This is a genomic window from Brevundimonas sp. (assembly GCF_030682035.1).
GTDB lineage: Bacteria > Pseudomonadota > Alphaproteobacteria > Caulobacterales > Caulobacteraceae > Brevundimonas.
The window spans coordinates 1-55949 of the sequence record NZ_JAUXQZ010000046.1; the positions used below are offsets into that span (position 1 = coordinate 1).

52 protein-coding genes and 1 riboswitch (1 of these 53 running past the window's edge) are annotated in these 55949 nt (G+C 69.0%); of the genes, 33 read left to right on the top strand and 19 right to left on the bottom strand.

Features of this window, described 5'->3' with window-relative positions; all coding sequences use genetic code 11:
- The first annotated feature begins 281 nt into the window (after window positions 1-281).
- Window positions 282-2174 carry a DNA helicase RecQ gene (gene recQ, locus Q8K49_RS13725; RefSeq protein ID WP_305306653.1) on the top strand — a complete coding sequence of 631 codons (1893 nt, stop codon included), beginning with the start codon at window positions 282-284 and terminating at the stop codon, window positions 2172-2174.
- Window positions 2175-2263: 89 nt separating this feature from the next.
- Complete coding sequence (locus Q8K49_RS13730; RefSeq protein ID WP_305306654.1) at window positions 2264-3154, top strand: aldo/keto reductase; 891 nt, start codon at window positions 2264-2266, stop codon at window positions 3152-3154.
- Here the strand turns inward: Q8K49_RS13730 and Q8K49_RS13735 are convergent.
- Window positions 3138-4982, bottom strand: coding sequence for a TonB-dependent siderophore receptor (locus Q8K49_RS13735; protein ID WP_305306655.1), 1845 nt, complete (start codon window positions 4980-4982; stop codon window positions 3138-3140). The genes Q8K49_RS13730 and Q8K49_RS13735 overlap by 17 nt on opposite strands.
- 184 nt (window positions 4983-5166) lie before the next feature.
- Window positions 5167-5367: riboswitch (cobalamin riboswitch) on the bottom strand.
- An 88-nt stretch (window positions 5368-5455) separates the two neighbouring features.
- On the opposite strand from Q8K49_RS13735, the gene mutS reads away from it, so the two are divergent.
- The 4 genes from mutS to trpS are packed head-to-tail and all read left to right on the top strand — an operon-like array spanning window position 5456 to window position 13654.
- Entirely contained in the window at window positions 5456-8149 is a 2694-nt protein-coding gene (gene mutS / locus Q8K49_RS13740; protein ID WP_305306656.1) for a DNA mismatch repair protein MutS, read from the top strand.
- The gene (glnD, locus tag Q8K49_RS13745; RefSeq protein ID WP_305306657.1) at window positions 8146-10836 is read left to right on the top strand and encodes a [protein-PII] uridylyltransferase; all 2691 of its coding nucleotides are present in this window, start codon (window positions 8146-8148) and stop codon (window positions 10834-10836) included. Before mutS ends, glnD begins: the two co-directional genes overlap by 4 nt.
- Before the next feature lie 8 nt (window positions 10837-10844).
- Window positions 10845-12554, top strand: coding sequence for a murein biosynthesis integral membrane protein MurJ (gene murJ, locus Q8K49_RS13750; RefSeq protein WP_305306658.1), 1710 nt, complete (start codon window positions 10845-10847; stop codon window positions 12552-12554).
- Between the two features lie 41 nt (window positions 12555-12595).
- Window positions 12596-13654: a tryptophan--tRNA ligase gene (gene trpS, locus Q8K49_RS13755; RefSeq protein ID WP_305306659.1), complete on the top strand. Its 1059-nt coding sequence runs from the start codon at window positions 12596-12598 to the stop codon at window positions 13652-13654.
- Here the strand turns inward: trpS and Q8K49_RS13760 are convergent, their stop codons facing one another.
- Together Q8K49_RS13760 and Q8K49_RS13765 are read right to left on the bottom strand one after the other, a co-directional pair.
- A complete protein-coding gene (locus tag Q8K49_RS13760) occupies window positions 13655-15016 on the bottom strand; it encodes an RsmB/NOP family class I SAM-dependent RNA methyltransferase (protein WP_305306660.1) in 1362 nt (453 codons plus the stop codon).
- A 47-nt stretch (window positions 15017-15063) separates the two neighbouring features.
- Complete coding sequence (locus Q8K49_RS13765; RefSeq protein ID WP_305306661.1) at window positions 15064-17052, bottom strand: potassium transporter Kup; 1989 nt, start codon at window positions 17050-17052, stop codon at window positions 15064-15066.
- A 208-nt stretch (window positions 17053-17260) separates the two neighbouring features.
- Here Q8K49_RS13765 and Q8K49_RS13770 point away from each other — a divergent pair, with 208 nt between their 5' ends.
- The 3 genes from Q8K49_RS13770 to Q8K49_RS13780 are packed head-to-tail and all read left to right on the top strand — an operon-like array spanning window position 17261 to window position 18874.
- A complete protein-coding gene (locus Q8K49_RS13770) occupies window positions 17261-17731 on the top strand; it encodes an Rrf2 family transcriptional regulator (RefSeq protein WP_305306662.1) in 471 nt (156 codons plus the stop codon).
- A 1-nt stretch (window position 17732) separates the two neighbouring features.
- Window positions 17733-18545: an SDR family oxidoreductase gene (locus Q8K49_RS13775; RefSeq protein ID WP_305306663.1), complete on the top strand. Its 813-nt coding sequence runs from the start codon at window positions 17733-17735 to the stop codon at window positions 18543-18545.
- Window positions 18542-18874: a hypothetical protein gene (locus tag Q8K49_RS13780; protein ID WP_305306664.1), complete on the top strand. Its 333-nt coding sequence runs from the start codon at window positions 18542-18544 to the stop codon at window positions 18872-18874. Before Q8K49_RS13775 ends, Q8K49_RS13780 begins: the two co-directional genes overlap by 4 nt.
- Before the next feature lie 2 nt (window positions 18875-18876).
- Here the strand turns inward: Q8K49_RS13780 and Q8K49_RS13785 are convergent, their stop codons facing one another.
- The gene (locus tag Q8K49_RS13785) at window positions 18877-19575 is read right to left on the bottom strand and encodes a MarC family protein (protein ID WP_305306665.1); all 699 of its coding nucleotides are present in this window, start codon (window positions 19573-19575) and stop codon (window positions 18877-18879) included.
- Between the two features lie 104 nt (window positions 19576-19679).
- Between Q8K49_RS13785 and pyrF the strand changes: the two genes are divergently transcribed.
- Window positions 19680-20396 (top strand): orotidine-5'-phosphate decarboxylase, encoded by a 717-nt coding sequence (pyrF, locus tag Q8K49_RS13790; protein WP_305306767.1) that lies wholly within the window; start codon window positions 19680-19682, stop codon window positions 20394-20396.
- Window positions 20397-20429: 33 nt separating this feature from the next.
- Here the strand turns inward: pyrF and Q8K49_RS13795 are convergent, their stop codons facing one another.
- The 3 genes from Q8K49_RS13795 to Q8K49_RS13805 form a co-directional block, all read right to left on the bottom strand.
- Entirely contained in the window at window positions 20430-21338 is a 909-nt protein-coding gene (locus tag Q8K49_RS13795; protein WP_305306666.1) for a hypothetical protein, read from the bottom strand.
- A gap of 137 nt (window positions 21339-21475) precedes the next feature.
- Window positions 21476-22009 (bottom strand): hypothetical protein, encoded by a 534-nt coding sequence (locus Q8K49_RS13800; protein ID WP_305306667.1) that lies wholly within the window; start codon window positions 22007-22009, stop codon window positions 21476-21478.
- 58 nt (window positions 22010-22067) lie between these two features.
- Complete coding sequence (locus Q8K49_RS13805) at window positions 22068-22304, bottom strand: DUF1674 domain-containing protein (RefSeq protein ID WP_305306668.1); 237 nt, start codon at window positions 22302-22304, stop codon at window positions 22068-22070.
- A gap of 87 nt (window positions 22305-22391) precedes the next feature.
- Here Q8K49_RS13805 and htpX point away from each other — a divergent pair, with 87 nt between their 5' ends.
- The 6 genes from htpX to Q8K49_RS13835 all read left to right on the top strand — a co-directional run bounded on the left by htpX (window position 22392) and on the right by Q8K49_RS13835 (window position 27270).
- Window positions 22392-23348, top strand: a complete 957-nt coding sequence (gene htpX / locus Q8K49_RS13810; RefSeq protein WP_305306669.1) for a zinc metalloprotease HtpX — start codon at window positions 22392-22394, stop codon at window positions 23346-23348.
- Between the two features lie 96 nt (window positions 23349-23444).
- Window positions 23445-24677, top strand: coding sequence for an argininosuccinate synthase (locus Q8K49_RS13815; protein ID WP_305306670.1), 1233 nt, complete (start codon window positions 23445-23447; stop codon window positions 24675-24677).
- 86 nt (window positions 24678-24763) lie between these two features.
- The gene (locus Q8K49_RS13820) at window positions 24764-25213 is read left to right on the top strand and encodes a hypothetical protein (RefSeq protein ID WP_305306671.1); all 450 of its coding nucleotides are present in this window, start codon (window positions 24764-24766) and stop codon (window positions 25211-25213) included.
- 111 nt (window positions 25214-25324) lie between these two features.
- On the top strand, window positions 25325-25942 hold the full coding sequence (locus Q8K49_RS13825; RefSeq protein ID WP_305306672.1) for a hypothetical protein: 618 nt from the start codon (window positions 25325-25327) through the stop codon (window positions 25940-25942).
- Window positions 25943-26006: 64 nt separating this feature from the next.
- Window positions 26007-26639 (top strand): LysE family translocator, encoded by a 633-nt coding sequence (locus Q8K49_RS13830; protein ID WP_305306673.1) that lies wholly within the window; start codon window positions 26007-26009, stop codon window positions 26637-26639.
- Between the two features lie 82 nt (window positions 26640-26721).
- Complete coding sequence (locus Q8K49_RS13835) at window positions 26722-27270, top strand: hypothetical protein (protein WP_305306674.1); 549 nt, start codon at window positions 26722-26724, stop codon at window positions 27268-27270.
- Window positions 27271-27355: 85 nt separating this feature from the next.
- On the opposite strand, the gene Q8K49_RS13840 is transcribed toward Q8K49_RS13835, so the two are convergent.
- Window positions 27356-28096, bottom strand: a complete 741-nt coding sequence (locus Q8K49_RS13840) for a DUF6065 family protein (protein ID WP_305306675.1) — start codon at window positions 28094-28096, stop codon at window positions 27356-27358.
- Between the two features lie 51 nt (window positions 28097-28147).
- On the opposite strand from Q8K49_RS13840, the gene Q8K49_RS13845 reads away from it, so the two are divergent.
- The 4 genes from Q8K49_RS13845 (at window position 28148) to Q8K49_RS13860 (ending at window position 31588) form a co-directional block, all read left to right on the top strand.
- A complete protein-coding gene (locus Q8K49_RS13845; RefSeq protein ID WP_305306676.1) occupies window positions 28148-28690 on the top strand; it encodes a prolyl-tRNA synthetase associated domain-containing protein in 543 nt (180 codons plus the stop codon).
- A 10-nt stretch (window positions 28691-28700) separates the two neighbouring features.
- Window positions 28701-29048 (top strand): barstar family protein, encoded by a 348-nt coding sequence (locus tag Q8K49_RS13850; protein ID WP_305306677.1) that lies wholly within the window; start codon window positions 28701-28703, stop codon window positions 29046-29048.
- Window positions 29049-29126: 78 nt separating this feature from the next.
- Entirely contained in the window at window positions 29127-30746 is a 1620-nt protein-coding gene (gene purH, locus Q8K49_RS13855) for a bifunctional phosphoribosylaminoimidazolecarboxamide formyltransferase/IMP cyclohydrolase (protein WP_305306678.1), read from the top strand.
- 86 nt (window positions 30747-30832) lie between these two features.
- Window positions 30833-31588 carry a dienelactone hydrolase family protein gene (locus Q8K49_RS13860; RefSeq protein ID WP_305306679.1) on the top strand — a complete coding sequence of 252 codons (756 nt, stop codon included), beginning with the start codon at window positions 30833-30835 and terminating at the stop codon, window positions 31586-31588.
- On the opposite strand, the gene Q8K49_RS13865 is transcribed toward Q8K49_RS13860, so the two are convergent.
- Complete coding sequence (locus Q8K49_RS13865) at window positions 31585-32049, bottom strand: OsmC family protein (protein WP_305306680.1); 465 nt, start codon at window positions 32047-32049, stop codon at window positions 31585-31587. The two genes, Q8K49_RS13860 and Q8K49_RS13865, sit on opposite strands and share 4 nt — an antisense overlap.
- 102 nt (window positions 32050-32151) lie before the next feature.
- Between Q8K49_RS13865 and rpe the strand changes: the two genes are divergently transcribed.
- The 5 genes from rpe to Q8K49_RS13890 all read left to right on the top strand — a co-directional run bounded on the left by rpe (window position 32152) and on the right by Q8K49_RS13890 (window position 36453).
- Window positions 32152-32811, top strand: coding sequence for a ribulose-phosphate 3-epimerase (rpe, locus tag Q8K49_RS13870; protein WP_305306681.1), 660 nt, complete (start codon window positions 32152-32154; stop codon window positions 32809-32811).
- Window positions 32808-34619 (top strand): heparinase II/III family protein, encoded by a 1812-nt coding sequence (locus tag Q8K49_RS13875; RefSeq protein WP_305306682.1) that lies wholly within the window; start codon window positions 32808-32810, stop codon window positions 34617-34619. Before rpe ends, Q8K49_RS13875 begins: the two co-directional genes overlap by 4 nt.
- A gap of 65 nt (window positions 34620-34684) precedes the next feature.
- On the top strand, window positions 34685-35581 hold the full coding sequence (gene trxA, locus Q8K49_RS13880) for a thioredoxin (RefSeq protein ID WP_305306683.1): 897 nt from the start codon (window positions 34685-34687) through the stop codon (window positions 35579-35581).
- Window positions 35582-35590: 9 nt separating this feature from the next.
- A complete protein-coding gene (locus Q8K49_RS13885; RefSeq protein WP_305306684.1) occupies window positions 35591-36250 on the top strand; it encodes an LON peptidase substrate-binding domain-containing protein in 660 nt (219 codons plus the stop codon).
- 8 nt (window positions 36251-36258) lie between these two features.
- Window positions 36259-36453, top strand: coding sequence for a Trm112 family protein (locus tag Q8K49_RS13890; protein WP_305306685.1), 195 nt, complete (start codon window positions 36259-36261; stop codon window positions 36451-36453).
- Here the strand turns inward: Q8K49_RS13890 and Q8K49_RS13895 are convergent.
- Window positions 36450-37703 (bottom strand): UbiH/UbiF/VisC/COQ6 family ubiquinone biosynthesis hydroxylase, encoded by a 1254-nt coding sequence (locus Q8K49_RS13895; RefSeq protein ID WP_305306686.1) that lies wholly within the window; start codon window positions 37701-37703, stop codon window positions 36450-36452. The two genes, Q8K49_RS13890 and Q8K49_RS13895, sit on opposite strands and share 4 nt — an antisense overlap.
- Before the next feature lie 133 nt (window positions 37704-37836).
- Between Q8K49_RS13895 and Q8K49_RS13900 the strand changes: the two genes are divergently transcribed.
- The 3 genes from Q8K49_RS13900 (at window position 37837) to Q8K49_RS13910 (ending at window position 42169) form a co-directional block, all read left to right on the top strand.
- Entirely contained in the window at window positions 37837-40188 is a 2352-nt protein-coding gene (locus Q8K49_RS13900; RefSeq protein WP_305306687.1) for a DNA translocase FtsK, read from the top strand.
- A gap of 163 nt (window positions 40189-40351) precedes the next feature.
- Window positions 40352-40984, top strand: a complete 633-nt coding sequence (locus Q8K49_RS13905; RefSeq protein ID WP_305306688.1) for an outer membrane lipoprotein carrier protein LolA — start codon at window positions 40352-40354, stop codon at window positions 40982-40984.
- Between the two features lie 390 nt (window positions 40985-41374).
- Window positions 41375-42169, top strand: a complete 795-nt coding sequence (locus Q8K49_RS13910; protein ID WP_305306689.1) for an exodeoxyribonuclease III — start codon at window positions 41375-41377, stop codon at window positions 42167-42169.
- 364 nt (window positions 42170-42533) lie between these two features.
- On the opposite strand, the gene Q8K49_RS13915 is transcribed toward Q8K49_RS13910, so the two are convergent.
- Window positions 42534-43220, bottom strand: coding sequence for a response regulator transcription factor (locus Q8K49_RS13915; RefSeq protein WP_305306768.1), 687 nt, complete (start codon window positions 43218-43220; stop codon window positions 42534-42536).
- Window positions 43221-43282: 62 nt separating this feature from the next.
- Window positions 43283-44002 (bottom strand): YggS family pyridoxal phosphate-dependent enzyme, encoded by a 720-nt coding sequence (locus Q8K49_RS13920; RefSeq protein ID WP_305306690.1) that lies wholly within the window; start codon window positions 44000-44002, stop codon window positions 43283-43285.
- Here Q8K49_RS13920 and Q8K49_RS13925 point away from each other — a divergent pair.
- Entirely contained in the window at window positions 44001-44651 is a 651-nt protein-coding gene (locus Q8K49_RS13925; protein WP_305306691.1) for a thiamine phosphate synthase, read from the top strand. The genes Q8K49_RS13920 and Q8K49_RS13925 overlap by 2 nt on opposite strands.
- Here the strand turns inward: Q8K49_RS13925 and Q8K49_RS13930 are convergent.
- Complete coding sequence (locus Q8K49_RS13930; RefSeq protein ID WP_305306692.1) at window positions 44648-45070, bottom strand: NtrZ family periplasmic regulatory protein; 423 nt, start codon at window positions 45068-45070, stop codon at window positions 44648-44650. The two genes, Q8K49_RS13925 and Q8K49_RS13930, sit on opposite strands and share 4 nt — an antisense overlap.
- Before the next feature lie 327 nt (window positions 45071-45397).
- Here Q8K49_RS13930 and Q8K49_RS13935 point away from each other — a divergent pair, with 327 nt between their 5' ends.
- From Q8K49_RS13935 to holA, 4 genes are all read left to right on the top strand, one after another.
- Complete coding sequence (locus Q8K49_RS13935) at window positions 45398-45913, top strand: DUF3576 domain-containing protein (protein WP_305306693.1); 516 nt, start codon at window positions 45398-45400, stop codon at window positions 45911-45913.
- Window positions 45914-45977: 64 nt separating this feature from the next.
- Complete coding sequence (gene leuS, locus Q8K49_RS13940) at window positions 45978-48533, top strand: leucine--tRNA ligase (protein ID WP_305306694.1); 2556 nt, start codon at window positions 45978-45980, stop codon at window positions 48531-48533.
- Window positions 48533-49012: an LPS assembly lipoprotein LptE gene (lptE, locus tag Q8K49_RS13945; RefSeq protein WP_305306695.1), complete on the top strand. Its 480-nt coding sequence runs from the start codon at window positions 48533-48535 to the stop codon at window positions 49010-49012. Before leuS ends, lptE begins: the two co-directional genes overlap by 1 nt.
- A 10-nt stretch (window positions 49013-49022) precedes the next feature.
- Window positions 49023-50075: a DNA polymerase III subunit delta gene (gene holA / locus Q8K49_RS13950; protein ID WP_305306696.1), complete on the top strand. Its 1053-nt coding sequence runs from the start codon at window positions 49023-49025 to the stop codon at window positions 50073-50075.
- A 6-nt stretch (window positions 50076-50081) separates the two neighbouring features.
- On the opposite strand, the gene Q8K49_RS13955 is transcribed toward holA, so the two are convergent.
- The 6 genes from Q8K49_RS13955 to mnmE form a co-directional block, all read right to left on the bottom strand.
- The gene (locus tag Q8K49_RS13955; protein ID WP_305306697.1) at window positions 50082-50267 is read right to left on the bottom strand and encodes a hypothetical protein; all 186 of its coding nucleotides are present in this window, start codon (window positions 50265-50267) and stop codon (window positions 50082-50084) included.
- Window positions 50268-50292: 25 nt separating this feature from the next.
- Window positions 50293-51180, bottom strand: coding sequence for a ParB/RepB/Spo0J family partition protein (locus Q8K49_RS13960; protein WP_305306698.1), 888 nt, complete (start codon window positions 51178-51180; stop codon window positions 50293-50295).
- A gap of 28 nt (window positions 51181-51208) precedes the next feature.
- Window positions 51209-52021: a ParA family protein gene (locus Q8K49_RS13965; protein WP_305306699.1), complete on the bottom strand. Its 813-nt coding sequence runs from the start codon at window positions 52019-52021 to the stop codon at window positions 51209-51211.
- A complete protein-coding gene (gene rsmG / locus Q8K49_RS13970) occupies window positions 52005-52625 on the bottom strand; it encodes a 16S rRNA (guanine(527)-N(7))-methyltransferase RsmG (protein ID WP_305306700.1) in 621 nt (206 codons plus the stop codon). Before rsmG ends, Q8K49_RS13965 begins: the two co-directional genes overlap by 17 nt.
- A gap of 136 nt (window positions 52626-52761) precedes the next feature.
- Window positions 52762-54618: a tRNA uridine-5-carboxymethylaminomethyl(34) synthesis enzyme MnmG gene (mnmG, locus tag Q8K49_RS13975; RefSeq protein WP_305306701.1), complete on the bottom strand. Its 1857-nt coding sequence runs from the start codon at window positions 54616-54618 to the stop codon at window positions 52762-52764.
- A gap of 80 nt (window positions 54619-54698) precedes the next feature.
- Window positions 54699-55949, bottom strand: the 3' portion of a protein-coding gene (mnmE, locus tag Q8K49_RS13980; RefSeq protein ID WP_305306702.1) for a tRNA uridine-5-carboxymethylaminomethyl(34) synthesis GTPase MnmE. Its footprint extends 54 nt past the window's final position; the window shows 1251 of its 1305 coding nt (coding positions 55-1305); its start codon lies beyond the right edge, outside the window; its stop codon occupies window positions 54699-54701.

The following is a 55949-nucleotide window of genomic DNA, read 5'->3' on the forward strand; positions in this document are numbered from 1 at the left end:
GCCCTTCCCATCTCAACCGCTTCGCCTGAAGCGGCGATGAGTCATGCGCCAAACCTTCTCCCTCCCCTTCATGGGGAGTGGAGGATGGATTGGCGGAGCCAATCCGACGACGGGCGAGCCTCTGGCGAGCCCGGGTGGGGAACGCCAGTCCCGCACCGCCGGCGCCCGGCTTCACACTTCCCCACCCGGTCGCTTCGCGACCACCCTCCCCCGAAGTGGGGAGGGAGATCGACGACCGCGGCCCCACAAAGATAGCCTTCCCGACTGACAGGCCGGAACAAATGAGGCACAAGGCCGCGATGCTCGCCGACTCGACCCTCACCGCACCGTCCGCGCCGACGCTCGCCGACGCCCGCGCCACGCTGGAGCGGGTCTGGGGCCACGGCGACTTCCGCGGGCTTCAGGCCGAGGTGGTGACGGAAATTCTCGCGGGCCGCGACGTCGTCGCCGTGCTGCCGACCGGCGGCGGCAAGTCGGTCTGCTACCAGATTCCCGCCATGCTGCGGCCCGGCCTGGGGTTGGTCGTCTCACCGCTGATCGCCCTGATGACCGATCAGGTCGAGGCGCTGAAGCAGCAGGGGGTGGCGGCGGCGCGTCTGGATTCCGGCGTGTCGATGGACGACCGCTCGGAGATCTGGCGGCAGGCCCGGGCCGGCGAGCTGGACCTGCTCTACGTCTCGCCCGAAGGCCTGGCCCAGCCGCATCTGATTGACCGGCTCCACGATCTGCCGCTGTCGCTGATCGCCATCGACGAGGCCCACTGTGTCTCGCAATGGGGCCATGACTTCCGCCCCGACTACCGCACGCTGGGCCGGCTGGCCGAACTCTTCCCTGGCGTGCCGCGCATCGCGGTGACCGCCACCGCCGACGCCCGTACGCGCGACGACATCGTCCGCTCGTTGCGGCTGGAGGGCGCCAGGGTCGTGGTCGACAGTTTCGCCCGGCCCAATCTGCAGCTTTCGGCCATCCCCAAGGAGACCGCCTCGCGGGCGAAGACCGACGCCGCCGTGATCGATCTGGTCCGTCAGCGGCGCGGCAAGTCGGGCGTGGTCTATTGCGGCAGCCGCGACGGCTGCGAGCGGGTGGCCCAGGCCCTGCGCGACGCCGGGACCAACGCCATCGCCTATCACGCCGGCATGGAGGCCCGCGACCGCGACCGGCGACTGGAGCGTTTTCTGGCCGAGGACGGGGCGGTGATGGTGGCGACCATCGCCTTCGGCATGGGAGTGGACAAGGCTGATGTCCGCTTCGTCATCCACGCCGACCCGCCCGGCTCGCTCGAGGCCTACTGGCAGGAGATCGGCCGCGCCGGGCGCGATGGCGAACCGGCCGACGGCATCACCCTCTACGGTCCGTCCGACATCGCCTGGACGCTCAAGCGGCTGGACGGCCGCCCCATGGCCGAAGAGGTCAAGGCGGTGCAGGTCAGGAAGGCGCGCCAGCTGTTCGCCATGCTGGACGGCGCCGCCTGCCGCGCCCGGACGGTGCGCCGCTATTTCGGCGAGGAGGGCGCCGAACGGTGCGGCGTCTGCGACCTGTGCCTCGACCCGCCCGCCGTCTTCGACGCCACCGTCCCGGCCCAGAAGGCCCTCGCCGCCGTGCAGCGGCTGGGTGAGCGCTTCGGCAAGACCCGGGTCATCGACCACCTGCTGGGCAAGACGAAGGACGTCCAGCCGTGGGAGACGGCCCTGTCGACCTGGGCCATCGGCGCCGATACGGGCCAGCACACATGGCGCGACATCATCGATCACCTGATGTTCGAGGGCCTGCTGGTCGAGGATCCCAACGAGGGCAAGCCGCTGGTCCGGCTGGGCGACCCCGGGGCCGTGCGCGCCGTCTATCGCGGCGAGCGGGGGGTCGAGGTCCGCCGCGCCGCCGCTCGCGCCGCCTCCGCCCCCCGCGAACGCACCCGTACCGGCCGCAACGCCGCGCTCGAGAACCTGGACGCCGATGTCCGCGCCCGGTTCGAGACCCTGCGCGCCTGGCGCCGCGACCGCGCCGCCGAACAGCATGTCCCGCCCTATGTCATCTTCCAGGACAAGACCCTGCTGGAGATCGCCCTCGCCGAACCCGGCGATCTTGACCGCCTCGGCCACATCTCCGGCGTCGGCCAGACCAGGCTGGACCGCTACGGCAAGGGCGTGCTGGAGGCCCTGCGGCAGGCTCCCGGCTGAGTCTGTGGACCGAAACCGCGGTTCGCCGGTTAAGCTTCGTGCAAGGTCTCGGAAGGGGGGCCTTAAACTTTCGCCGTCACAGTCCTGCGGTGATCCCGAGCCGCGCCCCGTCCCCGATCGACAAACTGGCCCTGGCCGTCGTGCACCAGCCCGACCGCGCCATCCCCGCGCCTGCCGGCGCGCGTGAGGAATCCCTGCGTCTGCTGCTCCAGACCGCCGCTGATTCCGGCGTCGCCCGGGTCGCGACCAGGCCCGACGGCGACGGCGAACGCTGGCTGGGTCAAGCCTGGCCCTTCCCTTCCCCCTTCCACGTCTCGGTACGAACGGTAACCGTCAGCGACGGCGTCGACCGGGTCGAGGCCCGCGCGCGCCGCTCGCTGGAACGTCTCGGCCTGCCACGCGGCGACCTGTTGCTGGTTTCCGCCGCCGCGGATCTGGCCGGCGCCGAGGGCCGCGCTTTGTGGGACCGCCTGCTGGCCCTGAAGGACCGGGGCCTGTATCGGCGCATCGGTTTCTGCGCCACGATCGAGGACGGCCCGGCCCTGCTGGCCCGCCGCTTCAAGCCGGATGTGGTCCAGCTGCGCTGCAACCTGCTTGACCAGCGCGCCCAGCATTCCGGCGTCCTCGCCGACCTGGCGGCGCTCGACGTGGCCATTCATGCCGCCTCGGTGTTCGCTCAGGGCCTGCTGTTCATGAGCGGCGAGGCTCTGCCGCTCGAGATGCACCGGCACGCCCCGACCCTGTCGCGCATCCGCCGCCGCCTGGCCGAGGCCCGCGTCGATCCGATGCAGGCGACCCTGGCCTACGCCATGGGCCTGCCCGAGGTGTCCGCCGTGGTCGCCAGCATCGCCTCGGCCGCCGAGCTGCGCGCCGTCGTCGCCGCAGCGCACGCGGCGACACCTGCGCTGGACTGGGCGTCCCTGCAGCTGGAGCCGGCGACGATCGCCGCCGGCCCCCGCAGGATCAGTAGCGCAGCCTGATCCCGACATAGCCGGACCGGCCCGGCTCGCCGTAGCCGAACACCTGCTGATAGCGTTCGTCCGTCAGGTTCTCGATCCGCGCCGTCAGGGTAACGGCCTCCGTCAGCTTGTAAGCTGACGTCAGATTGGCCGTGACGAAGCTTTCTCTCAACCCGAAGGCGTCGGGCTGGTCGCCCTCCGCCCGAACGGTCAACGCACCCGATACCCGCTCGCCCGCCCATCCGAGGGTGGCCGAACCGGCGTGCTCCGGTATCCGTAACAAGCGGGTGCCTGTGGTCTCGTCGACTGCGTCGGTGTAAGCATAGGCGACGGTCAAATCGAAGCCGGCGGGCAGCACCGCGCGGCCCTCCACCTCGACCCCGTCCGTGCGCGTCGCGGCAACGTTGACATAAAAGGCGTCGAAGGTCACCGGATCGAAGACGTAGGTGATCTGGTCTTCCACCTTCAAACGATAGACCGTCAGCCGCCCGTCGAACCGTCCGTCCGCCGAACCCCAGCCGAGCGCCCCCTCGACGCTGTCGGCCGTCTCCGGCGAGAGTTCGGGGAACGGGACGGCGGCGAAGCAGTAGTCACAGACGGACTGATTGATTGAAGGCGCCTTGAATCCCGTGCCGTAGGCGGCCGACAGGATGAACCCCCGCGGCAGATCATAGGCTGCGGACAGGCGACCGGTGACCTCGGACCCGAAATCGTCAGTATCGTCCCACCGCAGCCCGGCGGTGACACTCAGGGCTGCGGCAGGCTCGACACGCGCGACCGCGAAAGCCGAAGTCGTGCCAAGGTCGACGTCCTCGCCGGTCGAGACCGTGCCCGCCGTGTCCTCGCGCTCCGCCCCGAACGTATAGTCCAGCCTCTGGTCCCAAACGCTGCCTGCGGCCTGCCACCGATAGACCAGGCGGTCAGCATCGAATTGCGAGGCAAACTGGCCGTCGTTGTCGCGCGAGATGTCCGATGCCGCCACGCTGAACTGGTGCTCAAGGCCCAGGGCGGCCAGCGACAGGCGCACGAACCCTGACCATTGCTCGGTCAGGGTGAAATCGGGCGTGTCGCCGGGCGTGAAATCCGGGGGCGGCGAACCGTCTATGTCGCCCTCGCTCTTCGACCAGCGGGCCGCGGCATCGACAGTCGCGACCGAGGTCAGGGCGTAGCGGACCTTTCCGCCCACGGTCGTCGCCTCGACGCCGTCGGCCTCGGGGTTGCCGTCGGCCTCGTCGGCGGCCGAGATGCCGTCGGTCCGCACCCGGGAGACATAGCCGCTCGCGGCCCAGGTCTCATTGGCGGTTCCCAACGCCAGCCGACCACGAACGGTGTCATAGCTTCCCGCCTCGGCTTCCAGTCGCACACCATCGGTCTCGCGCGTGGTGAAGGCGATCACGCCGCCGATGGCGTCCGAACCCCAAAGCGACGACTGTGGTCCGCTTAACACCTCGATCCGCTCGATCTCGCCCAGGTCGAAGGCGGCGAAGTCGAAGGATCCGCTGATGTCGGCCGGGTCATTGACCGGCACGCCGTCGATCAGCACCAGGGTCTTGCCGGGCGAGGCCCCGCGCATCCGCACCTGGGCGACGCCGCCGAAGGCGCCGGACCTCACCACCGACAGGCCGGGGATGTCGCTCAGGATGTCGGCGGCGAACACCGCCCCGCGCTGCTCGATGGCCGCGCGGTCGATGACCCGGGCGCCGGGCGTGTCGGCGACGATGGCCGGCAGGCGGGTCGCGGTGACCACCACCTCGGGAAGGGTTGCGTCCGGCTCATTCGGCTCCTGGGCGTGGGCGGACAGGGGAAACAGCACGGCGGCGGCCGTGGCGTACAGAATGGATCGTGTCATGCGCAGATCTCCGTCTCCGCCGCGCTGGCGCTGCGCGGGGGCGTGTGAAAGCGACCGACCCGGCCCCGGACGGGGCGCGGCGCTTGGGTCGGGTCGCTTCGACGGAACAGCTTCCGCAGCTGCGAAAGGGTTGGCCCCACGCCTCTGTCTGGTCCCGGACAGCGGACGAGCGACGTCGGCGGCCAGGTTTCCTGGCTTGCGGGTCACAGGCCAAACGCGGCTCGGGTCGAAGACCCGGGCTTAGCGCCTTTGGCCAGCCTAAGCTGACCCCGCCGCTCTCGCCTTCCCGGTTGCCCAGTGGCGCCGGGGATCGCTCCCCGGATCGAACGACGGCCTCGCCGCCTACAGTTGCGGGCACAGCCGCGGTGTCTGACCGCGTTCCCTTAACCGCCTGCCGGACTTGTCGCAGTGCAGCACAGCTTGCGCAAGACGCTTGAGGCGCAGCCCGCAATCCTTCACCTTGCGGCGCTCTCATGAACGCCCCCCTCGTCCACCCTCCGAAAGCCGACGCGGTCCCGTCCAGCGAGGGGACGACGCCGGTCATGGCGCAGTTCCTGGCGGCCAAGGCGGCCCAGCCGGACGCCATTGTCTTCTTCCGGATGGGCGATTTCTACGAGCTGTTCTTCAAGGACGCCGAGATCGCCTCCAGGGCCCTGGGCATCACCCTGACCAAACGCGGCAAGCACCAAGGCGAGGACATCCCCATGGCCGGGGTGCCGGTGCATGCGCTGGACGGCTATCTGGCGCGGCTGATCCGGCAGGGGTTCAAAGCCGCTATCTGCGAACAGCTGGAAGCCCCGGCCGAGGCGCGCAAGCGCGGTTCCAAGGCCGTGGTCCACCGCGACATCGTCCGCGTCGTCACCCCCGGCACCCTGACCGAGGACAGCCTGCTGGACGCGCGCGGCGCCAACCGGCTGGCCGCTGTCTCCGTGCGCAAGGGCCGCGCCGCCGTCGCCGTGGTCGAACTGTCGGCGGGGTCAGTCGACGCCGTCGCCTGTTCGCTGGAAGACCTCGGCGCGACGCTCGCCTCGTTCCGACCGTCCGAAGTGCTGGTCCCCGACCGGCTGTTCTCGGACGCGGCGACCAAGGCCGCGCTCGACGGGTCCGGCGGCGTGGTCCAGGCCCTGCCTCAGGCCCTGGCCGAACCGGCCGGCGCCCGGGTCCGGGTCGAGCGGCTGTACGGCGTCGCCTCCCTGGACGGTTTCGGCGCCTTCGAGGAGGCCGAGGTTTCGGCCCTCGGCCTGATTGCCGCCTATCTGGAGACGACCCAGGCCGGGAAGATCCCCGCCCTGTCGCCGCCGCGCCGCTCGGGCGACAGCGGCTTTCTCGCCATCGACCCGGCCACCCGCCTCAGCCTCGAGATCGACCGCACCCAGCGCGGGGAGCGCGAGGGTTCGCTGCTGGCCTGTATCGACCGCACCGTCACCTCGGGCGGGGCCCGGGCCCTGGCAGAGCGGATCGCCCGGCCGCTGCGCGACACCACGGCCATCACCCATGGACTCGACGCCGTCGAATGGCTGCTGGAGCGCCGCGACCTGCGCCGCGATCTGCGCGAGGGCCTGCGCGCCTCGTCGGACGTCGCCCGCGCCACCTCCCGGCTGGTGCTGGGCCGCGGCGGACCGCGCGACCTCGCCGCCATCCGCACCGGCCTGTCGATCGCCGAGGCCATCGCCGGTCTGTTCCCGCCCGCCCGCGATCCGCTGACCGGCCCGCCCGCCCGCATCGCCGCCTGCCTGGACCGGCTGACGCTGTCGCCCGATCTCGGCCGGCTGCGGGTCGATCTGGCCGAGGGTCTGGTCGCCGAGCCGCCGCATCTGGCCCGCGACGGCGGCTTCGTCTCGGCCGGCTACCGCCCCGAACTGGAAGAAGCCCGCCGCCTGCGCGACGACAGCCGCCGGGTCGTCGCCGACCTTGAGGCCCGCGCCGTCGCCGAGGCCGGGGTGCCGTTCAAGGTGCGCCACAACGCGGTGCTCGGCTACTTTCTCGAGACCAGCGCCAAGGCCGCCGAACCCCTGTTGAGGCCATCCGGCGAAAGCCCCTTCATCCACCGTCAGACCCTCGCCAATCAGGTTCGTTTCACCACCGTCGAACTGTCCGAACTCGACGCTAAGATCAGCCAGGCCGGCTACCGCGCCCTGGCCATCGAGGGCGAGACCTTCGAGACGTGGCGGCGCACGGTCCAGTCGCTGGCCCGGCCGCTTCAGGCCGTGGCCGAGGCCCTTGCCGAACTGGACGCCCACTCCGCCCTCGCCGAATGGGCCGAAGAAGTGGGCGCCGTCCGTCCCACCGTCGACGGCAGCGTCTGTTTCGAGATCACCGCCGGCCGCCATCCCGTGGTTGAAGCGGCCGTGAAGGCGCAGGGCGATCCCTATACGCCCAACGACTGCAAACTGGACGGATCGGGCGCCGCCGCTTCGCGACTGTCGATCGTCACCGGGCCGAACATGGCCGGCAAGTCGACCTTCCTGCGCCAGAATGCCCTTCTGGTCGTGCTGGCCCAGGCCGGAGCCTTCGTGCCCGCGAAGGCCATGCGGCTGGGCGTCGTGGACCGATTGTTCTCCAGGGTCGGCGCCGGCGACGACCTGGCCCGCGGCCGCTCCACCTTCATGACCGAGATGGTCGAGACCGCCGCCATCCTGACCCAGGCCACGGACCGCAGCTTCGTGGTGCTGGACGAGATCGGGCGCGGCACCGCCACCTATGACGGTCTGGCCATCGCCTGGGCTGTGACCGAGGCCCTGCACGACCGCAACCGCGCCCGCACCCTGTTCGCCACCCACTATCACGAGCTGGCGGGGCTGGAGACGCGGCTGGCCCATGTCTGCAATCTGTCGATGGCGGCGCGGGAATGGAACGGCGATCTCGTCTTCCTGCATGAGGCCCGACCCGGCGCCGCCGACCGATCCTATGGCGTGCAGGTGGCCAAGCTGGCCGGCGTGCCCGCCGCCGTCGTCAGCCGCGCCCGCGAGGTGCTGGACCGGCTGGAAGGCGAGAAGGCCGCCGCGATCAGCCTCGACGACCTCCCCCTATTCGCGATGGCGGAACCCGCGCCCTCGCCGCGTTCGTCCGCCGTAGAAGACGCGCTGCAGGCCATCGAGCCGGACGAGCTGTCGCCGCGCGAGGCGCTGGAAACCCTCTACCGGCTCAAGGGTCTGGGCCGCCGGTGACCGCGTCCCTCGACGACCGGCTGATCGAGGCCGCGTCCGCGCCCGACGTGCGCAAGGCCGTCGCGGCGATCCTGAAGGAGTCCTGGGACGCCGCCCGCGCGCGCACCGCCCGCCGTCTCGAGGCCGGAGGCGAGGGGGTCGAGGTCGCCCGGCTCTATTCCACCGCCGCCGACGACCTGCTCACGGCCCTGTGGCGGCTCACCACCGAAACCCTCTATCCCGCCGCCAATCCCAGCGAGGCGGAGCGGCTGACCCTGATTGCGGTCGGGGGTTACGGCCGTGGTGTGCTGGCGCCCTTTTCGGACCTGGACCTGTTGTTCCTGCGCCCGTGGAAGCCGATCCCGCGCACCGAACAGGTGATCGAGTTCATGCTCTACGTCCTGTGGGATCTCGGCGTGAAGGTCGGCCAGTCGGCGCGGTCGGTCGACGAATGCCTGGCCCTGGCGAAATCAGACATGACCGTGCGCACCGCCCTGCTGGAAGCGCGGCCGCTGGCGGGCGACGAGAAACTGGCCGCCGACTTCATCGCCCGCTTCCGCGCCCAGGTGGTCAAGGCCGATCCCCGGCCCTTCATCGCCGCCAAGCTGGCGGAGCGCGATGTTCGCCACCAGAAATCCGGCGCCGTCCGCTACCGGGTCGAACCCAACGTCAAGGACGGTAAGGGCGGCCTGCGCGACCTCAACACCCTGTTCTGGATCGCGCGGTCGCTGGCGCCGGACAGCCCGCTGGGCGCGCGGGTGATGGACGACCTGCTGACCGCGCGCGAACGGCGCACCTTTGAGGAATCCTTCGACTTTCTTTGGCGGGTCCGCGCCCATCTGCATCTTACCGCGGGACGGCCGGAGGAAAAGCTGACCTTCGACCTCCAGCCCGAGGTCGCGCGGCGCATGGGCTGGCGCGGGCGCGGTGACGAGCCTGCGGTCGAGCGGTTCATGCGACGCTATTTCCTCGTCGCCCGCGACGTCGGCGCCCTGACCCGCGCCATGTCGGCCAAGCTGGAGGCGCGCCAGCAGAAGCCGACGATGAGCCTGTCGCGGCTGATCCCGGGGCGCAAACGCAAGCTTGGGGTCGAGGGCTTCACCGAGGACGCCGGCCGCCTGTCGGTCAAGGGGCCTGAGGTGTTCGCCGCCGCGCCCGAGAAGCTGCTGATGCTGTTCCGTACGGCGGACGAGCACGATCTGGACCTGCACCCGGACGCCTTTTCAGCGGTCAGCCGGTCGTTGTCGCTGGTCACCCCGTCGCTGCGCCGCGATCCCGAGGCGACCCGCGCCTTCCTCGACATCCTGGCCCATGGCCAGCGACCCTATCGGGTCCTGACGCTGATGAACGAGACCGGTCTGCTGGGCCGGTTCCTGCCCGAATGGGGACGGATCGTTGGCCAGACCCAGTTCAACATGTACCACGCCTATACGGTCGACGAGCACACCTTGCAGGCCATCGGCATCATCAACGACATCTGGCGCGGCAAGCTGAAGGCCGAGCATCCGTCCTCGACCGAGATCGTCCACCGCATCGACGATTTCGAAGCGCTGATGCTGGCCATGCTGCTCCACGACGTCGGCAAGGGCGGTGACCGGGGCCAGCTGGAGGACGGGGCCATCGCGGCCAGGCGGGCCTGCGACCGGCTTGGCCTCGACCCACGCCGGACCGAGTTTGTGGTCTGGCTGGTGCGCAACCACCTGTCGCTCAGCGACTACGCCCAGAAGCGCGATATCTCGGACCCGGCGACCGTCCGCGCCTTCACCCGGCTCGTCGGCGATCCGGAGCGGTTGCGGACACTGCTGATCCTGACCGTGGCCGACATCCGCGCCGTCGGGCCGGGCGTCTGGAACGCCTGGAAGGGCGGGCTGATCCGCGACCTGTACCAACGCACCGAAGGCGTGTTCCGCGGTGAGGACGTGGCCCACGCCGATCCGCTGGACGACTATCCCGAACTGGTGGCCCGCGCCCGGTGGAACGGCGCGGCGGTCGAGGCCCTGACGGCGCCCGGGAACGAGGCGGAGGAATACGCCGCCACCCGCGTCGCCGTCGCCGCGCGCGACCGGCCCGGCCTGTTCGTCGATCTGGCGGGCGCACTGGCCGCCGCTGGAGCCGATGTCGTCGGGGCCCGGGTGGCGACCGCCGGGGACGGGACGGCGCTGGATGTGTTCGAGCTTCAGGACGGCGGCGGCGCTCCTTATGGCCAGGCCGAGCCGCGCCGCCTGACCCGATTGATCGCCGCGCTGGAGGTTGCTGCCCGCGGCGGAGCCCGAATCGCCTCGGCCCCGGCGGCCGCGCCCAGCCCGCGCCGCGCCGCCTTCGACGTCCGGCCCACGGCTATCGTCGACCTGGACGAAAACCCCGACGCCGCCGTGGTCGAGGTGTCCGGCGCCGACCGGCCGGGTCTGCTGGCCGACCTCGCCCGCGTCCTCGCCGACAACGGTCTGTCGATCCGGTCGGCCCATATCGCCGGCTTCGGCGAGCGGGCGGTGGACAGCTTCTACGTCACTGATCCGAAAGGCCGGAAACCGAAGTCGGGGCCGAAGCTGGAGCGGCTGCGGCTTCAACTCGAGGCCGTTCTCGACCGCGTGGACCGAGCCGGAACCCGGCTGTCCGCCCCGGTTCGGGCCAGCCTGCGCGACGTGTCCGAAGTGGGTCGGCGCGGTTCCGCGCCGGACCCCGTATCGCCCGCGCCGGAAGCAGGATAAGCGCTGACATGGCCAAAAAAACCGCCCCTGAACCAGAACCGATCGAGGCCGCGCCGTCCGTGCCTTCGGCCACGGCGACGACCGAGCCCATGGTCCAGCCGCCCGCTTCGGCCACAACCGCGCGCAAGGGTGGCGGCATGATGCGCTCCTCGGCTATCTTCAGCGGCCTGACACTGGTCAGCCGCCTCGCCGGCTTTGCGCGAGACATCGTCATTTCGGCCGCGCTGGGGGCATCAGTCGGACCGGCGGCGGATGCCTACAACACCGCCCTGAACTTCCCCAATCTGTTCCGACGCATCTTCGCCGAGGGGGCCTTCGCCGCCGCCTTCGTGCCGGCCTACGCCAGGACCCTCGAAACCGAGGGCGAGGCGGTGGCGGACAAGGTCGCCACGGACGCCCTCGCGGCGGTGGCCTTCGCCACCCTGGCGCTGACCCTTGTCGCCCAGCTGGCCATGCCCTGGCTGATGGCCGTGATCAATGTCGGCTTCCTCGACGACCCGGCGCGCTTCAAGCTGGCGGTCGTCCTGACCCAGATCACCATGCCCTATCTGCCCTGTATGGCGGTGGCGGCCCTGCTCAGCGGCGTGCTGAACGCGCGCGGCCGGTTCATCGTCTCGGGCGCCTATCCGGTTCTGCTCAACGTCATCATGCTGGCCGCGGTGATCCCGGCCCAGGGCGGCCAGGTCGGCGCGGCCTACGCCGCCTCATGGGCGGTGCTCGTCGCGGGCGTATCACAGGCAGCCCTGTGCTGGTGGGCGGCGCGGCGCGCGGGCGCCGACATCCGTCTGGCCCTGCCGCGGCTGACCCCGGCGGTGAAGGCGATCATCATCACCGCCATTCCCGCCGCGATCGGCAACTCGGCGACCCAGATCAACGTCTTCATCTCGGGCAACCTGTCCAGCTTCGTGGCCGGAGGCCGGACGTGGCTGGCGACGGCCGACCGTCTCTACCAACTGCCGCTGGGCCTCGTTGGCGTCGCCATCGGAATCGCCCTTCTGCCCCGCCTGTCGCGCGCGGTGGCTTCCGCGGATCACGGCCAGCAGCAGGCCTCCATGGATGAGGCCCTGACCCTGTCCATGGCCCTGACCCTGCCGGCGGCGGCGGCGTTGATGGCCATGCCCTATTTCCTGATCGACGCCCTGTTCACCCGCGGCGCATTCCTGCAGATCGACGCCGTCAACACCGCGCGCGCCCTGTTGCAGTTCGGCTGGGGCGTGCCGGCCTTCGTCCTGATCCGCATCCTCGCCCCGGCCTTCTTCGCCCGGCGGGACACGCGCACGCCGATGATCTTCGCGCTTGTTTCCGTGGCGGTGAATGCGGCTCTGGCGATCGGCCTGTTCAACCTCGGCTGGGGCATAGCGGGCATAGCGGCGGCGGTTTCCGCGGCCGCCTGGACCAATGTGATCCTGCTGGCCGCGACCTTGTGGCGACGGGACCTCTACCGACCCAGCCCGCAGGCCTTGTCGCGCCTGATCCGCATCGGCCTGTCCGCGGCCGGTCTGGCCCTGATCGTCGGCCTGGCCGCCGCCAGTCGGTCCCGGATCGAGGCGCCGGTGGCCGATATCCTCGGGACGATCGGCGTCGGCGTCGGCGCCAAGGAGACCGCCCTCCTGCTCGTCACCGGTCTGGGCGGCGTCGTCTATGTCGCTCTGGCCTTCGCCACGCGGGCGATCACCCCGGCCGAGGTGAAGGGCCTGCTGCGGCGAACCGCCAAGTAACGGCTTGCTCCCCGGGCGTCGGTCAGGCATTGCGCCTCGACATGACCGACGCCACTCCTGACCTGTCCGATCGCGCCGCTCCCGCCTATACCGGCCCGCGCCGGGTTCTGTCGGGCATCCAGGCCTCCGGAGCCCTGCATCTGGGCAACTATCTCGGCGCCCTGAAGCGGTTCACCCAGCTACAGGACACAGGCGCGCCCTGTTTCCTGTTCGTGGCCGACCTGCACGCCATCACCGTCTGGCAGGATCCGGCCCTGCTGACCGCCCAGACGCGCGAGATCGCCGCCGCCTATCTGGCCTCGGGCCTCGACCCGGCGCGGTCGATCATCTGGCCGCAGTCGGCTGTGCGGGCCCATTCCGAACTGGCCTGGATCCTGAACTGCGTCGCCCGCCTCGGCTGGCTGGACCGCATGACCCAGTTCAAGGAGAAGTCGGGCAAGCACAAGGAACGCTCGTCCGTCGGACTCTACACCTACCCTGTGCTCCAGGCCGCCGACATCCTCCTCTACAAGGCCACCGAGGTGCCGACCGGCGAGGACCAGAAACAGCATCTGGAGCTGACCCGCGACATCGCCCAGAAGTTCAACACCGACTTCAACGCGCCCGGTTTCTTCCCCCTGCCCGAGCCCCTGACCCAGGGGCCTGCGCCGCGGGTCATGAGCCTGCGCGACGGCATGGCCAAGATGTCCAAATCCGATCCGTCGGACCAGTCGCGCATCAACCTGACCGACGACGCCGACACCATCGTGGCCAAGATCCGCAAGGCCCGCACCGATCCCGACGCCCTGCCCGAGACGCTGGAAGGCCTCGAGGGCCGCGCCGAGGCGAAGAACCTGGTCACCATCTACGCCGCCCTCGCCGACATGAGCCGCGAGGCCGTGCTGGCCCGGTTCGCGGGTCAGGGGTTCGGCGCCTTCAAGCCGGCGCTGGCCGACCTCGCCGTCGCTTCGATGGCCCCGGTCAGCGCCGAAATGCGCCGGCTGATGAACGATCCGACCGAGATCGACCGCGTCCTCAAGGACGGCGCCGAACGCGCTGCCGCCATCGCCGATCCGGTGGTGGATGAGGTGAAGAAGATCGTGGGCTTCTGGCGCGCCTGATCAGCCGACGCGGTCCAGCCGGGCGATGAAGAAGCCGTCCAGCCCGCCCTTTTCCGCCCACATCGACGGCAGGATGCGCAGCCAGCCCTCGGGCGTCAGAGCCTCGGTCGGGGCGCCGACGGCGGCAGGATCGGCCACGGCAGTCTTGAAGGCCGGGTTGCGGCGCAGGAAGGCGATGATCTGGGTCTCGCCCTCTTCGCGCTCAAGCGAACAGACGCAATAGACCAGCCGCCCGCCCGGCTTGACCCGTTCGGCGGCGGCGTCGAGCAGACGGTGCTGCACGTCGGCCAGCTTGGCCACGTCGGCGGGCTTGGTGGCGCGCAGGACTTCCGGATTGCGGCGGAAGGTGCCGGTGGCGGTGCAGGGGGCGTCCAGCAGGACGGCGTCGAAGTTACGGGGGTCGTCCCAGTCCTCGGCGGGAACCGCGACGACCTCGGCGGACAGGCCGGTTCGCGCCAGATTTTCCGTCAGCCGCTTCAGCCGCGGCGCCGACCGGTCCAGCGCCACGACCGAGGCGCCCGAGGCGGCCAGTTGCAGGGTCTTGCCGCCGGGCGCGGCGCAGACGTCAACAATGGACTCGCCGGCTTGCGGCGCCAGCAGGCGCACCGGTACGGCGGCGGCGGCGTCCTGAACCCACCAGATACCGTCGTCGAATCCCGGCCAGCTCGCGAGGTCGCCGCGGCGGCCGGTGCGGACGGTATTCCCGGCCAGAACCTCGCCATCCACGGCCTCGGCGAGGGCGGCGGCGTCAACCTCGGGCTTGAGGCTGAGGTCCGTGGCAGGCTCCTCACGGGCGGCGAGGGCCAGACCGGTCAGGGAGGCCTCGCCATAGGTGGCGCGCCAGCGGGCGGCCAGCCATTCGGGCAGATTTGACTCGGCCGTGGTCAAGCCCGGCCCTTCGCGCTCGATGCCGCGCAGGACGGCGTTGACGAGGTTCTTGTAGGGGCGGGTCTTGGTCTCGCGCTCGGCCAGCTTCACTGCCGTCGATACCGCCGCGAAGGCCGGGGTCTCCAGCACCAGCGTCTGGGCCAGAGCCACCCGCAAGATGGTCCGCACCGCCAGCGGCGGGCCCTTCTGCAGCTTGCGGTCCAGAATCTGGTCGATCTCGCCCAGCCGGCGCAAGGCGGCCATGGCCACGGCGCGGGCGAACGCGCGGTCCGGCCCGGGCAGGTCCGAGACCTCGCGGAACGACAGCGCCGTATCCAGCCCGCCGCGGCCTTCCAGGGCGGCGTTCAGCAGCACGCCGGCGGCCAGACGGGCCTCGACGCCGATGTCGGCCCCCCCGTGGTCAGAATTGGCGTCACGCGGGTCGACCTTCGGGGGCCGCGGCGCCCGGGTTCCAGCCCGGGCCTTGTCGGCCATGCGGCGGCCGCGGGCGGCCGAGCTGCGCCCCTGCTCGGGTCCGCGGCTCAAACCACCACCTGTGTGCCCAACTCGACCACCCGGCCCGGCGGGATGTGGAAGAAGTCGGTCGGGTTGGCGGCGTTGCGGGTCAGGAAGATGAACAGACGATCCTGCCACAACGGCATGCCCTGCGAGGCCGAGGCGACCACCGAGCGGCGGCCCAGGAAGAAGCTGGTCGACATGATGTCGAACCTCAGCCCCTGTTTCCGGCACAGCCCCAGCGCCTTGGGTATATTGGGCTGTTCCATGAAGCCGTAGGAGATGGTCAGCTTCTTGAAGTCGTCCGAGATCGGCTCGATCGTCACCCGCTGGCCTTCCGGCACCCGCGGCCGGTCGGTGGTGCGAACGGTCAGGATGACGTTCTTCTCGTGCAGCACCTTGTTGTGCTTGAGATTGTGCATCAGGGCGACCGGGGCGACGTCGGGGTCCGAGGTCAGGAAGATCGCAGTACCGGGCGCGCGGTGCGGCGGACGAGCACGGAGCATCTCGATCAGGTCGGCCAGCGCCAGGCTGTCCTTGCGGGTCTTGTCAGTCAGAATTTGGGTGCCGCGCACCCAGGTCCACATCAGCAGGATCAGCACCGCGCCCAGCACCAGCGGCAGCCATGCGCCGTCCGGAATCTTCAACAGGTTGGAGGTCAGGAACACCGAGTCGATGAAGCCGAACGGGATCAGCGCTGCAAGCACGGCCCAAACCGGCCAGTTCCACTTATGCCGGATGACGGAATACGCCATCAGGGTATTGATCAGCATCACCCCCGTCACCGCCACGCCATAGGCGGCGGTCAGGTTGGTCGAACTCTGGAACACAAACAGGAGGGCCAGCACGCCGATCATCAACAGGTTGTTGACCGCGGGCACATAGATCTGGCCGGCCTGGGTCTCGGAGGTGTTCTTGATCTCGATGCGGGGCAGCAGGCCCAGCTGCACCGCCTGCTGGGTGACCGAGAAGGCGCCGGTGATGACCGCCTGGCTGGCGATAACGGTCGCCGCCGTGGCGAGCGCCAGCATCGGCCAGTAGACGACCGTCGGCACCATGTTCCAGAACGGATTTTCCGCCGCCTCGGGGTGGGACAGGATCAGGGCGCCCTGGCCCAGGTAGTTCAGGGTCAGGCAGGGCAGGACGAACCCCACCCAGCCGATGCGGATCGGGGCTTTGCCGAAATGGCCCATGTCGGCGTAGAGCGCCTCCGCCCCGGTCACCGCCAGAAATACGCTGCCCAGAATGATGAAGCCGAGGAAACCGTCGTTGATCAGCAGCTGGACGCCGTAATGAGGCGACAGGGCGCGCAGGATGGAGATGTCGTCGAAGATGTGGATGAGGCCGAGCACGCCCAGACAGAGGAACCAGACGGCGGTGATCGGGCCGAAGAACCGGGCCAGGCCGGCGGTCCCGCGCGCCTGGACCAGAAACAGGGCGATCAGGATGCCCGCTGACACCGGCACGATGAAGGGATCCAGCTTTCCGCCGACGCCGGGGGCGTCCTTGACGCCCTCGATGGCCGACAGAACCGAGATCGCCGGCGTGATGATGCCGTCGCCATAGAACAATGCCGCGCCGCAAACGCCGAGCAGGAAGATGAAGCCGCTCCGTCGACCCACCGCGTGGGTGGCCAGGGCCATCAGCGCCAAGGTGCCGCCCTCGCCCTTGTTGTCGGCCCGCATCAGGAACATGACGTATTTAAACGTCACCACGATCATCAGCGCCCAGAAGGCCAGAGAGACCACGCCGATCACGGCCAGGTCGCCGCCGACGCCGTCCTGGGCGTGGCCGATGGCCTCGCGCAGGGCGTAGAGCGGGCTGGTGCCGATGTCGCCGAACACGACGCCGATGGCGCCGATGATCAGGCCCCATTTGCCGGCCTTGACGTGGCCGCCCTCGCCGGCCGCCGCCGGGTGCGGATGGGCCGGGGCGACCGATTTTTCGGCGGGGTTCTGGGAGTTTGAGGCGGCGGCGGCGGGGCCGTCTTCGCCTTGGGGAGAAGCCCCGGCCATGAAGTTCCTCCGGGACCCCGCACAACGCGGTTCCCATCCAAAGAGCGGCGAGCCTTTAAGCCCTTTCCGCAGGCCGTTCAATCGTGCTGCAAGCGCGAAGGTTCCGGACCGCGCCGGATCGCGGGGTCTCGAAGGATCGTCGACCTTGCGCCGGTGGAATGTCTGTTTGTGAATGCCGTCCCACGCGCCTATCTTGATAGCCAGAACCATGTCCGACAGCCAACGTTTTCCCGTCGCCGCCCACGCCCTGGCCTATCTGGCCCACAAGGGCGCCGTCTCGCCGGCCCAGGCCGTGCCGAGCGCGATTCTGGCCGCCTCGATCCCGACCAATCCCGTGGTCGTGCGCCGCGTGACCTCCCTGCTGGCCAAGGCCGGGCTGATCGCCACCCGTCCCGGCGCCTCGGGCGGGGCCTGGCTGCTGCATAAGCCGCACGACATTTCGCTGGAGTCGGTGCTGCGCGCCGTCAACGGCTGCGCCCACCTCGGCTCGCCGCCCGCCGGCGCCAAGGGCTGCCCGGTCAGCGAACACATCCCCCGTCAGGTAGCCAAGGCCCTGACCGCCGCCGACCAGGCCGCGGGCTTGGCCCTGTCGAAGATCACCATCGCCGACCTGCTGGACCACAATCCGGTGTCGCTGGCGGGGTTTGCACCCCATCCGTCCTGCCCGGTCGCCGCCTGAGATGAGCCTGCCCTCGCGGCCGCGCCCGGTCGTGCTGATCACCGGGGCCTCGGCCGGAATCGGAGCGGCCCTGACGCGGGTCTATGCCGAAAAGGGCTGGGACCTGATCCTGACGGCGCGGCGTGAGGCGCCCCTGCGGGTGTTGGCTGAGGAGCTGGCCCGCATGGGCGCGGCGTCTACCGTTCTAATCGAAGACCTCACTGGCTCCGCCGCCCCGCGCCGGCTGTTCGACGGTGTCGCCGAACGAGGCCTGACAGTGGACGGCCTGGTCAACAACGCCGGCTTCAGCCGGACAGACGGCTTCCTCAACACCGATCCGGCGGCGCACCGGGCCATGATCCAGGTCATGCTGGCCGCCCCGGTGGAGCTGGCGCGGCTGTTCACCCCGGCCATGGTCGAGCGCGGTTACGGCCGCATCCTCAACGTCGCCTCCCTCGCCGGCCAGATGCCCGCGACCGGCGGCGACACCCTGTACGGGCCGATCAAATCCTTCCTCATCAAGGCTTCACAAGGCCTGCATCTGGAACTGCGCGGGACCGGGGTCCACGTCACCGCCCTGTGCCCCGGCTACACCCTGACCGAATTCCATGACGCCAACGGCACCCGCGAACAGGTGTCCTCAGCTTATCCGGCGTGGATGTGGCAGACCGCCGACCATGTGGCGCGGGTCGGCTACGAGGCCTGTGAGGCCAACCGGCCGAAGGTCACGCCGGGAGCGATGAACAATCTGCTGGCGGGTTTGGCCAAACATCTCCCTGACCGGGTCGCGCTGGGGATGGTCGGCGGCCACGCGAAACGGCTGAAGCGGATATGAATGCGCTCTCGCCGAGCGCCGCCATGATCATTGGCGCCGTATTGGCGGTCGTCTCGTTCATCGGCGGTCGCGCGGCGGCTCTTTTTGTTGGCTGGCGGATCGCGCGACGGGTCAGTCCGGGCGAAACCTCATCGGCGGACGCTGGCAGAAAGAACGTGTTCCTGGCTTCAGATCATGGCTGGGTCGTCTGGAATCCTGCGCTGTACCGACACAAGAATCCTGAAGTCAGGCGACTGGCAAGGCGGCTCGCGGTCGCCCAATTTTTCGCGTGGATGGTGCCCTCGGTCTGCCTGTTTCTCTCATGGGCCGTTGCGAAGTTGATGGCCTGAAATCAGTGCCCACCTTCCGGATACGGCGTCGTGGCGATGCTGCTGAACATTCCGGGGATGGCTTCCGACAGGCCGGCGAGGATGAACTGGATGGCCAGGGCGCACAGGATCAGGCCCAGCACTCTGACGATGATGGCCATGCCGATCTCGCCGAGCAGCCGGCTGATCGGACCCGTCAGGGTGAAAACCACGAAGGTGGCGAGGCCCGCCGCGACGATGGCCGCCACGCCCGCCGCCTGGCCCGCGGGGCCGACCTTCTCGGCCTCTCCGGCCTGGATGATGATGGTCGAGATGGCGCCGGGCCCGATCAGCAGGGGCATGGCGAAGGGCACGACCAGGCGCTGGAACCGCCGGCGAGCATAACCCTTGTCATCCGCCGCATCCTTCACCGCATCGGCGTCGGCGAACATCTTGAGGAAGTCCTCGCGCGTCATGTCCAGGCCGAGCAGCAGCAGCAGGATGCCGCCAGCGATGCGGAAGGCCGCCAGTGAGATCCCGAAGAATTGCAGCAGGCCCAGGCCGGTGAAGAAGAAGAAGGCCAGGAAGACGACGATAAAGATGCAGATCAGGGCCGAGACCGACAGCCGCTGGCGCATCGAGGCGCCGGCCGTGGCCGCGGCGAAGATCGGGATATTGCCGATCGGGTCCACAAGGGCGAACAGGGCCACGAACAGGTTGACGCCCAGATCGACCGCGTCCATTTGCTGCCCTCGCCCTGCAATTCACCCACCCGCAGCCCATCAAGGCTGACGCCCGCGCGCGCGTCCAGTCCTAACGGGTCCAAAGGAGCGACGCCATGACCCCCGTGCTGACTGACCCGCGCCTGATCGTGGGCCTCGACCTGACCTCTCTCGACGCCGCCCGGGCCATGGTCGATCGCCTCGGCGCGACGGTCAGCTTCTACAAGGTCGGCCTGACCCTGCTGGCCCGGCCCGGCGGGGTCGCCTTCGCTCACGCGCTGCGCACGGCGGGCAAGTCGGTGTTCCAGGACTGGAAGCTGCACGACATCGGCGCCCAGGTGGAGGGCGCCGCTCGCGCCGTGGCCGAAGGCGGCTGCGACCTGCTGACCGTCCACGCCGAGCCCCAGGTCATGCGCGGCGCGGTCAAGGGGCGCGATGCGGCGGGGACGGATACAAAACTCCTGGCCGTCACCGTCCTGACCAGCCTGTCAGACGCCGACCTGACCGACATCGGCTACGGCTTTTCGGCTGGCGATCTGGTCGAGCGGCGGGTGCGCCAGGCGCTGGACTGCGGCGTCGACGGCGTGGTCTCAAGCCCGCTGGAGGCCGCGCGGGTGCGCCAGATCGCCGATGAAGCGGGGCGGCCCGACTTCCTGATCGTCACCCCCGGCGTCCGGCCCGAGGGCGCGGACAAGGGGGATCAACAACGGGTGGCCACACCCCGCGCGGCTCTGGAGGCCGGAGCCACCCATCTGGTCGTGGCGCGACCGGTGGTCGGGGCGGACAACCCCTTGCTGGCGGCCTCGGCCATCGTCGAATCGATCGACGGGATCGCCCGCTAGAGTCCGTCAGCCCCGCTCGCCGGGCTCCTGGCTCTAGTACTGGCGAGGCGGCCGGGACGGCTCGTAAGGGCGCGCGGGCGGAGCCGGCGGCTCATAGCGGGGCGGTTCCGACTGGTAAGGCGGCGGATAGGGGGCGTAGTCGTCGCCGCCATGGTCGTCATCGGGGCCGTCAGGGGCGCAGCCGCCGCAGCTGTTGCGCCCGTCGATATAGCCCCGCTCGTAGTCGCCGATCCCAACATCGGGACCGCCCCCGCAACCACCGCCGCAACGACCCTCATATTCCTCGTAGGACTCATGGCTTTCGTAGGCGCTATAGGAGCCTTGTTGGTAGCGGTAGTCCTCCCGCCGTCCGCCGCCGCAGCTGTGGCGTGCGCTGTGGCCGTAGCGGCCGCCGCGGTCGCTGTCGTCGCGGCACCCGCCGCTGTTCGCCACGCAGGCCGGCGCCCGCCGCGCATTACGGCCGAAGCCGTTGACCACATAGCCGAACGGCGCGCTGGCGCAGGCGCGGCCCTCATAGACCTGTTCATTGTAGATGGCGCCGCCGCATCCGCCGTAGCAGCCGCCGCTGTCCCCGCCATAACCGCCGCCGACATAGACGGCGCCGCCGCCGTAGCCGCCGCCCCGGAAGCCGCCCCGGAAGCCGCCCATGTCATAGGTTCGGGCGTTGAAGTACGAACCCGCCGAAGCGGCGGCGAAGGCGTTCGAATTGGCGTTGGCGTTGACGTTCACATTGATATTGCGGTTGTAACCGCCGCCGTGAGGCGGCGGTGTGTAGGGCGGGGGCCGATGCCCGCCGCCTCCGCAGCCGCTACCGCAGCCGCCTCCGGCCGGATGACCGCCGCCGCCATATTGGCCGCCGCCGTCGCGCGGGTCTCCGGCCAGGGCGGGGCTCGCCAAAAGGATCGCAAGGACGGCGGCGGCCGCAAGGTTAACCATTCGCATGACGCGGACTCCCATCTGGAGCCGTTGTAAGCTTCTGGAATATAAAGGGTTCAGATTGCACCGAGCGGGCGAAACCAGGCGCCCGCCTTTCCCCCGGAGGCCCTTAAATTAACCTTTCGGATCGCAACGTCGGCCGCTCAGCGGTCGTAGAGATAGACGTCGCCGCAGCCGCAATCGCGGTCATCGCGCCGTCCGCGCCGGTCATATGACCAGCCTTGGGCCGAGGGAGGGCGGTCGTCGTTATAGCCCCATTCGTCCCGATAGCCGGACCGCGACGGCGGGTCGTAGCGGCCATGGGTGTAGCGGCGGTATCCCCGGCTATGGCCGTACCGGCTGTGTCCCCGCTCGTAGCTGTGGCCATCGCGTCCGTAGCCGTAGCGCTGGCCGTAGCCGTAACGGTGGCCGTAGCCGTAGTCGTGACCGGCGCCATAGCTTCCATAGCCCTGACCGTATCCGGGCGCGGGCACATAGACGCGCGGGCGGTCCGAATATCCATCCGCCCAGCGTCCCGTCTCGACATAGGACCGGGTCTCGACCTCGGACAGGGGCGTGCCGCCGACCGGCCGTCCATAGGCGTTGAGATAGACCGGCTGACCATAGGTCTGGGCCGAGGCGGCGCCGGCGAGGGCGAGAGCGGCGAGGGCCGCCGCGGCGGCGAGAGTGCGGATCATCGGGGCGTCTCCTGGAATGAAACGGTTAACGCCGTTCGGCCGCCTTTGTTCGCTCGCGTCAGAAATCGACGGCCAGACCCTTTTTCTCCCAGTCGCCGTAGCGGGTCGGCTCAGGCCCGCGCGGGCCGCCGTGCTCCGGCGGCAGGTCTGCGTCCGCCTCCGCCGCGCGACGTTCCGCAGCCTCCAGGAGGGCGCGGCGCGCGGCCTCGATCAGGGGTCGCTCCGGGGTGGCGTGGGGCACGTCAGCGTTGAAGGCCGGCAGGGTCGCTTCCTCGGGAGTGGGATGATCGGTCACAGCAGCCTCGCCTTGAGCCCGGACGTTGATCCGCACACATGAGGGGTTCGCCTGTCATGCGCCAGTTGCGATCGAATATTTCGGACCATGAACCACCTCAAGACCTTCACCCTGCTGGCGGCCCTGACCGCCCTGTTCGTCGGCCTCGGCTATCTGATCGGCGGACCGACCGGCATGCTGATTGCGCTCGTCGTCGCCGGCGGCATGAACCTGTTCAGCTACTGGAACGCCGACAGGATCGTCTTGAAGATGTACCGGGCCCAACCGGTCGACGAACAGCATCCCAACGCCGTGGTCCGCACCTATGTCGCCGATGTGGTGCAGATGGCCCGCGATGCGGGCCTGCCGCGGCCGGTCATCGCCATCATCCCCAACGACCAGCCCAACGCCTTCGCCACGGGCCGCAATCCGGCCAACGCCGCCGTCTGCGCCACCACGGGCCTGTTGGACATGCTGACCCGCGAGGAGGTCCGCGGGGTGATGGCGCATGAACTGGCCCATGTGAAGAACCGCGACACCCTGACAATGACGGTGACCGCCACCGTCGCCGGCGCCATCGCCGCCCTGGCCAATTTCGCCCTGTTCTTCGGCGGCGGCGACGACCGCGAGCGGCCCGGCGGCATCATCGGGACACTCGCCCTGATGATCCTGGCGCCGATGGCCGCGGCCCTGGTGCAGATGGCCATCAGCCGCGGCCGCGAATACGAGGCCGACCGCGTCGGCGCGGAGATCGCCGGCGACGCTCAAGCCCTGGCCTCGGCCCTTCAGAAGATCGACGGCCACGCCCGCCGGATCGTCAATCCGACCGCCGAACGCAATCCGGCCTCGGGCCAGTTGTTCATCATCAACCCGCTGGCCGGACGCGGCGCCGACAACCTGTTCTCGACCCATCCGGCCACCGGCAACCGGGTGAAGGCGCTGATGGAGTTGGGATTGAAGATGGGTGTCGCCCCGCGCCGGGCGCCGATGGCGGAGACCTCACGGGGACCGGCCTCGACCAGCGTGCCCACCACGCCGTCCCAGCCTCGCGGTCCGTGGAGTTGACCCCGCCGCATTCCCGCCCTTGCATCGCGGGGCGTCTGGTCCTTTAAGCGCGCCCACACGCCCTGACGCCTCCCCGCGTTCGCCGAAAGACCCGTCATGACCCAGACTGCGCCCAAGAAGGTCGTCCTCGCCTATTCCGGTGGTCTGGACACCTCGATCATCCTGACATGGCAGCAGACCGAATACGGGGCGGAGGTCGTGACCTTCACCGCCGATCTGGGCCAGGGCGAGGAACTGGCGCCGGCGCGCGAGAAGGCCCTGAAGATGGGCATCAAGCCCGGGAACATCTTCATCGACGACCTGCGCGAGGAATTCGTTCGCGACTACGTCTTCCCCATGTTCCGGGCCAACGCCCTGTACGAGGGCCAGTATCTGCTCGGCACCTCGATCGCGCGGCCTCTGATCGCCAAACGCCAGATCGAGATCGCCCGCATGGTTGGCGCGGACGCCGTCTGTCACGGGGCGACCGGCAAGGGCAACGACCAGGTCCGGTTCGAGCTCGGCTACTATGCGCTGGAGCCTGACATCCGGGTCATCGCCCCGTGGCGCGAGTGGGACTTCAAGTCCCGCGAACACCTGCTCGACTTCGCCGAGAAACACCAGATCCCGATCGCCAAGGACAAGCGCGGCGAGGCCCCGTTCAGCGTCGACGCCAACCTTCTGCACAGCTCCAGCGAGGGCAAGGTGCTGGAGGATCCGTCGGTCGAGGCCCCCGAATTCGTGCACCAGCGCACCCTGAGCCCCGAGGACGCGCCGGACGTGGCTGCCGTCATCACCATCGGCTTCGAAAAGGGCGATCCCGTCTCGATCAACGGCGAGGCGATGTCGCCGGCGACCCTGCTGACCGCCCTGAACCAGTATGGCCACGACAACGGCATCGGCCGCCTCGACCTGGTCGAGAACCGCTTCGTCGGCATGAAGTCGCGCGGCGTCTATGAGACCCCCGGCGGGACTATCCTGCTGGCCGCCCACCGCGGCATCGAGTCCATCACCCTGGACGGCGGGGCCATGCATCTGAAGGACGAGTTGGCGATCAAATACGCCCATCTGGTCTACAACGGCTTCTGGTTCTCGCCCGAACGCGAGATGCTTCAGGCCGCCATCGACCACTCCCAGACCAAGGTGTCCGGCACGGTCCGCGTCAAACTCTACAAGGGCAATGCGACCGTCATCGGCCGCGAGAGCGCCGAGAGCCTGTACGACCAGGAACTGGTCACCTTCGAGGACGGCGCCGTCGCCTATGACCAGAAGGACGCCGCCGGCTTCATCAAGCTGAACGCCTTGCGCCTGCGGGTTCTGGGCAAGCGCGACGCGCGCGACCGGGGCTAGATTTGCCGGCCCCTCGCGCTTTCGAGGGATCGGCGCCACCTTGTCAGCGGGAGCATGGGCTCCCCTGACCTTTTCAGGACCCTGTCATGACTCTTCGTATCGCCCTCGCCGCCGCCGCCGTTCTGGCTTTCTCGGCCCCTGCCTTCGCCCAGGAAGCACCCGCCGCCGACCCGGCCGCCGCCGCCGCAGCCCCGGCCGAAGCCGCGTTCGAAGCCCGGGCGCAGGCCTTCCAGCAGGCCATGGTTACGATGCAGGGCGAGATGCAGACCGCCCTGACCGCCGCCGGCGCGGATCAGGCCAGGGCCACCGCCGACATGGACGCGATCGCCGTCCGCTATCAGCCGCAGGCCGACGCCTTCGCCAATGAGTTGGACGCCTTCATCACTTCCCAGCTGCCCGTGATGCCGCCGGAGGAGCAGGCGCAGATGGCGCAGATGGGTCCGATGATCCGCGGTCAGATCACGGGCGCGCCCGCGACCATCAAGGCCGGACTGCTTCAGGCCGCCGCCGGCGCCGCAACGCCCGCGACGCAGTAAATCATTGATTCTGAAGGTCGGCGGGCGCAGACCCGCCGCCTTACCGCGATTTCACTTGTGACCGGACAGCGTTCGTCGGACCTTGGCGGCGACTTCGTACGGAGCGCTGCCATGATCAAGGCCCTGTCACTCGCCGCCGCCCTCGCCCTGCTGCCGATGTCAGCCGCCGTCGCCGACGAGGCGCGCGGCCCGTCGGAAGACGCGATCGAAGCCGCCGCCGAAGCCTTCGAGGCGCGGATGGAGGCCTTTGGCGAACGCGCCGAAGCCATCTCCGTGGATGCGAGCCTTACCGAGGCCCAGCGCGAGGTCCGCATCGCCGCCCTCTGGGCCGAGTATCAGCCCGACGTGACCGCCTTCACCTCCGTGGTGTCTGAACACGCCTCAGCCATCGCCGCCGAGGCCCTGGCCGGAATAGACATTGAGGCGGTCGTCGCCGAGGCCTTGGCCGGAATAGACAGCGAGGCGGTCGTCGCCGAGGCCCTCGCGGAGGTCGAGGCCTCCGGCGCACTGGCCGGCGCGCGCGACATGGCCGCCAACGGCGCCTGGGCCTCGAACGACCCCGAGCATATGGCCACCTACGGACTGATGGCCGAGTATGCCCTCGGCGAGGCCATGGATTCGCTGGACGATATCCCGGGCGAGATCGAGGCTGCGGTCGAGGAGGCCAACGAAGCCGCGGCGGAATCCGCCCAAGCCCCGAACGAGGTCGAAACGCCCGACGAAGACTGACCCGCGGTCGCCGCCTGAGCGACACAGGCTTGACCGGCATCGTTGTCCGCCCGACAGGACGGCGATGGCCAGCCTGCCCGTCGATCCGCATCTGTATCTGACCTTTCTCGGCGTCATGATGGTCATGGCCGTCACGCCGGGACCGGCCAATGTTTTTTCGGTCGCCAACGGGGTCCAGCGGGGCAAGGCCGGGGCCTTGCTCGGCGTGGTCGGGATGAACGCCGCGACACTGGTCTGGTTCGGAGCCGCGGCCCTGGGCCTCGGCGCACTGGTCATCGCCTTTCCGGCGGTCTTTCGCCTGATCTCGATCGGCGGGGCCCTCTACGTGGCATGGCTGGGAATCAGCGCCCTGCGCGGGGCCTTTCGCAACGCCGCCGATTCCGACGCGCCGCCCATCCGAATGGGCCGCAGCGCCCTGATGGATGGCTTCATGGTCCAGATAGCCAACCCCAAGGCGGTGCTGTTCTTTACCGCCGTCCTCCCGCCGTTCATGGACGTAACACGTCCCGCCGCGCCGCAGCTGGCCCTGTTCGCCGTGGCTACCGTCGGCATGGACGTCCTGACCATGTCGGCGTACGGTCTGGGCGGCGCAGCCTTGGCCCGGCGGATGAGCGAGCCGCGGTTCCGCAAGGGTTTCGCCCTCCTGACCGGCATCCTTTTGCTGGCCGCAGCCGTACTTATTGTTTCGCGTTTATAGGGACTTGTCGGCAGCTAAAACCCCGCTGTTCATGTCCCGTTCAGCCGAAAGGGCGCGCACTGTCGCGTCAAGGAGAGTTCCCATGAGACTGCGTTTCCTCAAACCCGCGCTTCTGGCGGCGACGGCGGCTCTGGCCCTGTCCGCCTGCGCCACGGCCACCCCCTACGGCCCCGCCGGAGTTGACAGCCGTTATGGCTATTCCGAGCAGCGGGTGGACGCCGATCGCTACCGCATCAGCTTCGCCGGCAACTCCGTCACCTCGCGCGAGCAGGTCGAGATGGCGCTCCTGCTCCGCGCGGCCGAGGTCACGGCCGAGAACGGCTATGACTGGTTCTCCACCGTCAACCGCGCCACCGACCGCGACGTGCGCCTGCAACAGACCCCCGATCCCTTCTACTATGACCGGTACAGCCCCTTCTGGGGACCGTCGTGGCGCTACTATCGCCGCGGCTACTGGAGCCCGTGGCGCGACCCGTTCGGCCCGGAGTTCGACGTGCGCGAGATCGACCGTTACGAGGCCTCGGCCGAGATCGTCATGGGTCGCGGCGCCAAGCCGGCCGGCGATGCCGACGCCTTCGACGCCCGCGAGGTGATCCAGAACCTCGGCCCGCGCGTCACCCGGCCGATGTAGGGTCCGGGGTGTAGGGTATGGGGTGTAGGGTGTCCCCGGCGGCGACAAGCCGGGCCTCTACACCCTACACCCCATACCCTACACCCTAACCGATCCGCGGGCTCTTCAGCCGCCGCTTGTTCACATGCGTCTCCGGCGCCACGCCGAGGTCTTCCGGCACCTCGCCCTTGAAATAATAGCGCTGCCACGCCTCCTTGGCCGCGTCCGGGTCGCCCGAGGCCAGGCGCTTGTTGAAATCGGTGCGCGCCCGGTTCCAGGCCTCGAACTGGCCGTGCATGACCGGATTGGATTCCAGCGTCCGGATCACCGGCTGCATGGCCTCGACCTTGCGGTGTTCGATCGGGGTGATGAAGCAGAAGGGCTCGCCCTTCTCAAACTTGACCCGGCCGGGGCGGGTGAAAAGCCAGTTCATGGTGAACGGAAAGGGCAGCCAGTCTGTCTCGATCAATCCGACCAGCGGCTGGATGCCGTCCTTCATATGGTTGGGTGAACCGCCCGCCAGCAGGCCCCAGCCCGGCGGCGTCCGGAACAGATACTGCGGATGCATGGTCAGCACCCCGCGCGAGAAATGCGAGGTCACCACATGGGTCAGATCGGCGTTCAGACGCTCGGGCGTGATGACGATGTCGGACTGGCTGGGGCCGCCGTTCCACTCGGCGGTGAAGGTTAGCGGGCACAGGATCTCCCAACCCGTGGTGTTGGCCATGTTCAGCGGCAGGCAGCGGTAGGGATGCCGGCTGGCGAAGGCGTCCATCCAGTTGCGCGACTGGCGGCCGGGCACCAGGTCCGGCGGCCGGGCCGTCATCGGATAGCATTCGAGTTCCACGAGCGGGCTCCGGGCGGTATCGAGGGACGTCTCCATCCCTAGACGGGCCCCATGACCGAAGACAAGCCGACGCCGGATTCCGCCCCTGAGCCCGCTTACGACCGCGACCGCCTGCTGGCGTGGATGGCCGACAATGGTATTGCCCAGACCACGCATGACCACCCCGCCGTCTTCCGCGTCGAGGAGGGGCTTGAGCTCAAGGCCGCCATGCCCGGCGACCACACCAAGAACCTGTTCCTCAAGGACAAGAAGGGCCGGCTGTGGCTGATCTCGGCGCGGCAGGACACGGTGGTGGACCTGAAGCGGGCGCCGAAGACCATCGGCTCGGACAAGCTGTCCTTCGGGAATGAGACCCTGCTGTACGAGACCCTGTGCGTGCGCGGCGGCTCGGTCACGGCCCTGGGCCTTATCAACGACCCCGACCAGCGCGTGACCTTCGTCCTCGACAAGGCCCTGTGGAACGCGGACATCGTCAACTTCCACCCGCTGACCAATACGGCCACGACCGCGCTGGAGCAGGCGGACTTCCGGCGGTTCCTGTCGCTGATCGGGCGCGAGCCGATGGTGGTGGATTTCGATCGACTGGAAGGCTGATGTTGCGCTTATGAACACCACGCTTGTCGTCATTCCTGCTGAGCTCATCGTGGATTGGGATTCCTTCCACGATGTGTTTGCGGACGTTCTCGGCTTCCCGTCGTTCTATGGCCGGAACATGGACGCGTGGATCGACTGCATGACCTCCGCTGATGAGCCACGGGAAAAGATGCTGGTGCGGGCGGTCGATCCAGGCGGATTGCTGACCCTCCAGATTGATGAAGCCGCGGCTTTCGCCGCACGCTGTCCCGAACAGTTCAATGCGTTGGTTGAATGCACCGCATTCGTGAACTATCGGCGGATTGAAGTCGGCGGGAAGCCGGTCCTGTCGCTGCTGCTGTCGGGCAATTTTCCCTAGGCGGCGGTTCTCTCGGAGGCCGGGTGGTGCTAGACGCCCCGCGTCTCCCCGACCCCCACGCCAGATACGGACGCCGCCATGCCCGCCGCTCCCGACTTTCCCCCCGCGCCGGACCGCGTGGCGCCGCAGCGCGCGCTGATCTCCCTGTCCGACAAGACCGGGCTGGAAGAGGCGGCCCGCACCCTGCACGGCCTCGGGGTCGAACTGGTCTCGACCGGCGGCACCCGCGCCGCCATCGCCGGTTTCGGCCTGCCGGTGAGGGACGTCGCCGAGCTGACCGGCTTCCCCGAGATGATGGACGGCCGGGTCAAGACCCTGCACCCCGTGGTCCACGGCGGCCTGCTGGGCGTGCGCGACGCCGCCGACCACGCCGAAGCCATGACGACCCACGGCATCGGCCCCATCGATATCGTCTGGGTCGACCTCTATCCGTTTGAATCCACCGTCGCCTCGGGCGCGGGTTTCGACGCCGTGGTCGAGCACATCGACATCGGCGGCCCGGCCATGATCCGCTCCGGCAGCAAGAACCACGGCTATGTCGCCGTCTGCATCGATGCGGCCTCGGTCGCCGAATTGCTGGAGGCCCTGAAGGCCGACGGCGCCACCACCCTGGCCCTGCGCAAACGGCTCGCCGCCCGCGCCTTCGCCCGCACCGCCGCCTATGACGCCGCCGTCTCCGGCTGGTTCGCCGGTCAGGTCGGCGACGCCGCCCCGGCGCGTAAATCCATCGCCGGCGCCCTGGCCCAGACCCTGCGCTACGGCGAGAACCCGCACCAGACCGGCGCCTTCTACCGCACCGGCGACACGCGCCCCGGCGTCGCCCACGCCCGCCAGCTGCAGGGCAAGGCGCTGGGCTACAACAACATCGCCGACGCCGACGCCGCCTATGAGCTGGTCGCCGAGTTCGACGGCCCGGCCTGCGTCATCGTCAAACACGCCAATCCCTGCGGCGTCGCCGTGGGGTCTGATCTGGCCACCGCCTACGCCCGGGCGCTGGAGTGCGACGCGGTCTCGGCTTTCGGCGGCGTCATCGCCGTGAACCGGACCCTGACCGGGGCCGACGCCCGGCTGATCACCGACATCTTCACCGAGGTCGTCATCGCCCCCGGCGCCGACGAGGAGGCGCAAGCCATCTTTGCCGTCAAGAAGAACCTGCGCCTGCTGCTGACCGACGGCCTGCCCGATCCGCTGGCGGCGGGCGAGGTGTTCCGCTCGGTGGCCGGCGGCTTCCTGGTCCAGTCGCGCGACCGCAGCCGCATCGCCGCGTCCGACCTGAAGATCGTCACCCGCCGCCAGCCGACGCCGCAGGAGATCGAGGACATGCTGTTCGCCTTCACCGTGGCCAAACACGTCAAGTCCAACGCCATCGTCTACGCCAGGGACGGCCAGACCGCCGGCATCGGCGCCGGCCAGATGAACCGCCGCGACTCGGCCCGCATCGCCGCCATCCGCGCCAGCGAGGCCGGCGAGGCCCAGGCTCTCAGAACGGGGGGTCTGGCCCACTCGCTGGCCCAGGGCTCCGCCTGCGCCTCCGAAGCCTTCTTCCCCTTCGCCGACGGTTTGCTGGAAGCGGTCGCGGCCGGCGCCACGGCGGTGATCCAGCCCGGCGGCTCGATCCGCGACGACGCGGTCATCGCAGCGGCGGATGAGGCCGGCGTGGCCATGGCATTCACCGGGGTGCGGGTGTTCCGGCACTGATTTGGGGCGCTAACGCTCGCGACACGGTCGCTCGCTGCTTGAGCGCGGACTGCTGGTTCTACGGCCGCCAACGGCTAAGGTGACGCATGCAAACCCTCTCCCAGCGCTGGTCGATGCTCGAACCGGCCACCACGGTTGTCGGTCCTGACGACGACCGCCCGCGCCCGGCGGTGATCCTGTTCCACGGTTGCGGCGGCTTGCGCGGCCATCTGCCCAAATACGCCGCGACGGCCAAGGCGGCCGGCTGGCGGGCCTTTATCGTCGATTCCTATGCGCCGCGCGGCTGGAGCCGGCAGTTCGCCATGGCCATGGTCTGCACGGGCGTCCTGCTGCACGGCTCGCAGAGGGCGGGCGACGTTCTGGCCGCTCTTCTGGGCGTGTCGCGGCGGCCCGACGTCGATGCGTCGAAGGTGGTCCTCGCCGGCTGGAGCCACGGCGGCTGGGGCATCATGGAGGCGATGAGCTCGGACCGGGCCGCCGGCCAGCTCGGCGTTGCCGATCCGGGGGCAGTCCCGCTGGACGGGGTGATCGGGACCTGGCTGGCCTATCCCTATGTCGGCATCGGCGCCTTCAACCGCATGCGGCCGTGGCGACACTGCCCGAAGACTCTGGCGGTGATCTCGCGCACCGACCACCTGACCACTGTCCGCAACGCCGAGCGGGTTCACGACATGGTCCGCAACTGCGGCGTCCCGGTCGAAACCTGGATCGCCGAAGGCAGTCACGCCTTCGACGAGCCGATGGCCGCGGGGCCGATGCGCTATCATCCCGAGCTGGCCGCAGAGGCCGAACGCCGCTTCGTCGCCCTGCTGAACGATGTGGCGGTGGCCCCGCCGGTCTAGCGGGGTTCGATCGTGACCTCCGCACGGATCGAATTGGCGATGTAGCAGGCCCCGTGGGCCCGATGGTGCAGGTCATCGATGGCGGCGGCGTCCGGCAGAAGGGCGTCCGAGAAGGTCACGGCTGGCCGCAAGGTGACAGAGGTGATCGAGGTCTTGCCGCGCTCGTCGCGGCCCAGGACGCCGACCGCCTCGTCCCGATAACGGTCCACAACAAACCCCGCCTTGGCGGCGAGGGCGAGGAAAAACAGCATGTGGCAGCTGCTCACGGCCGCCACCAGAGCCTCCTCGGGATCGACGGCTGTCGGATCCGACAGCGGCGTCGGCACGAGGTCGGACGGCGCCGAGGATCCGCGGACCTCCGCCCCGCCGTCGAAACGCCAGTCATGGGCGCGGGCGTAGCGTTTATCGAGGAACGGCTGGTCGCCGCGGCTCCATTCGACGGTGGCGAGATGTTCGCTCATGTCTGTCCTCCATTGGGCGATGACCGAACCGTGTAGCACGCTCCAGCCGGGAAACCCGGCGCGCGCCTTGCTCCCGCCCGCGACCCGCCTTATCCCCGGTCCATGGCCGCGCCCCTGATCTGTCCTTCCATCCTCGCCAGCGACTTCGCGATGCTGGGCGAAGAAATTCGCGCGCTGGACACCGCCGGCGCGGACTGGATCCATGTCGATGTCATGGACGGTCATTTCGTGCCGAACATCACCCTCGGCCCCGATGTGGTGAAGGCGCTGAGGCCACATACGAGCCTGCCGTTCGACGTCCATCTGATGGTCGCGCCGGTCGATCCATGGCTCGAAGCCTATCGTGAGGCCGGGGCCGATATTCTTACCGTGCACCCGGAAAGCGGCCCGCACCTGCACCGCACCCTGGGCCGGATTCGCCAGCTGGGCGCCAAGGCGGGCGTGGTGCTGAACCCCGGCACCTCGCTGAGCGTGCTCGACGACGTGATCGACCTTGTGGACCTGGTGCTGCTGATGTCGGTCAATCCCGGCTTCGGCGGCCAGTCCTTCATCGACGCCACCCTGCGCAAGATCGAACGGACCCGAGCCCTGCTCGATGCTGCCGGATCGAAGGCGCACCTGCAGGTGGACGGCGGGGTCACCGCGGCCAACGCCGGGGCCTGTGTCGCCGCCGGAGCAGACGCACTGGTCGCCGGCACCGCCGTGTTCCGGGGTGGGCCCCTGGCCTACGCCGCCAACATCCAGGCGCTGAAAACCGCGTGAATCCGCTCGCCGCCTTTTCCCGTACCGAGGCCGACACGCCGCCACCCGGCGAGATTCCTGGTCTGCGCGGCGCCCCCATGCGCACGCCAGTCCGGACCGCCGGCGCCGCTATGGGGCCCGGCCTCTGGCCCGCGGTCGTCGGCCGGATGCTGACCCGCCAGCTGTGGATCGAGCTGTACGGTCTGCCCGGCTACAGCCTGACGCTGAAGGGCCGCCCGGTTCAGGGGTTCGCCGCCACCCCCCGCGATTTCCGGCCCAGCGACCCGGCCCCCGGCAAGGGCGTGATGGACGGCCGTTTCATCCTGGCCGGTTCCAGCCTCGAGGCGGCGGCGCCCGAGGATCCGTGGAACCGCCCCAGCCCGAGCCGGGCCTTCGCCACCGAACTGCACGCCTTCGCTTGGCTGCCGTCGCTGATGCAGCAGGGCGAACGGGGCGCGGCCGAGGCCGTGCGGCTGACGCTGGCCTGGGGCGCAGCCTTCGCGCGCTGGTCGCCCTTCGCCTGGGGGCCGGAGGTTCTGGCGCGGCGCACCCTCAATCTCGCCTGCGCCGCCCGACGGATGGGACAGGTCGCGACCGAGGCCGAACGGCTGAAACTGGCCGATGTGCTGGGCCGTCAGGGGCGGCAGTTGCTGCGCCCGCCCGGCGGTCTGGCCGGAAGCGCCGAACGGCTGACGGCCGCGGCCGTGGCGGGCTGTGTGCTGGTCGGTCCCCCGGGCGTCTCCCTGCGCCGCGCCGCCCTGCGCCGCCTGCCGGGTGCGCTCGAACGCACAGTCGGCGCTGACGGCGGCCATGCCTCGCGTAGCCCGGAGGCGGGCCTGGAGCTGCTGCTCGACCTGCTGACCCTGGACGACGCCCTGTCGCAGCTGTCCGAGGCGAGCCCGGAGGCGGTGCGCGGCGCCATCCAACGGCTGACCGTCACCCTGCGCCTGCTGACCCTGCCCGACGGCCGGCTGGTCACCATGCAGGGCGGCGGTCCCTCGACCCCGGCCCGGATCGCCGCCGCCCGCGCCCACGACGACGCGCCCGCCGCCGATCTGCACAGCCGGATCGTAGCCGGCATCGCCCGCATCCGCAGTCCTCTGCTGACCATCGCCGCGGATGTATCCGGGCCGGCGCACGGAGCCTGGTCCGGGGCGGCCTGCGCCCAGCCGATGGCGCTGGAGATCGTCTGCGGCAAGGATCGACTGATCACCGGCTGCGGCTGGACGCCCCGCGCCGGCGATCGTCAGGGCCTGCGCCTGCCGCCCGGACATTCGACCCTCACCCTCGGCGAAGGCTCGACCGGCGAACCCCTGGGGGGCTGGAAGGCCGAACTGATGGGCCATCGCCTGATCGGTCGGCCGCTGCACGTCGATGTCCAGCAGCGCGACGGCGAGGGCGCTGTCTGGCTGGAGGTCGAGCATGACGGCTGGGTCCATGACTATGGACTGCTGCATCAGCGTCGCCTGTATCTGGATCAGCGGCTGGATGAACTCAGGGCCGAGGAACGGCTGCATCCCGCGCCGGGCCAAAAGGACGTCGTACGCGCCATCGCCGCCCCCTATGCCGTCAGGTTCCAGCTGGAGCCGGGCGTTCAGGCCTCGCTGGCGCGCGATCGCCGCTCCATCCTGCTGCGTGGACATTCGGGCAGGGGCTGGTGGTTCCGCACCGACGGGCCGGACGTGGCCATCGAGCCTTCGGTCCATATCGACGAGGGCCTGACCCGCCGCTCGCTGCAGGTCGTGGTGCGCGGCTCGGCCCGCACCGATTCCGAGACCAAGATCCGCTGGAAGCTGAGCCCCGCCGGGGCTGGCGGCGACCCCACTTGAGACGATGCGTGCCCGCGACCATCTGAGGCCTGCCGCGTTACGCCTTTCGGATACAGGATCGATTGATGAGCTTCGCCGACCCGACCACCCTCCCGGACGACCTGATCAAGGACGGCTCTGACGCCGGCTTCATGACCGACGTCATCGAGGCCTCGAAAGCCCAGCCGGTGCTGGTCGATTTCTGGGCGACCTGGTGCGGGCCGTGCCGGACCCTGACGCCGATGATCGAAAAGGCCGTGCGCGCGGCCGGCGGGGCGGTGAAGCTGGTCAAGATCGACGTCGACAAGAACCCGGCCTATGCGGGCCAGTTGAAAGTTCAGTCGATTCCGACGGTCTACGCCTTCGTCAACGGCCAGCCGGTCGACGGCTTCCAGGGCGCCGTGCCCGACAGCCAGCTCAGGGCCTTCATCGACAAGCTGACGGGCGGCGAAAGCGCCCGTTCGGATATCGAGCAGATGATGTCGATGGGCGAGGAGTCCCTGTCGCTCAACGATCTCGGCGGCGCGGCCCAGGCCTTCGCCCAGGTGCTGACGCTTGAGCCCGCCCATGAGCGGGCCATCGCCGGGATGGCGCGGGTCTATCTGGCCGACGGGGATGTCGATCAGGCGCGCCAGACCGTCGCCATGGCCCCGCAAGACTCGAAGGACGCTACCGTCCAATCCGTCCGGGCCCAGCTGGCGTTGTTGTCGTCCGCCCCGGCGAGCGCGGGCGACGAGCTGCAGGCGCGGGTCGCGGCCGATCCGAACGATCATCAGGCCCGCTATGACCTATCCCTGGCCCAGGCCGCATCCGGCGATCTGAAGGGGGCGGTCGACAGCCTGCTGACCATCGTCAGCGCCGACCGCGAATGGAACGAACAGGCCGCGCGCAAACAGTTGTTGGTGGTGTTCGAGGCCGCGGGGGCCGGGTCAGACGTTGCGCGGGACGGGCGTCGCCGCCTGTCCTCCATCCTGTTCGCATAGGAGACGCATGTGGCGCAGGGGTATGTGAAAGCCGCCGACCTGCCGCAGGTGATCCCGGTCTTTCCCCTGCCCGGCGCCATCCTGCTGCCGCGCGGCCAGTTGCCGCTGAACATCTTCGAGCCGCGCTATCTCAACATGATCGACGACGCCATGGCCGGCGACCGGATCATCGGCATGATCCAGCCCCAGAGCGGGCCGCAGCGCCTGCCCGGCCTGTCGCCGATCGGCTGCGCGGGACGGATCACGAGTTTCGCCGAGACCTCGGACGGCCGCTATCTGATCACCCTGACCGGCTGCGCCCGCTTCCGGCTGGGCAGCGAAATCCCGACCCAGACCCCCTATCGCCAGATCCGCGCCGATTTTGCGCCGTTCGAGGCCGATCTGAGCGCGCCGCCCGTTGACGACGTCGGCCTCGACCGCGACGGCCTGCTCGACGCCCTGCGGGCCTACCTGGAGACCCGCGGCCTCGATATCGACTGGGACACGGCCGAGTCCGCGCCGCCCGAGGCCCTGATCAACAGCCTGTCCATGGCCCTGCCGTTCGATCCGCCCGAGAAACAGGCCCTGCTGGAAGCCTCCAGCCTGACCGACCGCTCCAATGTCCTCACCGCCCTGCTTACCATCGACGCCGCCGGAGACGGGGACGGCGAGACGCTTTCCATGCAATAGGTGCGATCATGAGCGACACCTTCCACACCCCCCCGTCCGTCGATCCGCGCCTGCTGGAGGTGCTGGTTTGCCCGGTCACGCGCGGCAAGCTGACCTATGACCGGGAACGGCAGGAACTGGTTTCGAAAGGGGCCAAACTGGCCTTCCCGATCCGCGATGGCGTGCCGGTGATGCTGCCGGAAGAGGCGCGCCCTCTCGACTAAAGGGGTTCGCCCACAAGCAGCCGCGGCAAATCCCCCGTCGCGCCGCCGGCTTCATGCATGAAGGCGCGGCGCAGGGGGGCGATGCGGTTGACGGCGGCGATGCCGAGGGTTCGGGCCAGCCGGACCGGCGCCAGGTCGTTGGAGAAAAGTCGGACAAATCCATCGAAGCCCGCGGCGAGGGCGGCGTTGTCGAACCGGCGCCAGCGGGCGTAACGGTCCAGCACCGTCTCCGAACCGATGTCCTCGCCCAGCCGCAGGGCCTCGACCAACACCTCGGCGAGGGCGGCGGCGTCCTTCAGACCCATGTTCAGACCCTGACCCGCGACCGGATGCACCGCATGGGCGGCGTCGCCGATCAGGGCGGTGCGCGGCGCGGTCAGCTGCTCGGCCAGTTGCAGGGAAAGCGGATAGACAAATCGTGGTCCCACAACCGTGACGTCTTCGAGGAAGTCGCCGAACCGCCGCATCAGGTGCGACTGGAAGGCCTCGTCCGACGCGGACCTCAGCGCCTCTCCTCGCCGCGTCGATTCCGTCCACACCAGGCTGGCGCGGCGCTCCGTCAGCGGCAGGATGGCGAAGGGACCGGAGGGCAGGAAATATTCATGGGCGACATTGCCGTGATCCCGCCCGAGGGACACGGTCGCCACCACCCCGCTCTGCTCGTAGCCCCAGCCGACCGTTTCGATGCCGGCGGCCTTGCGGACCGGCGAGGTGCGGCCCTCGGCGCCCACGGTCAGCGGGGCCTCGATCACGGCCCCGTCAGCCAGGGTCGCGCGGGAAAAGGCCGGACCGACCTCGACGCCCGCGACCGCCGCCGGCGCGCGGACCTCGATGCCGGCCGCCGCGATCGCGTCGGCCAGGGCCGAGCGGATGCGCCGGTTCTCGACCATATAACCGAGCGGCTCGCCATCGGTCCTGTCGCCGATCTCATCGGCGTCGAACCGAAGGAAGGCTGACGAGGCCGGACGGGAAGCCGCGCCGGGCCGATGCCCGTCGGTCACCAGAATCCGGTCCATCCGGCAGGCGTGTGGTCGCAGCGCCGCGCCGACGCCGAGCGCGTCAAGCATCCGAAAAGTTGAAAAGGCGATAGCCGTCGAGCGTCCGTCGAAGCTCGGCGCCAACTGGGCGTCGAACGGCTGGGGATCCACCAGAACGACCTTCAGCCCGCCTTGCGCCGCCGCCAGCGCGAACGTCGCCCCGGCCATGCCGGCTCCGGCGATGATGACGTCATAACGGTCGGGCTGGCTCATGGGCCGGTTGTCGCGCTTCGCCGGCCGCCCGTCCAGCGCCGGAAGGTCGCGGTGCGCCCGCTGGTAAACAGCCCCTTAACCCTCCTCGCGCCACAACAGCGGACTGTTTCGCCCGTTCGGAGTTCGTCCCCGCATGTCCGCCGCCCTCGCCATCGGCCAGCGCGCCTGGGTCAGCGCCCGCATTCTGTGGGGCGCGCCGATCACGGTGAAATTCCGCGGCGTGCTCCAGGCCCTGCTCGCGGCCCTGCTGCTGGTAGCTCTGATCTCGTGGAATGCGGCCGATCCCAGCCTTAATGCGGCCTCCGGCGCCGCCCCGACCAACTGGCTGGGCCTGAACGGCGCCCTGTTCGCCGACCTGTTCATGCAGTCGCTGGGACTGGGCGCCTGGCCGGCCGCCGTGCTGTTGGTCGCCTTCGGGCTGGCGGCCGCGATCGGCGACGCCATACAACAAAGATTGAAGCCCACGCCGCTCAAGGCCCTGTCGGCCACCGGCGGTGTTCTGGCCCTGTCGGCGGCGCTGTCGGCCCTCGCGGCGCCGGCCGCCTGGCCGCTGGCTGCGGGTCTGGGCGGTTTGTGGGGCGACGCGATCGTTGGCTTGATCCGCTGGGTTTGCCAGGGTCTGCGCCTGCCCGGCGCGCCCGTCATCGCCGGCCTGCTGTTCCTGCCGCTGGCCCTGTGGGGGATCGGCTACGCCGTCGGCCTGCGCTTCGCCGATGTCGGAGACGGGCTCGCCTGGGCTCGCGGCATCCGGCGACCCCAGCCGCCGCAAACGAAATCCCGCCGCGTCGCCGCCAAGGCTCCGCCCCGCGCGCGGCCGGTGCTGGAGCTCGACGACGGCCCGGACGTCCTCGACCCGTCGCCGCCATGGGAGACGCCCGCGCCAGTCCACGGCGCCCCGGAACCCAAGGTGGCCGCCGCCAAGGCGCCGAAGCCGCGCCGCGAGGCCGACGACAGCCAGGCCGCCTTCGACTTCGTCCGCCCCTCGACCGGTTTCGACCTGCCGCCGCTGTCGATGCTGACCAAGCCGGCGAAACGCGTCGCCTCGGTCGACGAGGAGGCGCTGAAACAGAACGCCAAGATGCTGGAGGGGGTGCTGCAGGAATTCGGCGTACGCGGCGTCATTGACCAGATCCGCCCCGGCCCCGTCGTCACCCTGTACGAACTTGTCCCCGCCCCCGGGGTGAAGCACGGCCGCGTCGTCGCCCTGTCCGACGACATCGCCCGCAGCATGTCGGCCCGCGCCTGCCGCATCTCGGTCGTGCCGGGCCGCAACGCCATCGGCATCGAACTGCCCAATGCGAAGCGCGAGACCGTCTATCTGCGCGATCTGCTGGCCTCGACCGAATACGACAAGCCCGCCCACCTGCTGCCGCTGGCGCTGGGCGAGACCATTGGCGGCGAGCCCTATGTCGCCGATCTGGCGCGCATGCCCCACCTGCTGATCGCCGGCACCACCGGTTCGGGCAAGTCGGTCGGCGTCAACGCCATGATCCTGTCGATCCTCTACCGGCACAGCCCGGCCGAATGCCGCTTCATCATGATCGACCCCAAGATGCTGGAACTGTCGGTCTATGACGGCATCCCGCACCTGCTGGCCCCGGTCGTCACCGACCCCAAGAAGGCCGTCGTCGCGCTGAAATGGACCGTGCGCGAGATGGAGGACCGCTACCGCCGCATGTCCAAGCTCGGTGTGCGCAACATCGCCTCCTACAACGAGCGCGCTCGCGAAGCCGTGGCCAGGGGCGAACATTTCGAACGCACCGTCCAGACCGGTTTCGACGATCAGGGCCGCCCGGTCTATGAATCCGAGAAAATCCGCCCCGAACCCCTGCCCTTCCTCGTCGTCGTCATGGACGAGATGGCCGACCTGATGCTGGTCGCCGGCAAGGACGTCGAGGGTGCGGTCCAGCGTCTGGCCCAGATGGCCCGCGCCGCCGGAATCCATCTGATCATGGCCACCCAGCGCCCGTCGGTCGACGTCATCACCGGCACGATCAAGGCGAACTTCCCGACCCGGATCAGCTTCCAGGTTACGTCCAAGATCGACAGCCGCACCATCCTGGGCGAACAGGGCGGCGAGCAGCTGCTGGGTCAGGGCGACATGCTCTACATGGCCGGCGGCGGTCGCATCACCCGCCTGCACGGCCCGTTCGTGACCGATCAGGAAGTGGACGAGGTCTGTAAACACCTGCGCGCGCAGGCCGAGCCCGACTATCTGGACCTGATCACCGACGACCCTGACGGCGACGGCGACGCGGCCTTCGACGACGAGGGCGGGGGCGGCCCCGGCGACGACCTCTACGACCGGGCAGTGGCCGTGGTCACCCGCGACCGCAAGGCCTCGACCAGCTACATCCAGCGCCGCCTGCAGATCGGCTACAACCGCGCCGCCTCGCTGATAGAGCGGATGGAGCAGGAGGGCGTCGTCAGCCCCGCCAACCACGCCGGCAAGCGCGATATCCTGGCGGGGCCTCCGCCGATGTAGGCTGGGCGTTACGGAGCACCTCAAACAGCGCCCTGCGGAACCTCCAAGCCTGAACAGGCCTTCATCGCAGCGCCGGAATATGGTCAGGCTCGCGTCATGTCCCCGCCATTCGTGGACCGCATGATGACATGATCAACAACATCCCGAACGGGAGAAGACCCAGATGACTGTTTCACGCCGCGACTTCGCTCTCGGAACCGCCGCCATCGCGGCCGTCGTCGCCATGCCGGCGTCCGCCCAGAGCGCCCTGTCGGCCGAGGACCGCGCTGTCCTGGCCCAGGCCCAGACCTATTTGCAGGGGCTGACTTCGGCCCAGGGCAATTTCGTCGAGACCTCGGGCGCCCAGCGCCGGGAAGGCCGCTTTTACCTTCAGCGCCCCGGCAAGATGCGGTTTGAATACACCACCCCGGCCGGACTTCTGGTCGTTTCAGACGGATCGAACGTCAAACGCTACGACCCGCGCCTGAACGTCTTCCGTCAGGTGCCGCTGGGGGCCACGCCGCTGTCGACCTTCCTCGCCCGCAACGTCCGCTTCGATCAGGGCGTACGCATCGACCGGGTCACCCGCATGTCGTCCGGCGCCTTCGCCATCACCGCCCGCGACGCGCGCCGGCCCGATGAGGGCTCCGTCATCCTGTCCTTCGCCGGCAACCCTGTTCGCCTGCACGAATGGACCATCCGCGACGCCCAGGGCGGCAGCACCCGGACCCAACTGACCTCGCTGACGCCGGCCTCGAACCTGGCCGCCGGCCTGTTCCAGCTGCGCGATCCGACCCGGCGTCCGCGCCGGAACTGATTTCTCCTGAGAGGCGAGCGACCGGTTTGACTTTTTTCTCCGACCGTGGCACTTTAATCACAGGTCGGCAGGAGCTGATCTGAACCGCTACGGATTTCATCCCCTTCCCGGCGGCGAGAGAGACGAACCTTCCAGCGCCCGGTCCCCCCGACCGGGCGCTTTTTTGTGCTTTCGTCATTCCCGGCGCAGCGAAGCGGAGACCCGGAACCCAGCGGCGCCGCGAAGGCGGCGAAACACCACCCGATTGGCAGACAGCCGCGCTCCCGACGGGTTCGCGCTCGCGCGCGCCGCTGGGTTCCGGGTCTGCGCCGCAAGAGCGGCTTGCCCGGAATGACGATAGCGGGGTGGGGCCCACGACCGCGACCAAACAAGGATGCTAGAGCCACCCCCATGCTTCGTATCGCCACCTGGAACATCAACTCCGTCCGCCTGCGCATCGACCAGGTCGCCCGCTTCGTCGCGGAGAGCGGGACCGACGTCCTGTGCCTGCAGGAGATCAAATGCCTTGAGGACCAGTTCCCCCGCGCCGCCTTTGAAGCCATGGGCATGCCCCACCTGAAGATTGGTGGTCAGAAGGGCTGGCACGGCGTCGCCATCGCCAGCCGCAAGCCGATCACGGCGGCGCCCGCCCTCGATGTCTGCCGCGAAGGTCACGCCCGCTGCGTCGGGGTCATGGTCGATGGCGTCGAGGTGCAGAATTTCTACATTCCCGCCGGCGGCGACACCCCTGACCGCGCCCTGAACCCGAAATTCGATCACAAGATGGATTTCTACGAGCGCATGACCGCCGAGATGGCCGGGCGCGACAAGCAGCGGCCGTTGGTGCTGGCGGGCGATTTCAACATCGCGCCGGGCGAGAACGACGTCTGGAACCACCGCTATATGTCGAAGATCGTCAGCCACACCCCGCTGGAGGTCGAGACCCTGCGTCGCCTCCAGGCGGCCGGGGGATTCGCAGATGTGGTGCGGGACCAGATTCCCGAGCCCCAGAAGCTGGCCAGCTGGTGGAGCTATCGCGCCGCCGACTTCCGCAAGTCCAACCGCGGCCTGCGCCTCGATCACCTGTGGACCTCGCCCGGCCTGACCCCGGTCGTGGTCCCCGGCAGCGCCCGCATCCACGACACCGTCCGCGAATGGACCCAGCCCAGCGACCACGCGCCGGTCACGATGGATCTGGCGATCTAGGCAATCCGTTCAGAGGACGGCTCATCAAACACAAACCGCGCACCCGGCCTGACAAGATAGGGGACCTCGGTTCGCCACCAGTCCGCAGCGGCTGGCGCATACTCGGCCAGGCAGGCAACTGCTGTGTCCGCTGCGACAACATAGCCAGCAACGGGTTTTGCCCGTCCAATGAGGCCCAAAAACCAATCAAAAACGATATTCTTGGGCCCTCTCAGGACGCCGAATCCGAATGTCGACACCGGCTCCGCGACCAGTAGCGGAATCTCGACGCCGATCCACGCATCCCGCACCCATTCAGGCGCTTCCCCATCGGGTCGGCGGACGATCCTGATGCGGAAGGCCGTCTCGGCCCAACGCCAACGACTCACGGCTGCAGCCGGTACCCGCCCGCGTCCGTCAGCAGCAGCCGCGCCTGACCGGGCTCGGGCTCGATCTTCTGGCGCAGGCGATAGATGTGGGTTTCCAGCGTGTGGGTCGTGACCCCGGCGTTGTAGCCCCAGACCTCGGTCAGCAGCTCCTCGCGCGACACAGCCTTGGCCCCGGCGCGGTAGAGGTATTTGAGGATGTTGGTTTCCTTCTCGGTCAGCCGCACCTTCTTGGCCTTGTCGTCGATCAGGACCTTGGCCGCCGGCCGGAACTCATACGGGCCGATGCGGAAGACCGCGTCCTCGGACTGTTCGTGGCTGCGCAGATGGGCGCGGATGCGGGCCAGCAGGACGGCGAAGCGGAACGGCTTGGTGACATAGTCATTCGCCCCCGACTCCAGCCCCAGGACGGTATCGGAATCCGAGGTTTGGCCGGTCAGCATGATGATGGGGGTCGAAACCCCGTCCTTGCGCAACAGGCGGCAGGCTTCACGGCCGTCCATGTCGGGCAGGTCGACATCCAGCAAGATCAGGTCGGCGCGGACCTCCCGGCCCATCCGCACGCCCTCGGCCGCCGTGGCGGCCTGGACCGGGCGAAAGGCCTCGTGCAACGCCAGCTGTTCGGCCAAGGCCTCCCGCAGGTCGTCGTCGTCGTCGATGATCAGGATGGTCTTGGGCGTGGGCATGGATACCAGAATGGCGAGCGTCGCCCGATCCGCCAAGGGTTGGATCCCAAGCGGAGCGGTTTTCAATCTCTAGAGGGGGTTTCGGGGCCTTTTCGTTCCCCGAACAATGATGATCCGACGCGCACATGGGTCGCGCCGAAGCGGATCGCGGTCTCAAAGTCGCCGCTCATCCCCATCGACAGGGTCTCAAGCCCGCAGCGCCGCGCGATCTTGTGCAGCAGGGCGAAATGAGGCCCCGGCGACTCCTCGGCAGGCGGAATGCACATCAGGCCCTCGACGATCAGGCCCGTTGCCCGGGCGTATTCGACAAGTTCGACGGTCTCGCCGGGCAGGATGCCGGCCTTCTGGGGCTCGGCGCCGGTGTTGACCTGAATCAGGACGCGGACGGGTTTGCCAACTCGAAGCCCCGCCGCGGCGAGGGCGTCCGCCAGTTTTGGCCGGTCGAGGGTCTCGATGATATCGAACAGGGCGACGGCGTCGGCGGCCTTGTTCGACTGCAGCGGCCCGATCAACCTGAGCTCAAGGCCCTCAATCCCGTCACGTCGGTCGGTCCAGCGGCCCTGCGCCTCCTGCACCCGGTTTTCCCCGAAGACCCGTTGGCCCGCGGCGAGCGCTGCCTCAATGGCCTCGGACGGCTGGGTCTTGGACACCGCGGTCAGGGCGACGCCGTCAGCGGCCCGGCCGGAGGCGCGGCAGGCGGCGGCGATGCGTCGGTGAAGGTTTTCCAGCCGCGCGGCGACGGCGCTGGACGACGGAGCGGGTTCGGGAGAAGAGGGGGTCATGAATCGGGCGGACGCCGAAATCCTGTGGGAAGCCGCCAGCGTCCTCGCACAGGACGCCGTCAAAGTCAGCCGGGCGCGCAATCGGGCGGGGGCGAGCCTGCCGCCGTTGCTGTTTTTCACCGACCCGGACCGGACGCCGAGGCCGTGGGAGACGGCGGCGCGACTCCCGGTCGGCTCAGGCGTCGTGTTTCGGCATTTCGGGGGGGCCGATGCGCGCGAGTCGGCCCTGCGCCTGCGGGAGGCTACGCAGGGTCGCGGCGGCTTGCTTCTGATCGGACTGGACGCGGACCTGGCCGAGGCGGTCGGCGCGGACGGAGTCCATCTGCCCGAGCAGGCTCTGGATCAGGCGGCAGGGCTGACCCTGTCCCGACCGAACTGGATCATCACCGGGGCGGCGCATTCCCCGGATGGTTTGAGCATTGCGGGACTGGACGCCCTGATCGTCTCGCCGGTGTTTCCGGCGGGCGGGGCTTCGGCGGACCGCCCTGCGCTGGGTCTGACAACCTTGACATCGTGGGTCGAGGCCGCGCCCTGCCCGGTATACGCCCTCGGCGGGATCGACGGCGGCAATGCGCAAAGCCTCATCGGCTCGGGCGCGTGCGGAATTGCAGGTGTGTCGGCGATCCAGTCGGCGTTCGGCCCGGACTAGAAGCGGAAGATCGATTCCAGCCGGAAGCGCGGAGCGGCGCGACGGTCAGTCTGGGGCGCGCGGGCCGGATCGCTCTCGGGCTCCGCCAGACCGGCGGTCGCGCCGACGCGGAGGCGCGGATTGACGCGATAGTAGGCGCCCGCCTCGACGTCGCCGAGGTTGCTTTCACGGCCGACGGGCTGGCTTAGGTTCAGGTCCAGACCCCAACGACCGCGCTCGGTGAAACGCAGGCGGGACGAACCGGGCTGGGCTGCGGCGGCGCGGGCGGCCTGGGCGTCGGTCAGGGAAACGACGGGCGCGCGCGTACGAGCGGGCGCGCCAGCGGCCTGGGCCGAGGCGACATCGGCCATGGCCAGAAGCGTAAGCGCCCCGGCCAGTCCGGCGATCAGAGCGCCCGTCTTGCGCGTCGTTCGGCGCATGTCCTGCCCTTCACCTCACGACGATAGTCGCGATTACCAGCAGTAAGACACCGCTTGTCAGCCCGGTCAACGAAACGGCGCCGCTACGACCCGGTTCCTTGCGACTCTGAAAGACTCCTGTGGCGCGAGCGTCACGCGAATCCGGCGCCGCGCCCTGATCCCGCCCGATCATGGCCATCGACCGGTCGTTCGAATGCGTCTTCGCCTTGTCATAGCCCCTTTTCGCCGTGTTATAGAGCGACGCTTCGGCTCGGACCGTGTTCGGTAGAGTCAGCGCGTGCGTTGGAACCGGTCCGCTGCACGTCATGATCTTATGGAGAAGTCTCGATGGTGCTGGTTCGCGGCGCGACGGTCGCCCTGATCACCTCGTGCGTTCTGCTGGGCAGCTGTTCCGCCAACCGCCCGTTCGGCCCGACGGTGGGCGAGGTCTTCAGCGGAGCCGGCGGCGCGCGGGCCGCAGCCGACGCCCAGACGGGTATCGGCGTCAATGCCTATCTGTGGCGCGCCACCCTGGACACGCTGAGCTTCATGCCGCTGGCCAACGCCGATCCCTGGGGCGGCGTCATCAACTACAGCTGGTACATCGATCCCCAGACCCCGAACGAGCGCTTCAAGGCGACCGTGTTCATCCTCGACCGCCGCCTTCGCGCCGACGCGCTGAACGTCAGCATCACCAAACAGGTTCTGCGCCCCGGCTGCACGCCCAATCCGGCCGACGCCGACACGGAAGTGGACACCGCCGGGTGCTGGACCGGCGCCCGGGTCGCGGCCCAGACCGAAACCGATCTGGAAAACGCCATCCTGACCAAGGCGCGCCAGCTCAACCTTTCAAACGCCGGCTGATCGCCCTCCCCATCGACTAGCCTCCGTCGGGCCTGTTCCTGAAGGAGCAGCCTGAAAGACTCCCGTGGCCAAGACCCCGGTTCGCTACGAACCCAAGACCGCCGAACCCCGGCAGCAGGCCCGCTGGGCGGCCGCCGACGCCTTCCGCATGCCGACCCAGGGCACGGGACGGCCGAAATACTATGTGCTGGAGATGTTCCCCTATCCGTCGGGGGCCATCCACATGGGCCACGCCCGCAACTACGTCATGGGCGACGTGGTGGCGCGCTCGAAGCGGGCCCAGGGGTTCGACGTCCTGCACCCGATGGGCTGGGACGCCTTCGGCCTGCCCGCCGAGAACGCGGCCATCGAGCGCGGCGTCCATCCCGGCGACTGGACCTGGTCCAACATCGCCGCCATGCGCGAGCAGCTGAAACTGCTGGGCCTGTCGCTGGACTGGTCGCGCGAGTTCGCCACCTGCGACCCGGCCTACTACGGCAAACAGCAGGCCTGGTTCCTGGAGCTGTTCAGGCGCGGCCTCGTCTATCGCAAGGACTCGGTGGTCAACTGGGATCCGGTCGACAACACTGTCCTGGCCAATGAGCAGGTCGTCGACGGCCGCGGCTGGCGCTCGGGCGCCGTGGTCGAGAAGCGCAAGCTGAACCAGTGGTTCCTGCGCATCACCGACTATGCCGACGACCTGATCGAAGGTCTGAAGGAGCTGGAAGGCCGCTGGCCCGACAAGGTCCGGCTGAGGCAGGAGAACTGGATCGGCCGGTCGAAGGGCCTGCAGATGACCTGGGCCTGGGCCGGAGACGCGCCCGCCGCCGCGCCCGATGGACTGGAGATCTACACCACCCGGCCCGACACCCTGTTCGGCGGCAGCTTCATGGGCGTGGCGCCCGACCATCCGATCGCGCGCGCCCTGGCGGAAACCAATGCGGACGCCGCGGCCTTCGTCGCAGAATGCCGAAAGGGCGGCTCGACCCAGGCCGAGATCGAACAGGCCGAGAAAATTGGCTTCGACACCGGCCTGAAGGTCCTCCATCCATTCGACGGGCGCGAGGTCTCCGTCTGGATCGCCAACTTCATCCTGTCGGAATACGGCACGGGCGCGATCTTCGGCTGCCCTGCCCATGACCAGCGCGATCTCGACTTCGCCCTCAAATACCGCCTGCCGGTCGTCCCGGTCGTGAGACCGGACGACTCCGGCGACGACTTCAACGTAGAAACAGAAGCTTATGTCGGCCCGGGACGCCTGTTCAACTCCGACTTCCTGAACGGGCTCGAGATCGAGGCCGCCAAGGCCGAGGCCATCCGCCGGATCGAGGCGGCGGGCGCGGGCCAGGGGGCGACCATCTATCGCCTTCGCGACTGGGGCGTCAGCCGCCAGCGGTATTGGGGATGTCCCATCCCTGTGATCCATTGCGCGAGATGCGGCCCCGTGGGCGTTCCGGCTGACCAGCTGCCTGTCGAGCTGCCGAAGGACGTCACATTCGATACGCCCGGCAATCCGCTCGATCGCCACCCGACGTGGAAGCACGTCGCCTGCCCGTCGTGCGGCGGCGAAGCGGTGCGAGAGACCGACACCCTCGACACCTTCGTCGACTCCAGCTGGTATTTCGCCCGCTTCACCGACCCCACGGCGACCGACCCCATCTCCAAGGCCGCCGCCGACAAATGGCTGCCGGTTGACCAGTATATCGGCGGGGTTGAGCACGCGGTCCTGCACCTGCTGTATGCCCGCTTTATATCCCGGGCTCTCAGCGACGCTGGCCTGATGTCGGTGCGCGAGCCGTTCGCCGGCCTGTTCACGCAAGGGATGGTCGTCCACGAGACTTACAAATCCCGCAACGGCAATTGGCTGCTGCCCAACGAGGTCGAGAAGCGCGACGGCGCCTGGGTCGATATAGAACTGGGACAGCCCGTCGAGGTCGGGGCCATCGAAAAGATGTCCAAATCCAGGAAGAACGTCGTCGCCCCGCAGGAAATCGTCGACACCTATGGCGTCGATGCCGGCCGACTGTTCGTCCTCAGCGACAGCCCGCCCGAGCGGGATGTGCAATGGACGCCCGGCGGCGTCGAGGGCGCGGCCCGCTTCGTCCAGCGCGTCTGGACCGAGGTCGACGGCTTCGACGCCGGCGCGCCCGCCCACGAATCTGACGCCTCGCTGGTGCGCGAGACCCACAAGGCCGTCAAGGCTGTATCCGAGGGCGTCAGCGGCTTCCGCTTCAACTCGGCCATCGCCAAACTCTACGCCTTTGTCGCCGTCGTGCGCGATCACGGGAGGGCCGGCGGCCAGGCGCGGCGCGGGGCCCTGTCGGCCCTGGTCCGGCTGGTCGCCCCCTTCACCCCCCACCTGGCCGAGGAGTGCTGGACGCGGCTCGGTGAAGAGGGGATGGTGCTGGACGCGCCTTGGCCGGAATTCGATCCGGCGCTGGCGGCCGACGACGAGGTCACCCTGCCCATCCAGGTCAACGGCAAGCGTCGCGGCGAAATCCGCGTCGCCCGGGGGCTGGAGCCGGCGGAGGTCGAGGCCATCGTCATGGCCGACCGCGACGTCCAGGCGCGGCTGGAGGGTCAGACGGTGAGGAAGATCGTGGTGGTCAAGGATCGCATCGTCAATCTGGTGGTCGGCTGATGCGCCGCCTCGCGATAAGTTTTGTCGCGATTGTGGGACTTTCCGGCTGCGGCTTCACGCCCTTGTACGGCGAGACCGCTGTCGGCTCGTCCTTGTCGCGTATCGTCGTCACCACCCAGGACGATCGCCTCGGCTACCGGGTGCGCGAACAGCTCGAGGACGCCCTCGGTCGCGACGGCGCCCAGGCCCCGCTATGGCGGCTGGAGACAGGGCTGGAACAGTCGCGACGCCCGCTGGGCCGACGCATTGACGACACCGCGACCCGCTATGAGCTGACCGTCCGCGGAGCCTGGACCCTGACCCCGGTGGCCGGCGGCGAACCGATCGCCGGCGTCGAGACCGTCACCACAACATACGCCGCCGCCGACCAGCCCTATGCCGCCATCGCCGCCCAGCAGGACGGCGAGGAACGCGCCGCCGCCGAACTGGCGCGCCTGATCCGACTGGACATCATGCGGGCGCTGTCGGCGCAGCCTTGAAGGTCGCGCCATGATCCTGACCAAACGGCCCGAAGTTGATCGTTTCCTGTCTTCGCCGGACCGGGGTGTTCGCGCCGCCGTCATCCATGGCAAGGACCGGTCGGGCGTCGGCGAGCGTGCCGAAATCCTGTGCCGGGCCATCACGCCCGACTTGAACGACCCCTTCAATGTCACCCTGTTGACCGACAGCGACATCGACGGCGACGAGGGCCGTCTGGAAGAGGCCCTGACCGCGCTGAGCATGATCGGCGGTCGCCGGTTGGTGCGGGTGCGGCTGGGGTCCGAGAAGGCGTCGATCGACAAGATGCTGGCGGCGGCGCTCAAACGCCACGCCGAGGGGGCCTACAACCCCGACGCCATGCTGGTCATCGAGGCCGGGGCTCTGGGTCGGGATTCAGCCCTGCGGAAGGTGGCCGAGGCGGCGAAGGAAGCCGTCGGGATCGCCTGCTATGAGGATGAGACCGGCGACGTGGCGCGAATGACCCGTGAAGCCCTGGCCGCCGACAAGGTTGGCCTGACCGGCGACGCGCTCGACCGGTTCGTCAGCCGCCTGCCTCGGGAACGCGGGCTGATGCGGCAGGAAGTTGAACGGCTCGCCCTCTACATCGGCCCGGGCTCCGGCAAGACTATCGATGTGGAAGAGCTGGAGCGGCATCTGGGGGTCGAGGCCGACGCCTCGCTTCAGGACGCCGCGCTACAGGCCTTCGGCGGACGCCCCGCTCCGGCCCAGTCAGGTCTACGCCGCGCCCTCGCCGAGGGGGAATCGCCCGTCATGGCCGTGAGACAGGCCTCGATCCACCTCGGCAAGCTGCGCCGGATCAATGTGCTTCAGGCCAACGGCGCCGGCTCCAAGGAGGCGGCCAAGGCAGCGGGCGTGTTCTGGAAGCAGGAGGCCGAAATGCTGCGTCAGGCCCGCAGCTGGCGACTCGAAGACCTCGACCGGGTGCTGGACAGCGTCAACACGGCGGATGTGGCGACCAAGACGACCGGCTCCCCGGACCAGCTGATCGCCGAAAGGCTGTTGCTTGAGATTTCGGCCCGAGCCCGACGGCTGGGGCTGTAGACGGCCTCAGCCCCGCTTCGAGGCCTTACGGAAGGCGGGCTTGGCGAGAGCGGCGCTGCGCGCCTGCTGGGCCTTCTCCTCGGCCCTCGCAGAGCCCTGAAGGCCGCCGTACGAGGGGCCGCCGCCCGCCTTCTTGGCGGCGAGGGCGCGTTTCATGGCTTCAGCAGTCGGGTTGGATGGCTTGTCGGTCATGCGCTCAGCCTAGCACGGACCGTCTTCAGCCGCGCATCAATCGGCGGCAGAGGTCGTCGAGCTGCTCGAGTGTGCCGTAGCGGATGGTCAGCTCGCCCTTGCCGCCCCGATCCGTCAGCTGGACTTTGAGGCCCAGGGCGTCGGCCAGATCCTGCTCCAGGGCGGCGACATCGGCGGCGCCCTCGCCGGCCATGGTCGGCGCGCCCGGCCGACGGCCCTTCGGACCTTCGGCAGCCCGTCGCGCGAGCGCCTCGGCCTGACGGACGTTCAGCCCCTCGGCCACGATCTGGTCGGCCAGGGCGGCGGGTTGGGGCGCCGTGATCAAGGCGCGGGCATGGCCGGCGCTGAGCTTGCCGGTGCGGACGTGGTGCAGCACCTCTTCGGGCAGCTGCAGCAGGCGCAGGGTGTTGGCCACATGGCTTCGGCTCTTGCCGACCACGCCGGCGACGGCATCCTGGGTTCGGCCGAACCGCTCCATCAACATGCGATAGGCGTCAGCTTCTTCCAGCGGGTTCAGGTCGGTGCGCTGGACGTTCTCTATGATGGCGACCTCAAACACGGCGACGTCGTCCATCTCCTTGACGATGATCGGCGCCTCGGTCAGCCGGGCCAGCTGGGCCGCTCTCCAGCGACGCTCGCCGGCGATGATCTGCCAGACGCCATCCTCCTTCGGATGGGACCGGACCAGGATGGGCTGGAGCACGCCCTTGTCCCGGATCGAGGCGGCCAGCTCCTCCAGGTCGTCGCGGTCGAAGATCTTGCGCGGCTGATCCGGATTGGGCTTGAGGCTCTCGATCGGGGCCATGCGCACGCCGACGGGCGCGGGGGCGCCGTCGACCGGCGCGCTTTCAGCCACCTGTTCTCCGAGAAGGGCGGATAGGCCGCGACCGAGGCCGCGCTGACGTTCGCTCAACTGATTGATTCCGTTCTTCTGTTCGTTCTCATGCAGCCTGAAGCCGACGGGATTTTTCGCGCGCCACCACCTCGCGGGCGAGGCGCAAATAAGCCTGGCTGCCGGCGCATTTCAGGTCGTAGATCAGGGCTGGCTTTCCAAACGACGGGGCCTCGGCCACGCGGACGTTGCGGGGAATAACCGCCTCATAGACCTTGTCGCCGAAATGGTTGCGCACATCGGCGGCGACCTGTCCCGACAGGGTGCTTCGCCGGTCATACATGGTCAGCACCAGGCCCTGGATCTCCAACGTCGGGTTGAGACTCTGGCGTACCATCTCGATCGTCTTCATCAACTGGGTCAGGCCTTCAAGGGCGAAGAACTCGCACTGTAGCGGCACCAGAACGGCGTCCGCTGCGGCCATGGCGTTGAGCGTCAACAGGTTGAGCGACGGCGGGCAGTCTATCAGCACATAGTCATACCGGGTCTGACCCTCGGTCCCTTGCTCCTGTAACGCGTCGCGCAGGCGGAAGGAGCGGCGATCGGCCTGGCTAAGCTCGATTTCGACCCCCGACATGTCGGCGTCGGCGGGCAGGATATCCAGCCCCGGCACTGCGGTCGGCACGGCCGACTCATCGACCGAACGCCCGTCTACAATGACGTCATAGATGGTCACCCGCCGTGTTTCACGTGGAACACCCAGACCGGTGGACGCATTGCCCTGCGGGTCCATGTCGACGATCAGCACCTTTTCGCCGATCGCGGCCAGGGCCGTGCCGAGGTTGATCGCCGTGGTGGTCTTGCCCACCCCGCCCTTCTGATTCGAAACCGCGAGGACGCGAGTCTTACCGGTGTTGAACACGTCGGAGGCTCCGGACGGAAACGATACGGCCACGCGGATCACTGCGCGAGACGGAAAGACCGCTGTCAAACTGCCAGACCTTGCGGGCTTCGATCAACTCAGCCTCGGCCTTTTCCCCCTTGAGAAACAGCCCCTGTGCGCCCCGCTGTAGATATGGCTGTGCATAGCCGAGCAGTCGGTCCATCGGGGCGAGGGCGCGGGCCGTGACGACATCCACCTTGATCTTCTGCTCCTCCGCCCGGCCATTGATCACCGTGGCCCGCAGCGACAGGCCGTCCACCGCCTCCTGAAGGAAGCGACAGCGCTTGCCGAGGCTGTCGATCAGCCAGACATGGCTGTCGGCCTGGTGTTTCATCAGAATGGCCAGCACCAGGCCGGGGAAACCGGCCCCCGCCCCGAGATCGGCCCAGATCTTTGCATTGGGCGCGATCTCCAACAGCTGGGCGGAATCGAAGACGTGGCGGTTCCACACGTCAGGCAGGCTGTCCGGCCCGACGAGGTTCATCACCGCATTGGCCGCGGTGAGTTGCTCAATAAGCGTCCCGAGATCGGCCATTTGCGCCGGGGTGGCGCCGCGCAGGGTCTGAAAATCGGATGGTGTCATGCGACGACGTCTCCTCCCCCTCGTGGGGGAGGGGGACCGTCGGAAGGACGGTGGAGGGGGCTATCCCCCTCCGTCACGCCGAAAGCGCGGCGCGCCACCTCCCCCATGAGGGGGAGGAGACCTGAGAGCGATCCCTTCACGCCGGAACCTTCGTCTTCTTCACATGCGACAGCAGGGCCGTCAGGGCGCCCGGGGTCATGCCCTCGATGCGGCTGGCTTGGCCGAGGGTGCGGGGCTGGACCAGGGTCAGCTTCTCGCGGGCCTCGTTCGAGAGGCTGCCGATGGCGGCGTAGTCAAGGTCGACCGGCAGGGCCAGGGCCTCCTCGCGGCGCAGAGCCTCGGCGTCGGAGGCCTGGCGGTCCAGATAACCGGCATAGCCCGCATCGATCTCGACCTGTTCGCGAACCTGACGCGACCAGCCGGCGATTTCGGCTCGAACGTCCGAAAAGGTCTCCAGCGTCACGCCGGGAAAGGCCAGCAGGTCCCGGATCGAGCGGCGCTGGCCGTCGGCGTTGACGTGGATTCCGAGCGCCGCGGCTTCCTTGGGCGTAAAGACCGTTTCACGTGAAACAGCGGCGGCTTCGGCCAGCTGCGCTGCCTTGGCGCCGAAGGCCGCAGCTCGCGCCGGAGAGACGATCCCGGCCTCAATGGCCAAGGGGGTCAACCGTTGATCGGCGTTGTCTGCCCGCAGGGTCAATCTGTATTCGGCCCGGCTGGTGAACATCCGGTAGGGCTCGGTCACACCGCGGGTGACCAGATCATCAACCATGACGCCGATATAGGCCTGGTCGCGTCCGAGGATGATCGGATCACGTCCGCCCGCGGCCCGGGCGGCGTTGAGCCCGGCCAGCAATCCTTGAGCGCCCGCCTCTTCATAGCCGGTCGTGCCGTTGATCTGGCCGGCCAGATAGAGGCCGGGCCGCTTCTTGACCTCCAGGGCCGGGGTCAGCTCGCGCGGGTCCACATAGTCATACTCGATGGCATAGCCGAAGCGGAACACCTCGACCGCTTCCAGCCCCGGAATGGTGCGCAGGAAGGCCGACTGGGTCGCGTCGGAAACCGAGGTCGAAATGCCGTTGGGATAGACGGTCGGATCGTCCAGCCCCTCGGGTTCGAGGAAAATCTGGTGCGAGCTCTTGTCGGCGAAACGCACCACCTTGTCCTCGATCGAGGGGCAGTAGCGCGGACCGCGTCCCGACAGATGGCCGCCATAGACGGCGCTGTCGCCGAGGTTTTCGGCGATGATCCGGTGGGTGGCCTCGGTCGTCTGGGTCACGCCGCAGGCAATCTGGGGAATGTCGATCCGATCGGTGAGGAAGCTGAACGGAACAGGCTCGTCGTCAGCCGCCTGCATTTCCAGCCGGTCCCAGGCGATGGTGCGGCCATCCAGGCGGGCGGGGGTGCCTGTCTTCAACCGCCCCATCTGCAGGCCCGCGCCGTAGAGGTCCGCGGCAAGTCCGGTGGATGGCGCCTCGCCGTGGCGGCCAGCGGGGATCCGTTGGTCCCCCTTGTGGATGACGCCGTTGAGGAAGGTTCCGGTGGTCAGGACCACAGCCCCGGCGCGTAGTTCAACGCCCTCGCCTGTTACCACACCGACAACGCGCGCGCTGTCCAGGATCAGGCTCTCGGCCGTCCCGGCCATTAGCGTCAGGTTGGGCGTCTGCGCCAGTTCGGCCTGCATCGCCTCGCGATACAGGCGGCGGTCGATCTGGCTCCGCGGCCCCTGAACCGCCGCGCCCTTGGAGCGGTTCAGCAGCCGGAACTGGATGCCCGCCGTGTCGCCGAGCCGGGCCATCAGTCCGTCCATGGCGTCGATCTCGCGCACCAGATGGCCCTTTCCCAGGCCGCCGATAGCCGGGTTGCAGGACATCTCGCCGATGGTCTCGAGCTTCTGGGTCAGAAGTACGGTCCGGGCGCCCGCGCGCGCGGATGCCGCCGCGGCCTCGCAGCCGGCGTGCCCTCCGCCAATGACGATGACATCGAAGTTCAACATGGGAGGCGGGACATAGGGGAAAACAGGCCCAAACGCCACCGGGGCCTGTGTTCTCCACCTGCAATGGGGAGGACACAGCGTTACTTTCCGATGCAGAAGGTCGAGAAGACTTCGCCGAGGATGTCTTCGACGCCGATAGCGCCGGTGACCCGGGCAAGGGCGTCGGCTGCCCGACGGAGGTCGTCGCTGGCCATTTCGGGGGCGACGTCGAGTGCGGTTCGGCCGATCTCGACGGCCGCCAGAGCCTCGGTCAGGCGGCGACGGTGTCTCTCCCGTGTGACCGCCGGGAAATCGGCGCCGGAGAGGTCGCGCGCCAATCGGGCGGCGATCCAATCGTGGAGTGCGGATAACCCCTGCGCGGTCGCGGTGCTCACCGACAGGGTTTCAAATCCGTCCACCTTCGCGGCCGTGCCGAGATCGGCCTTGGTCAGGATCAGCAAATCGCCGGGCCGCGCAAACCCGGCAGCGTCGCCTTCCGCGTCGTCGGGAGCGCGGATCCATAGACGCAGGTCCGCCGCTTCCGCCCGGGCCCGGGCCCGGCGCACGCCCTCGGCCTCGACCATATCGTCGCTGTCGCGCAGCCCGGCTGTGTCGGAAAGCGTCACGGCATAGCCGCCGATGATCAGGTCGGCGTCCAGCACATCCCGGGTCGTCCCGGCGATCGGGGTGACGATCGCCGCCTCGCGGGCGATCAGGGCGTTGAACAGCGATGACTTACCGGCGTTGGTTTCTCCGATCAGGACGATGCGATAACCCTCGCGCACCCGTTCCCCGCGCCGGGCATCGGTGAGAGCCGCCTTGAGGTCAGCGATCAGCACGTCGAGCACCGGGCCGGCCGTCCGGGCCAGATTGTCCGGCACCTCCTCGTCCGGGAAGTCGATCTCGGCCTCGATCAGGGCCAACGCCGTGAGCAGGTCGCGGCGGAACCCGGCGTAGGTCTGGCTCAGGGCGCCGTCGAGCTGGCCGAGCGCCTGGCTGACCTGCGCCGCGGTCTCGGCGTCGATCAGATCGGCCACAGCCTCGGCCTGGGCCAGGTCCATGCGGCCGTTCTCAAACGCCCGGCGGGTGAACTCGCCCGGATCGGCCGGCCGCAGCCCGAGCGCCAACAAAGCCTCGCTCCCCGCCTCGACCACCGCCCGGCCGCCATGCAGATGCAGTTCGGCGCAGTCTTCGCCGGTGTATGAGTTGGGAGCGGGGAAGCGGAGCACAAGAGCCTGGTCGATGGCTCGGCCGTCATGGGCCAGGTTGCGCAGGGAGGCGGCGCGCGGCTTCAGGCCGCCGGCGCCGAGAGCGGTCAAGGCGGCATCTGTTCGGGGTCCGGACAGGCGGAG

Excerpts from the sequence above, each read along its gene's own strand:
- rpe (WP_305306681.1), top strand. The coding sequence starts at position 32,152 with ATGGCCGCGCCCCTGATCTGTCCTTCCATCCTCGCCAGCGACTTCGCG.
- Q8K49_RS13920 (WP_305306690.1), bottom strand. The coding sequence starts at position 44,002 with ATGACCCCCTCTTCTCCCGAACCCGCTCCGTCGTCCAGCGCCGTCGCC.
- Q8K49_RS13835 (WP_305306674.1), top strand. The coding sequence starts at position 26,722 with ATGAGACTGCGTTTCCTCAAACCCGCGCTTCTGGCGGCGACGGCGGCT.
- Q8K49_RS13930 (WP_305306692.1), bottom strand. The coding sequence starts at position 45,070 with ATGCGCCGAACGACGCGCAAGACGGGCGCTCTGATCGCCGGACTGGCC.
- Q8K49_RS13915 (WP_305306768.1), bottom strand. The coding sequence starts at position 43,220 with ATGCCCACGCCCAAGACCATCCTGATCATCGACGACGACGACGACCTG.
- Q8K49_RS13935 (WP_305306693.1), top strand. The coding sequence starts at position 45,398 with ATGGTGCTGGTTCGCGGCGCGACGGTCGCCCTGATCACCTCGTGCGTT.
- mutS (WP_305306656.1), top strand. The coding sequence starts at position 5,456 with ATGAACGCCCCCCTCGTCCACCCTCCGAAAGCCGACGCGGTCCCGTCC.
- Q8K49_RS13955 (WP_305306697.1), bottom strand. The coding sequence starts at position 50,267 with ATGACCGACAAGCCATCCAACCCGACTGCTGAAGCCATGAAACGCGCC.
- Q8K49_RS13865 (WP_305306680.1), bottom strand. The coding sequence starts at position 32,049 with ATGAGCGAACATCTCGCCACCGTCGAATGGAGCCGCGGCGACCAGCCG.
- holA (WP_305306696.1), top strand. The coding sequence starts at position 49,023 with ATGATCCTGACCAAACGGCCCGAAGTTGATCGTTTCCTGTCTTCGCCG.
- purH (WP_305306678.1), top strand. The coding sequence starts at position 29,127 with ATGCCCGCCGCTCCCGACTTTCCCCCCGCGCCGGACCGCGTGGCGCCG.
- Q8K49_RS13905 (WP_305306688.1), top strand. The coding sequence starts at position 40,352 with ATGACTGTTTCACGCCGCGACTTCGCTCTCGGAACCGCCGCCATCGCG.
- rsmG (WP_305306700.1), bottom strand. The coding sequence starts at position 52,625 with ATGACACCATCCGATTTTCAGACCCTGCGCGGCGCCACCCCGGCGCAA.
- Q8K49_RS13815 (WP_305306670.1), top strand. The coding sequence starts at position 23,445 with ATGACCCAGACTGCGCCCAAGAAGGTCGTCCTCGCCTATTCCGGTGGT.
- lptE (WP_305306695.1), top strand. The coding sequence starts at position 48,533 with ATGCGCCGCCTCGCGATAAGTTTTGTCGCGATTGTGGGACTTTCCGGC.
- Q8K49_RS13925 (WP_305306691.1), top strand. The coding sequence starts at position 44,001 with ATGAATCGGGCGGACGCCGAAATCCTGTGGGAAGCCGCCAGCGTCCTC.
- Q8K49_RS13825 (WP_305306672.1), top strand. The coding sequence starts at position 25,325 with ATGATCAAGGCCCTGTCACTCGCCGCCGCCCTCGCCCTGCTGCCGATG.
- mnmG (WP_305306701.1), bottom strand. The coding sequence starts at position 54,618 with ATGTTGAACTTCGATGTCATCGTCATTGGCGGAGGGCACGCCGGCTGC.
- Q8K49_RS13845 (WP_305306676.1), top strand. The coding sequence starts at position 28,148 with ATGACCGAAGACAAGCCGACGCCGGATTCCGCCCCTGAGCCCGCTTAC.
- Q8K49_RS13800 (WP_305306667.1), bottom strand. The coding sequence starts at position 22,009 with ATGATCCGCACTCTCGCCGCCGCGGCGGCCCTCGCCGCTCTCGCCCTC.
- Q8K49_RS13890 (WP_305306685.1), top strand. The coding sequence starts at position 36,259 with ATGAGCGACACCTTCCACACCCCCCCGTCCGTCGATCCGCGCCTGCTG.
- Q8K49_RS13895 (WP_305306686.1), bottom strand. The coding sequence starts at position 37,703 with ATGAGCCAGCCCGACCGTTATGACGTCATCATCGCCGGAGCCGGCATG.
- Q8K49_RS13860 (WP_305306679.1), top strand. The coding sequence starts at position 30,833 with ATGCAAACCCTCTCCCAGCGCTGGTCGATGCTCGAACCGGCCACCACG.
- Q8K49_RS13780 (WP_305306664.1), top strand. The coding sequence starts at position 18,542 with ATGAATGCGCTCTCGCCGAGCGCCGCCATGATCATTGGCGCCGTATTG.
- Q8K49_RS13820 (WP_305306671.1), top strand. The coding sequence starts at position 24,764 with ATGACTCTTCGTATCGCCCTCGCCGCCGCCGCCGTTCTGGCTTTCTCG.
- trpS (WP_305306659.1), top strand. The coding sequence starts at position 12,596 with ATGACCGACGCCACTCCTGACCTGTCCGATCGCGCCGCTCCCGCCTAT.
- Q8K49_RS13765 (WP_305306661.1), bottom strand. The coding sequence starts at position 17,052 with ATGGCCGGGGCTTCTCCCCAAGGCGAAGACGGCCCCGCCGCCGCCGCC.
- Q8K49_RS13900 (WP_305306687.1), top strand. The coding sequence starts at position 37,837 with ATGTCCGCCGCCCTCGCCATCGGCCAGCGCGCCTGGGTCAGCGCCCGC.
- Q8K49_RS13775 (WP_305306663.1), top strand. The coding sequence starts at position 17,733 with ATGAGCCTGCCCTCGCGGCCGCGCCCGGTCGTGCTGATCACCGGGGCC.
- Q8K49_RS13830 (WP_305306673.1), top strand. The coding sequence starts at position 26,007 with ATGGCCAGCCTGCCCGTCGATCCGCATCTGTATCTGACCTTTCTCGGC.
- recQ (WP_305306653.1), top strand. The coding sequence starts at position 282 with ATGAGGCACAAGGCCGCGATGCTCGCCGACTCGACCCTCACCGCACCG.
- htpX (WP_305306669.1), top strand. The coding sequence starts at position 22,392 with ATGAACCACCTCAAGACCTTCACCCTGCTGGCGGCCCTGACCGCCCTG.
- Q8K49_RS13795 (WP_305306666.1), bottom strand. The coding sequence starts at position 21,338 with ATGCGAATGGTTAACCTTGCGGCCGCCGCCGTCCTTGCGATCCTTTTG.
- trxA (WP_305306683.1), top strand. The coding sequence starts at position 34,685 with ATGAGCTTCGCCGACCCGACCACCCTCCCGGACGACCTGATCAAGGAC.
- Q8K49_RS13770 (WP_305306662.1), top strand. The coding sequence starts at position 17,261 with ATGTCCGACAGCCAACGTTTTCCCGTCGCCGCCCACGCCCTGGCCTAT.
- Q8K49_RS13910 (WP_305306689.1), top strand. The coding sequence starts at position 41,375 with ATGCTTCGTATCGCCACCTGGAACATCAACTCCGTCCGCCTGCGCATC.
- Q8K49_RS13785 (WP_305306665.1), bottom strand. The coding sequence starts at position 19,575 with ATGGACGCGGTCGATCTGGGCGTCAACCTGTTCGTGGCCCTGTTCGCC.
- murJ (WP_305306658.1), top strand. The coding sequence starts at position 10,845 with ATGGCCAAAAAAACCGCCCCTGAACCAGAACCGATCGAGGCCGCGCCG.
- Q8K49_RS13735 (WP_305306655.1), bottom strand. The coding sequence starts at position 4,982 with ATGACACGATCCATTCTGTACGCCACGGCCGCCGCCGTGCTGTTTCCC.
- Q8K49_RS13850 (WP_305306677.1), top strand. The coding sequence starts at position 28,701 with ATGAACACCACGCTTGTCGTCATTCCTGCTGAGCTCATCGTGGATTGG.
- Q8K49_RS13760 (WP_305306660.1), bottom strand. The coding sequence starts at position 15,016 with ATGGCCGACAAGGCCCGGGCTGGAACCCGGGCGCCGCGGCCCCCGAAG.